The sequence below is a fragment of the Sulfitobacter sp. SH24 genome, from assembly GCF_965641895.1.
In the GTDB taxonomy this organism is placed as follows: domain Bacteria; phylum Pseudomonadota; class Alphaproteobacteria; order Rhodobacterales; family Rhodobacteraceae; genus Sulfitobacter; species Sulfitobacter dubius.
Genome location: NZ_OZ282575.1, coordinates 171,335 through 226,411 on the forward strand (window position 1 = coordinate 171,335; position 55,077 = coordinate 226,411).

At 63.8% G+C, this 55,077-nt stretch carries 55 protein-coding genes (2 of these 55 only partly in view); 31 read left to right on the forward strand and 24 right to left on the reverse strand.

The annotated features are described in order from the left end of the window. From ACSQ16_RS03190 to cobJ, 8 genes are all read left to right on the forward strand, one after another. A protein-coding gene (locus ACSQ16_RS03190) for a hypothetical protein (protein WP_243261717.1) crosses the window boundary here: on the forward strand, positions 1-481 show its 3' portion. It extends 17 nt beyond the left edge of the window; only the last 481 of its 498 coding nucleotides appear in the window; the start codon falls outside the window, past its left edge; it ends in the stop codon at positions 479-481. Positions 482-553: 72 nt separating this feature from the next. After that, complete coding sequence (locus tag ACSQ16_RS03195) at positions 554-928, forward strand: DUF1636 family protein (RefSeq protein ID WP_243261716.1); 375 nt, start codon at positions 554-556, stop codon at positions 926-928. Next, positions 925-1,959 (forward strand): cobalamin biosynthesis protein CobW, encoded by a 1,035-nt coding sequence (cobW, locus tag ACSQ16_RS03200; RefSeq protein WP_243261715.1) that lies wholly within the window; start codon positions 925-927, stop codon positions 1,957-1,959. Before ACSQ16_RS03195 ends, cobW begins: the two co-directional genes overlap by 4 nt. Before the next feature lie 6 nt (positions 1,960-1,965). Next, positions 1,966-5,208 carry a cobaltochelatase subunit CobN gene (cobN, locus tag ACSQ16_RS03205; RefSeq protein ID WP_243261714.1) on the forward strand — a complete coding sequence of 1,081 codons (3,243 nt, stop codon included), beginning with the start codon at positions 1,966-1,968 and terminating at the stop codon, positions 5,206-5,208. Next, positions 5,205-6,353 (forward strand): precorrin-3B synthase, encoded by a 1,149-nt coding sequence (gene cobG / locus ACSQ16_RS03210; protein WP_243261713.1) that lies wholly within the window; start codon positions 5,205-5,207, stop codon positions 6,351-6,353. The genes cobN and cobG overlap by 4 nt, the downstream gene beginning before the upstream one ends. Then, a complete protein-coding gene (locus ACSQ16_RS03215; protein ID WP_243261712.1) occupies positions 6,343-6,972 on the forward strand; it encodes a precorrin-8X methylmutase in 630 nt (209 codons plus the stop codon). Before cobG ends, ACSQ16_RS03215 begins: the two co-directional genes overlap by 11 nt. Positions 6,973-6,974: 2 nt before the next feature. Further along, positions 6,975-7,706, forward strand: coding sequence for a precorrin-2 C(20)-methyltransferase (locus ACSQ16_RS03220; protein WP_243263230.1), 732 nt, complete (start codon positions 6,975-6,977; stop codon positions 7,704-7,706). Continuing rightward, positions 7,703-8,437 (forward strand): precorrin-3B C(17)-methyltransferase, encoded by a 735-nt coding sequence (gene cobJ, locus ACSQ16_RS03225; protein ID WP_243261711.1) that lies wholly within the window; start codon positions 7,703-7,705, stop codon positions 8,435-8,437. The genes ACSQ16_RS03220 and cobJ overlap by 4 nt, the downstream gene beginning before the upstream one ends. On the opposite strand, the gene ACSQ16_RS03230 is transcribed toward cobJ, so the two are convergent. Next, positions 8,413-9,162, reverse strand: coding sequence for a cobalt-precorrin-6A reductase (locus ACSQ16_RS03230; protein ID WP_243263229.1), 750 nt, complete (start codon positions 9,160-9,162; stop codon positions 8,413-8,415). The two genes, cobJ and ACSQ16_RS03230, sit on opposite strands and share 25 nt — an antisense overlap. Here ACSQ16_RS03230 and ACSQ16_RS03235 point away from each other — a divergent pair. The 7 genes from ACSQ16_RS03235 to cobF are packed head-to-tail and all read left to right on the forward strand — an operon-like array spanning position 9,161 to position 14,587. Further along, on the forward strand, positions 9,161-10,342 hold the full coding sequence (locus ACSQ16_RS03235) for a bifunctional cobalt-precorrin-7 (C(5))-methyltransferase/cobalt-precorrin-6B (C(15))-methyltransferase (protein ID WP_243261710.1): 1,182 nt from the start codon (positions 9,161-9,163) through the stop codon (positions 10,340-10,342). The two genes, ACSQ16_RS03230 and ACSQ16_RS03235, sit on opposite strands and share 2 nt — an antisense overlap. Beyond that, complete coding sequence (locus ACSQ16_RS03240) at positions 10,339-10,716, forward strand: cobalamin biosynthesis protein (RefSeq protein ID WP_007118245.1); 378 nt, start codon at positions 10,339-10,341, stop codon at positions 10,714-10,716. The genes ACSQ16_RS03235 and ACSQ16_RS03240 overlap by 4 nt, the downstream gene beginning before the upstream one ends. Then, entirely contained in the window at positions 10,713-11,498 is a 786-nt protein-coding gene (gene cobM, locus ACSQ16_RS03245) for a precorrin-4 C(11)-methyltransferase (RefSeq protein ID WP_243261709.1), read from the forward strand. Before ACSQ16_RS03240 ends, cobM begins: the two co-directional genes overlap by 4 nt. Continuing rightward, entirely contained in the window at positions 11,495-12,817 is a 1,323-nt protein-coding gene (locus ACSQ16_RS03250; RefSeq protein ID WP_243261708.1) for a cobyrinate a,c-diamide synthase, read from the forward strand. Before cobM ends, ACSQ16_RS03250 begins: the two co-directional genes overlap by 4 nt. Further along, complete coding sequence (gene cobA, locus ACSQ16_RS03255) at positions 12,817-13,542, forward strand: uroporphyrinogen-III C-methyltransferase (RefSeq protein WP_243261707.1); 726 nt, start codon at positions 12,817-12,819, stop codon at positions 13,540-13,542. Before ACSQ16_RS03250 ends, cobA begins: the two co-directional genes overlap by 1 nt. Beyond that, entirely contained in the window at positions 13,539-13,841 is a 303-nt protein-coding gene (locus ACSQ16_RS03260; RefSeq protein WP_243261706.1) for a DUF1636 family protein, read from the forward strand. Before cobA ends, ACSQ16_RS03260 begins: the two co-directional genes overlap by 4 nt. Next, a complete protein-coding gene (gene cobF, locus ACSQ16_RS03265; protein ID WP_243261705.1) occupies positions 13,838-14,587 on the forward strand; it encodes a precorrin-6A synthase (deacetylating) in 750 nt (249 codons plus the stop codon). The genes ACSQ16_RS03260 and cobF overlap by 4 nt, the downstream gene beginning before the upstream one ends. Positions 14,588-14,590: 3 nt before the next feature. Here the strand turns inward: cobF and arfB are convergent, their stop codons facing one another. The 6 genes from arfB to ACSQ16_RS03295 form a co-directional block, all read right to left on the reverse strand. Further along, positions 14,591-15,013 carry an alternative ribosome rescue aminoacyl-tRNA hydrolase ArfB gene (gene arfB / locus ACSQ16_RS03270; protein WP_243261704.1) on the reverse strand — a complete coding sequence of 141 codons (423 nt, stop codon included), beginning with the start codon at positions 15,011-15,013 and terminating at the stop codon, positions 14,591-14,593. Positions 15,014-15,342: 329 nt separating this feature from the next. Next, positions 15,343-15,963 (reverse strand): queuosine precursor transporter, encoded by a 621-nt coding sequence (locus tag ACSQ16_RS03275; RefSeq protein ID WP_243261703.1) that lies wholly within the window; start codon positions 15,961-15,963, stop codon positions 15,343-15,345. Positions 15,964-16,027: 64 nt separating this feature from the next. Continuing rightward, on the reverse strand, positions 16,028-16,942 hold the full coding sequence (locus ACSQ16_RS03280) for an esterase-like activity of phytase family protein (protein ID WP_243261702.1): 915 nt from the start codon (positions 16,940-16,942) through the stop codon (positions 16,028-16,030). Further along, positions 16,915-17,859: a penicillin-insensitive murein endopeptidase gene (gene mepA, locus ACSQ16_RS03285; protein ID WP_243261701.1), complete on the reverse strand. Its 945-nt coding sequence runs from the start codon at positions 17,857-17,859 to the stop codon at positions 16,915-16,917. Before mepA ends, ACSQ16_RS03280 begins: the two co-directional genes overlap by 28 nt. Continuing rightward, entirely contained in the window at positions 17,856-19,229 is a 1,374-nt protein-coding gene (locus ACSQ16_RS03290) for an MFS transporter (RefSeq protein ID WP_243261700.1), read from the reverse strand. The genes mepA and ACSQ16_RS03290 overlap by 4 nt, the downstream gene beginning before the upstream one ends. A 68-nt stretch (positions 19,230-19,297) precedes the next feature. Further along, positions 19,298-19,867, reverse strand: coding sequence for an acyl-CoA thioesterase (locus ACSQ16_RS03295; protein ID WP_243261699.1), 570 nt, complete (start codon positions 19,865-19,867; stop codon positions 19,298-19,300). A 132-nt stretch (positions 19,868-19,999) separates the two neighbouring features. Here ACSQ16_RS03295 and ACSQ16_RS03300 point away from each other — a divergent pair, with 132 nt between their 5' ends. The 5 genes from ACSQ16_RS03300 (at position 20,000) to ACSQ16_RS03320 (ending at position 24,851) form a co-directional block, all read left to right on the forward strand. After that, entirely contained in the window at positions 20,000-20,287 is a 288-nt protein-coding gene (locus tag ACSQ16_RS03300) for a YggT family protein (RefSeq protein ID WP_067935215.1), read from the forward strand. Between the two features lie 100 nt (positions 20,288-20,387). After that, positions 20,388-22,433, forward strand: a complete 2,046-nt coding sequence (gene recQ / locus ACSQ16_RS03305) for a DNA helicase RecQ (RefSeq protein WP_243261698.1) — start codon at positions 20,388-20,390, stop codon at positions 22,431-22,433. Positions 22,434-22,464: 31 nt separating this feature from the next. Continuing rightward, entirely contained in the window at positions 22,465-23,244 is a 780-nt protein-coding gene (yaaA, locus tag ACSQ16_RS03310) for a peroxide stress protein YaaA (protein WP_243261697.1), read from the forward strand. Positions 23,245-23,334: 90 nt separating this feature from the next. Continuing rightward, positions 23,335-23,985 (forward strand): DUF1007 family protein, encoded by a 651-nt coding sequence (locus ACSQ16_RS03315; protein ID WP_317405459.1) that lies wholly within the window; start codon positions 23,335-23,337, stop codon positions 23,983-23,985. Continuing rightward, a complete protein-coding gene (locus ACSQ16_RS03320; RefSeq protein WP_243261695.1) occupies positions 23,970-24,851 on the forward strand; it encodes a nickel/cobalt transporter in 882 nt (293 codons plus the stop codon). The genes ACSQ16_RS03315 and ACSQ16_RS03320 overlap by 16 nt, the downstream gene beginning before the upstream one ends. Here the strand turns inward: ACSQ16_RS03320 and ACSQ16_RS03325 are convergent. Genes ACSQ16_RS03325 through ACSQ16_RS03340 form a run of 4 tightly spaced genes read right to left on the reverse strand, consistent with a single transcriptional unit; the run spans position 24,848 to position 31,540 of the window. Beyond that, positions 24,848-26,890 (reverse strand): hypothetical protein, encoded by a 2,043-nt coding sequence (locus tag ACSQ16_RS03325; protein WP_243261694.1) that lies wholly within the window; start codon positions 26,888-26,890, stop codon positions 24,848-24,850. The genes ACSQ16_RS03320 and ACSQ16_RS03325 overlap by 4 nt on opposite strands. Then, the gene (locus tag ACSQ16_RS03330; protein ID WP_243261693.1) at positions 26,887-29,652 is read right to left on the reverse strand and encodes a DUF4159 domain-containing protein; all 2,766 of its coding nucleotides are present in this window, start codon (positions 29,650-29,652) and stop codon (positions 26,887-26,889) included. The genes ACSQ16_RS03325 and ACSQ16_RS03330 overlap by 4 nt, the downstream gene beginning before the upstream one ends. Further along, positions 29,649-30,536 (reverse strand): DUF58 domain-containing protein, encoded by an 888-nt coding sequence (locus ACSQ16_RS03335; protein ID WP_243261692.1) that lies wholly within the window; start codon positions 30,534-30,536, stop codon positions 29,649-29,651. The genes ACSQ16_RS03330 and ACSQ16_RS03335 overlap by 4 nt, the downstream gene beginning before the upstream one ends. Continuing rightward, on the reverse strand, positions 30,533-31,540 hold the full coding sequence (locus ACSQ16_RS03340) for an AAA family ATPase (RefSeq protein ID WP_243261691.1): 1,008 nt from the start codon (positions 31,538-31,540) through the stop codon (positions 30,533-30,535). Before ACSQ16_RS03340 ends, ACSQ16_RS03335 begins: the two co-directional genes overlap by 4 nt. 70 nt (positions 31,541-31,610) lie before the next feature. Between ACSQ16_RS03340 and ACSQ16_RS03345 the strand changes: the two genes are divergently transcribed. Both ACSQ16_RS03345 and ACSQ16_RS03350 read left to right on the forward strand, forming a co-directional pair. Further along, on the forward strand, positions 31,611-32,186 hold the full coding sequence (locus tag ACSQ16_RS03345; RefSeq protein ID WP_093927444.1) for a DUF1285 domain-containing protein: 576 nt from the start codon (positions 31,611-31,613) through the stop codon (positions 32,184-32,186). Between the two features lie 18 nt (positions 32,187-32,204). Further along, positions 32,205-32,969, forward strand: a complete 765-nt coding sequence (locus ACSQ16_RS03350) for a hydroxypyruvate isomerase family protein (RefSeq protein WP_243261690.1) — start codon at positions 32,205-32,207, stop codon at positions 32,967-32,969. Here ACSQ16_RS03350 and ACSQ16_RS03355 read toward each other — a convergent pair. The 4 genes from ACSQ16_RS03355 to ACSQ16_RS03370 all read right to left on the reverse strand — a co-directional run bounded on the left by ACSQ16_RS03355 (position 32,958) and on the right by ACSQ16_RS03370 (position 37,157). Then, positions 32,958-33,575, reverse strand: a complete 618-nt coding sequence (locus ACSQ16_RS03355; protein WP_243261689.1) for a glutathione S-transferase — start codon at positions 33,573-33,575, stop codon at positions 32,958-32,960. The two genes, ACSQ16_RS03350 and ACSQ16_RS03355, sit on opposite strands and share 12 nt — an antisense overlap. 275 nt (positions 33,576-33,850) lie before the next feature. Further along, the gene (locus tag ACSQ16_RS03360) at positions 33,851-34,057 is read right to left on the reverse strand and encodes a YdeI/OmpD-associated family protein (RefSeq protein WP_243261688.1); all 207 of its coding nucleotides are present in this window, start codon (positions 34,055-34,057) and stop codon (positions 33,851-33,853) included. Further along, the gene (gene polA, locus ACSQ16_RS03365; protein ID WP_435988590.1) at positions 34,057-36,855 is read right to left on the reverse strand and encodes a DNA polymerase I; all 2,799 of its coding nucleotides are present in this window, start codon (positions 36,853-36,855) and stop codon (positions 34,057-34,059) included. Before polA ends, ACSQ16_RS03360 begins: the two co-directional genes overlap by 1 nt. A gap of 122 nt (positions 36,856-36,977) precedes the next feature. Beyond that, complete coding sequence (locus tag ACSQ16_RS03370) at positions 36,978-37,157, reverse strand: zinc-finger domain-containing protein (protein WP_067263007.1); 180 nt, start codon at positions 37,155-37,157, stop codon at positions 36,978-36,980. 169 nt (positions 37,158-37,326) lie between these two features. Here ACSQ16_RS03370 and gpmI point away from each other — a divergent pair, with 169 nt between their 5' ends. Genes gpmI through ACSQ16_RS03385 form a run of 3 tightly spaced genes read left to right on the forward strand, consistent with a single transcriptional unit; the run spans position 37,327 to position 41,318 of the window. Next, positions 37,327-38,844 (forward strand): 2,3-bisphosphoglycerate-independent phosphoglycerate mutase, encoded by a 1,518-nt coding sequence (gene gpmI, locus ACSQ16_RS03375; RefSeq protein ID WP_243261686.1) that lies wholly within the window; start codon positions 37,327-37,329, stop codon positions 38,842-38,844. Further along, positions 38,841-39,977 carry a murein hydrolase activator EnvC family protein gene (locus tag ACSQ16_RS03380; protein WP_243261685.1) on the forward strand — a complete coding sequence of 379 codons (1,137 nt, stop codon included), beginning with the start codon at positions 38,841-38,843 and terminating at the stop codon, positions 39,975-39,977. The genes gpmI and ACSQ16_RS03380 overlap by 4 nt, the downstream gene beginning before the upstream one ends. Before the next feature lie 3 nt (positions 39,978-39,980). Continuing rightward, on the forward strand, positions 39,981-41,318 hold the full coding sequence (locus tag ACSQ16_RS03385) for a S41 family peptidase (protein ID WP_243261684.1): 1,338 nt from the start codon (positions 39,981-39,983) through the stop codon (positions 41,316-41,318). A gap of 53 nt (positions 41,319-41,371) precedes the next feature. Here ACSQ16_RS03385 and blaOXA read toward each other — a convergent pair whose 3' ends face one another. From blaOXA to ilvD, 5 genes are all read right to left on the reverse strand, one after another. Further along, on the reverse strand, positions 41,372-42,160 hold the full coding sequence (gene blaOXA, locus ACSQ16_RS03390) for a class D beta-lactamase (protein WP_243261683.1): 789 nt from the start codon (positions 42,158-42,160) through the stop codon (positions 41,372-41,374). Positions 42,161-42,192: 32 nt separating this feature from the next. After that, positions 42,193-42,567, reverse strand: a complete 375-nt coding sequence (locus ACSQ16_RS03395) for a hypothetical protein (RefSeq protein WP_243261682.1) — start codon at positions 42,565-42,567, stop codon at positions 42,193-42,195. A 10-nt stretch (positions 42,568-42,577) separates the two neighbouring features. Then, positions 42,578-43,351: a DUF6478 family protein gene (locus ACSQ16_RS03400; RefSeq protein WP_243261681.1), complete on the reverse strand. Its 774-nt coding sequence runs from the start codon at positions 43,349-43,351 to the stop codon at positions 42,578-42,580. Between the two features lie 117 nt (positions 43,352-43,468). Further along, positions 43,469-44,065 carry a hypothetical protein gene (locus ACSQ16_RS03405; protein ID WP_093927435.1) on the reverse strand — a complete coding sequence of 199 codons (597 nt, stop codon included), beginning with the start codon at positions 44,063-44,065 and terminating at the stop codon, positions 43,469-43,471. Beyond that, positions 44,046-45,812, reverse strand: coding sequence for a dihydroxy-acid dehydratase (ilvD, locus tag ACSQ16_RS03410; protein ID WP_243261680.1), 1,767 nt, complete (start codon positions 45,810-45,812; stop codon positions 44,046-44,048). The genes ACSQ16_RS03405 and ilvD overlap by 20 nt, the downstream gene beginning before the upstream one ends. Before the next feature lie 210 nt (positions 45,813-46,022). On the opposite strand from ilvD, the gene ACSQ16_RS03415 reads away from it, so the two are divergent. From ACSQ16_RS03415 to ACSQ16_RS03430, 4 genes are all read left to right on the forward strand, one after another. Then, complete coding sequence (locus ACSQ16_RS03415; RefSeq protein ID WP_243261679.1) at positions 46,023-46,922, forward strand: CPBP family intramembrane glutamic endopeptidase; 900 nt, start codon at positions 46,023-46,025, stop codon at positions 46,920-46,922. Between the two features lie 56 nt (positions 46,923-46,978). Next, positions 46,979-47,938 (forward strand): acetyl-CoA carboxylase, carboxyltransferase subunit beta, encoded by a 960-nt coding sequence (accD, locus tag ACSQ16_RS03420; RefSeq protein WP_243261678.1) that lies wholly within the window; start codon positions 46,979-46,981, stop codon positions 47,936-47,938. Continuing rightward, positions 47,935-49,206: a bifunctional folylpolyglutamate synthase/dihydrofolate synthase gene (locus tag ACSQ16_RS03425; protein WP_243261677.1), complete on the forward strand. Its 1,272-nt coding sequence runs from the start codon at positions 47,935-47,937 to the stop codon at positions 49,204-49,206. The genes accD and ACSQ16_RS03425 overlap by 4 nt, the downstream gene beginning before the upstream one ends. A gap of 95 nt (positions 49,207-49,301) precedes the next feature. Further along, positions 49,302-49,487 (forward strand): hypothetical protein, encoded by a 186-nt coding sequence (locus ACSQ16_RS03430; RefSeq protein WP_093927430.1) that lies wholly within the window; start codon positions 49,302-49,304, stop codon positions 49,485-49,487. 18 nt (positions 49,488-49,505) lie between these two features. Here ACSQ16_RS03430 and zapE read toward each other — a convergent pair whose 3' ends face one another. From zapE to ACSQ16_RS03450, 4 genes are all read right to left on the reverse strand, one after another. After that, entirely contained in the window at positions 49,506-50,564 is a 1,059-nt protein-coding gene (gene zapE, locus ACSQ16_RS03435) for a cell division protein ZapE (protein WP_243261676.1), read from the reverse strand. A 90-nt stretch (positions 50,565-50,654) separates the two neighbouring features. Next, on the reverse strand, positions 50,655-51,560 hold the full coding sequence (locus tag ACSQ16_RS03440) for a LysR family transcriptional regulator (protein WP_093927428.1): 906 nt from the start codon (positions 51,558-51,560) through the stop codon (positions 50,655-50,657). A 144-nt stretch (positions 51,561-51,704) separates the two neighbouring features. Next, on the reverse strand, positions 51,705-52,646 hold the full coding sequence (locus ACSQ16_RS03445; protein WP_243261675.1) for a zinc transporter ZntB: 942 nt from the start codon (positions 52,644-52,646) through the stop codon (positions 51,705-51,707). A gap of 79 nt (positions 52,647-52,725) precedes the next feature. Continuing rightward, positions 52,726-54,753, reverse strand: a complete 2,028-nt coding sequence (locus ACSQ16_RS03450) for an NADPH-dependent 2,4-dienoyl-CoA reductase (protein ID WP_243261674.1) — start codon at positions 54,751-54,753, stop codon at positions 52,726-52,728. Between ACSQ16_RS03450 and ACSQ16_RS03455 the strand changes: the two genes are divergently transcribed. Then, complete coding sequence (locus tag ACSQ16_RS03455) at positions 54,752-54,910, forward strand: hypothetical protein (protein WP_317405450.1); 159 nt, start codon at positions 54,752-54,754, stop codon at positions 54,908-54,910. The genes ACSQ16_RS03450 and ACSQ16_RS03455 overlap by 2 nt on opposite strands. 24 nt (positions 54,911-54,934) lie before the next feature. Beyond that, positions 54,935-55,077 carry the beginning of an RNA pyrophosphohydrolase gene (locus ACSQ16_RS03460; RefSeq protein ID WP_243261673.1) on the forward strand. It continues 340 nt past the right edge of the window, so only the first 143 of its 483 coding nucleotides appear in the window; it begins with the start codon at positions 54,935-54,937; its stop codon lies off the right edge, out of view.

Genomic DNA, 55,077 nt, shown 5'->3' on the forward strand with positions numbered 1-55,077 from the left:
GCTTTTCGCCATTGGATTGGTCTTTGGCGGTGGCATCGGTTTTGCTATCGCTGCAAGCAACGGCGTGACCTTCGACGGCCATGATCACGGCGACCCTGCCGCCCATGGCGAGATGAACCACGGCGGCGCAGACCACGCGCGGATGCACGGCCAACCCATCGCCCTCGCCGCCGAAGACGCCCCCAGCCTCGCGATCCGCGTGACACCTGACCCAATGTCAGGCCATAACCTTTTCGTGGAAACCGACGGCTTCGCCTTTGCCCCGCAAAACGCCAGCGGGGACAACCAACCGGGCGAGGGCCATGCCCATGTCTATGTTAAAGGTGCGAAGATCGGGCGGCTCTACGGCCCATGGCTGCATCTGCCTGATCTGCCCAAGGGCGAGGTCACGGTTGAGGTCACGCTCAACGCCAATGACCACCGCCCCTTGGCGGTAAACGGTGCGCCGATTACCGCGCGCGAGGTGCTGACAGTTGAATAATCGCCTCGCTTCCCCTTTTCATAACGGGCCGGAGCGCATACCCGGCACGCATAACCCGATGGGACCAGATCGATGAGCACGACCCTACATGTCTGTATGACCTGCCGCGCGGGCGAGGTGCTGGAGGAAGACGCCCCGCGCCCCGGCGCGCAGCTTCACGCCGCCCTTGACGCCACAGGTGCGCCCGAGGGCGTAACAATCGTTCCGGTGCAATGTCTTTCCGCCTGTTCGCAGGGCGCCGCCGTGGCGCTCTCCGCCCCGGGCAAATGGTCCTATGTCTATGGCCGCCTGACCAAGGAAGACGCCGCCGACATCCTTGCCGGAGCCGCCGCCTATGCCGCCACCCAAGACGGGCTGGTGCCATGGCGCGAACGCCCGGTCATCTTTCGCAAGCAAAGCCTTGCGCGTATCCCCCCTTTGACCCTGCCGCAGGAGCCTTCCGCATGAGCGATCTCGCTAAAATTCCCGTAACCGTCATCACCGGCTTTCTCGGCGCTGGTAAAACCACGCTGATCCGCCACCTGATGACCAATGCAGGCGGGCGTCGCCTTGCCGTTTTGGTTAATGAGTTCGGGACCGTGGGAGTGGATGGCGACATCCTGAAATCCTGCGCCATCGAGGATTGCCCAGCCGAAAATATCGTCGAGCTGGCCAATGGCTGTATCTGCTGCACCGTGGCCGATGATTTCATCCCCACTATCGAAGCGTTGATGGCCCTGCCGACGCGCCCCGATCACATCCTGATCGAAACCTCTGGGCTGGCCCTGCCGAAACCGCTGCTCAAAGCCTTTGACTGGCCGGCGATCCGGTCCAAGATCACCGTCGACGGCGTCATCGCGCTGGCCGATGCAGAAGCCGTGGCCGCGGGCACTTTCGCCGCCGATGTAGCCGCCGTAGATGCGCAGCGTCTGGCCGACGACAGCCTCGACCACGAAACCCCGCTCTCTGAGGTATTCGAAGATCAAATCTCCTGCGCCGATATCATCTTGATGTCCAAGGCCGATCTTGCCGGTCCAGAAGGGCTCGCTAAAGCCCGCAAGGTGATCGAAGACGAAAGCCCGCGCGAAATTCCAATCCTTGAGATGACCGAAGGCGTGATCGACCCCAAGGTCGTACTGGGCCTCAACGCCGCTGCCGAAGACGATCTCGCCGCGCGCCCCTCGCACCACGATGGCCACGACGATCACGAGCATGACGATTTCGAAACCGTGGTGATTCCGATGCGGGAAGTGGCGGATGTCGATGCGCTGGTCGCCTCGATCGAGCGGCTCGCGCGGGAGCAGAACATCCTGCGCGTGAAGGGCTATGTCGCGGTCGAGGGCAAGCCGATGCGCCTGTTGGTACAGGCCGTGGGCGCGCGGGTGCGACAGCAGTTCGACCGCCCTTGGGGCAGCGACACGCGCGCCGGCCATCTGGTGGTGATCGCCGAGCATGACGACATCGACCTCGCCGCAATCCGCGAGACATTGGGAGCCTAACCGCGCATGCATGTCGTCTTTCGCGAAAGCCACGGGTTGGAGGATACCGACACCCCCTATGATCCGGGTCAAACGCCCGCCGATCTGGTGGTGCTGTCGTTTTCCGACAGTGACCTCGGCGCTTTCGCGGCAGGCTGGCATCGCGGCGGCGGCAAGGAGGGCAAGCTGCCCTCTCTGCGGCTGTGCAACCTTGTGGCGCTGCGCCACCCTGCGTCGGTCGACAACTACATCGAACAGACGCTGACCGGGGCCAAGGGCATCTTGATCCGCCTGATCGGGGGCGAGAATTACTGGCCTTACGGCATCATGCAGGTCCAAGATTTTGCCCGCCGGAATGACATCGCGCTGGCCGTGCTGCCCGCCGATGGGCGTGAAGACCCGGGGCTGGATGCGCATTCGACGTTGCCTGTTTCCACCCTGCGCCGGCTTGCGCATCTATGTGACGCGGGCGGGCCGGTGGCGGCGCAGGCCGCACTGGCGCAAATGGCGCTGGCGGCGGGGTTCTATGCTGGGCCGGTGATGGGCACGAAAACGGTGCCCGATTGTGGTTATTACGACCCCGATCAAGGCGTCGTGCCTTTCGCCGATGCGGCAGGCGATACCGTCGCTGTCACCTTTTACCGCAGCTACCTGCTGGCCGCCGATACCGCGCCCGTCGACGCGCTGATCCGCGCGCTGCGTGCGGCAGGGCTGAACGCCATCGGGCTTTTCGTACCCTCCCTCAAATCCGATCCCGCGCGGCGCTTTCTGGACGATGCGCTCGCGGTGATGAACCCCGTTTCCATTGTCAACGCCACCGCCTTCTCGGGGCGCGGGGATGACGGCACCTCCCCGCTCGACGCGCCGGGCTGCCCGGTGTTTCAGGTGGCACTCTCCACCGCGCGGCGGCGTGATTGGGACGCGAGCGAGCGCGGCCTTTCGCCCGCCGATCTGGCCATGCATGTGGTGCTGCCCGAGGTGGATGGCCGCATTTTCACCGGCGTCGTCAGTTTCAAGAGCCCCGGAAAGCGCGATCCCGATCTGCAATATTCCCGCTTTGCCCACCGCGCCGAGGATGCCCGCATCGCCGCCGTCGTGGCGCGTGTGCTGGGTTGGCAACGGCTGGCCCAAACCCCTGCGGCCACGCGCAAGCTGGCGCTGGTGCTCTCGACCTATCCGGGGCGGGACGATCAACTGGCCCACGCGGTCGGGCTCGACGCGCTGGCCAGTGTCGAAGACATGCTGATGCGTCTGGCGGGCGAGGGCTATAGCGTCACGCCGCAGATCGGCTTTGGCCGCAGCCTCACCGAGCAGCGCATTTCTTGGCCGCTGGCTGACTACCATGCCGCTCTGGCCAGCCTGCCGCAGGCGCTGCGCGATGACCTCGCGCAGGCATGGGGGCAGGCCGAGGATGACCCGCTGGTTCAAGACGGTGCCTTCCACTTCGCCGCGCAAACCTGCGGCAATGCGCTGGTCGCGCTGCAACCCGAGCGCGGAGATCTGCAAGACCGCGAAGACAGCTATCACGACCTTTCCCGCACCCCGCGCCACTCCTATGTGGCCTTCTACCTCTGGCTGCGCGCACAGGGGCACCACGCGTTGGTGCATATCGGCGCGCATGGCACGCTGGAATGGCTGCCGGGCAAGGCTGTGGCCCTGTCAAACGATTGCTGGCCTGAGGTGCTGACCGGCGATCTGCCGGTGATCTACCCGTTTATCGTCAACGATCCGGGGGAGGCGGCACAGGCCAAGCGGCGTATCGGCGCGGTGACGCTCGGCCATCTTCCACCCCCGTTGAAAGACAGCGAAACGCCCGAGGGGCTGTTGCGGTTGGAACGGCTGCTGGATGAATATTCCACCGCCGATGGGCTTGACCCCGCGCGCCGCGACCGTCTGGTCGACACGATCCGCGCCGAGGCGCAGGCGGCGGGGGTCGAAGATGACCTTGGCCTTGACGCCGCCAGTTCCTCGGCCGAGGCGCTGACCCGGATCGACGCCTTCGTTTGCGACATCAAAGAAAGCCAATACGGCGATGGCCTGCATGTCTTCGGCGCGGGAGAGGGCGAATGGGATGGGCTGCTGACCGCGCTTGCCGGGCGGCGCGTCACCTCTGGCCCTTCCGGTTCGCCCTATCGCGGGCGGTCGGATGTGCTGCCCACGGGGCGCAACCTCTATGCCGTCGATCCGCGCGGCGTGCCCAGCCGGGCCGCCCACGCGCAGGGCGTTAAGCTGGCCGAGGAACTGCTGCGTCGGCATCTGCAAGACAACGGCGATTGGCCGCGGGGGCTGGTGATTGATCTTTGGGGGTCGGCCACCATGCGCACGGCAGGCGAAGAGGTCGCCATGGCGATGCATCTCGCGGGGCTTGCGCCGAAATGGGACGAAGGCAGCGAGCGGGTTTCGGGCTTTGAGGTGTTGCCGCTGACCCTGTTGGACCGTCCGCGCATCGATGTGACGTTGCGCATCTCGGGCTTGTTCCGCGATGTGTTTCCGGGGCTGGGACAGATCTTTGAAGCCGGCTCAGCCGCGCTGGCTGATCGTGAAGAAGCGCCCGATATGAACCCCTACCGCACCCGCACGCCGCGCGTTTTTGGCCCCAAGCCGGGCCTTTATGGGGTGAACATGGAAGTGGCGTTGCAAGACTATTCCGACGCAGGCCGCGCGGCAGCGGGGGAGGCGTGGCTGAGCGGCTCCGAATGGGCAATCAACGCCCAAGGCGAAGCGCATCAAGACCGCGCCGCGCTGGAGGCGCAGTTGCACCGCGCCGATGGCTTTGCCCATGTGCAAGATTTGGCCGAAAGCGATATTCTGCTCGCGTCGGATTACGCCAGTCACGAGGGCGGTTTTGCCGCCGCGATGGCGCATCTCGGCGCGCAGAAACCGGCGATGTACCATCTGGACCATACCCGCGCTGGCAGCCCCCGCGCGCGGTCCATGCCCGAGGAAATCGCCCGTGTTGTGCGCGCCCGCGCCGCCAATCCCGGCTGGGCCAGCGGCATGATGCGCCACGGTTTTCGCGGCGCGGCAGAGGTGGCGGCGACGCTCGACAACCTCGCCGCCTTTGCGCATCTGACCCGCGAAGTGCCTGCGCATCTCTTTGACCTTTATTTCGACGCCACGCTGGGCCGCGACGATCTAGTGGCCTTTATGGAGGTCGAGAACCCCGCCGCCTTGCAGGCCATGCGCGACCGTTTTGCGGCGCTTCGGGACGCAGGGCTCTGGGTGACCCGCCGCAATTCGATCTCGGCCACATTGGACGGGGTGGAGTGAGCACGGCTCCCGTCATCAAGGGCTGGTGCCCCGGCGCGCTGCGGCCAATGCTGTCGGGCGATGGGCTGGTGGTCCGCCTCCGGGTGCCGCAGGGGCGGTTGACCCCGGCTCAAGCGCGGGGCGTGGCAGAGCTGTCGCTGCGCTATGGCAACGGGATGCTTGACCTGTCGAACCGGGGCAATCTACAACTGCGCGGGATTGATCCCGCACGGCATGAGGGGCTGATTGACGCGCTTCGTGCGCTGGCGCTGATCGACGCCGATGAGCACACCGAGCGGCGGCGCAACCTCATGGTGACGCCCTTCTGGCAAGCGGCTGATGATACGGATCATCTGACACAGCAGTTGACCGCCGCCGCGCAGAGCCACGCGCTGCCCGATGTCTCCAGCAAATTCGGCTATGCGGTCGATGCCGGGGCGCAGCCGGTGTTGCAGGCAGACCCCGCCGACATTCGCTTTGAGCGCTCGGCGGATGGGCAGCTTTTGCTTTGCGCCGAGGGGGCAGCATTGGGCAAACCGGTTTACCGCGATACCGCCGTGGCCGAGGCCATCGCTTTGGCCGCATGGGTTCGCGCGCAGGGTGCCACCCGCGCCGCACACACTTTGGAGGCGGGGGCGACCCTGCCGGCGGGTTTCGACCATCCCCGGCAAAGCGGGCTCAGCACTCCGACGCTCGGCCTCTATCCAGCAGGCGCGCTCGTCGCCTGCGCCTTTGGTCAGATGGACGCGGAAACGCTCACCGCCCTTGCCGACCTCGGCCCTTTGCGTCTGACTCCGTGGCGGATGGTGCTGATCGAAGGTGCCACCGAACTCCCCGACTTGCCCAGCCTCATCACCGATGCCGCCGACCCGCTCTTGCGCGTCGTCTCCTGTATCGGCGCACCCGGCTGCGCACAGGGCCGGGGTGAGACGCGCGGGCTGGCGCGGCACCTTGCTGCCGTGGTGCCAAAGGGGCAACGCCTGCATGTCTCCGGCTGCGCCAAGGGCTGCGCCGCGCCGCGCGCCACGGACCTCACCCTGACCGCCACCGCGCCGGACCAATATGACCTTATCCGCAACGGCCGCGCCGATGCGGCCCCTGATCTGCGCGGGCTACCCCCCGCCGCCATCGCCTCTCACTTTAGAAAGTCCGCCGATGCCCCATAGCTATATCACCGAAGGTGCCGAGATTTACCGCCAGTCCTTTGCCACCATCCGCGCCGAGGCGGCGCTGGCGCGCTTCACCCCCGAAGAGGAGATCGTCGCCGTGCGCATGATCCACGCCGCCGGCATGGTCGGGCTGGAGGAACACATCCGTTTTTCCGAAGGCATGGCCGTGGCCGCGCGGGCGGCGCTGGAAGACGGCGCGCCGATCCTGTGCGACGCCTATATGGTCAGCGAAGGCATCACCCGCAAACGCCTGCCACGCGAGAATGAGGTGATCTGCACCCTGCGCGACCCCTCGGTGCCGGATTTGGCTGCGAAGATGAGCAACACCCGCTCCGCCGCCGCGCTGGAACTGTGGCGGCCGCATCTGCAAGGCGCAGTAGTTGCCATCGGCAACGCGCCGACGGCGCTGTTTCACCTGCTCAACATGCTCGAAGACTCCGATTGCCCGCGCCCGGCGGCGATCATCGGCTGCCCGGTGGGCTTTATCGGTGCGGCGGAATCAAAAGAGGCGTTGATGCAGGATTTGCCAGTGCCTTCGATGATCGTGCATGGGCGTTTGGGCGGCTCGGCGATCACCGTGGCGGCGGTGAACGCGCTGGCAAGCAGGGTGGAATGAAGATGGGCAAGGTTATCTGCGCGGGTCTCGGCCCCGGCGACCCGGAACTGATGAGCGTGAAATCCGACCGTGCCATTCGCGGCGCGCGGCATCTGGCGTATTTCCGTAAGAAAGGCCGTGCGGGGCAGGCGCGCCGCATCGTTGAGGGGATGCTGCGCGACGATGTCGTGGAATATGCGATGGAATATCCCGTCACCACCGAGTTGCGCTTCGATTCGCCCGAGTATCGCGCCCAGATGGTTGCCTTTTACGAGGAATGGGCCGACCGGCTCGAAGCACTAGCACAGGATCACGAAGTGGTCGTGCTGTGTGAGGGTGACCCCTTCTTCTACGGCTCCTTCATGCATCTGCACACGCGGCTTCAGGGCCGCGCCGAGGTTGAGGTGCTGCCCGCGATCCCCGGCATGGTGGGCTGCTGGAACGCCCTGGATACCCCCTTCACTTGGGGCGATGACGTGATGACCGTGCTGATGGGCACTTTGCCTGAGGCCGAATTGACTGAGCATATGAAACGCGCCGATGCGCTGGTGGTGATGAAGACGGGCCGCAACCTGCCCACCGTGCGCCGTGCGCTGGCGGCGGCGGGCAAACTGGAGGACGCTTGGCTGGTCGAGCGGGGCACCATGCCGGATCAGCGGGTGGCGCGGCTCTCTGACGTGGCGGATGACGACTGCCCCTATTTCGCGATCGTCTTGGTCCATGGCCAAGGCCGCAGGCCGGAGGCGGAGGCATGAGCGGCATTCTTCATATCGCGGGCCTCGGCCCCGGTGACGACGCGCTGGTCACGCCCGAGGTGACCGAGGCGCTGGCGCAGGCCACCGATGTCATCGGCTATATTCCCTACGTCGCCCGCGTCGCCCCGCGCGACGGGCTGACCCTGCACCCCAGCGACAACCGGGTGGAGCTGGACCGCGCGACCCATGCGCTGCAACTGGCGCAAGCCGGCGCGCGGGTGGTGGTGGTGTCTTCGGGTGATCCGGGCGTTTTCGCCATGGCCTCAGCCGTGTTTGAGGCGGTGGAGCGTGACCCGGCGTTTGAGAGTGTCGACATTCGCGTCCTGCCCGGCATTACAGCGATGCTGGCAGCAGCGGCGCGGCTCGGTGCGCCCTTAGGCCATGATTTCTGTGCGATAAACCTCAGCGATAATCTCAAGCCGTGGACGATGGTGGAGCACCGTCTGCGGATGGCCGCGCGAGCGGATTTCGCCATGGCCTTCTACAACCCGCGCAGCAAGTCGCGCCCGCATCAATTCGCCGAAGCGCTGGAGATTCTGCGCGCCGAATGCGGGCCGGATCGGCTGATCACCTTCGCCCGCGCCGTGACCACACCCGAAGAGGCGTTCAATACCGTCACGCTGGGCGAAGCGACTCCTGAAATGGCAGATATGCGCACCGTTGTAATCGTCGGCAATTCAGCGACGCGCCGGGTCGGACGCTATGTCTATACGCCCCGCAGCGCGGTATGATGTAGCCAATGCATCACCTCGGTCACATCATTGGCGGCCAGCTCGCCCGGCAGTTTCGGCCGCTCGGCCAAGATCACCGGCAGGCCAAGGCTGCGGGCGGCATCCAGCTTGGCCCGCGCGCCGGAGCCGCCGGCGTTCTTGGCGACGACATGGGTGATCGCATGGGTCTGCATCAGCGCCGTATCCCCCGCCACATCGAAGGGCCCGCGCGCCAGCACGACCGTCGCCCGTGGCAGCGGCAGCGGGTCGCGTGGCGGATCGACGAGGCGCAGCAGGTAGCGATGCTGCGGTTTCGCGGCGAAAAGCGCCAGGTGCTGTTTGCCGATGGCCAGAAACACCCGCGCCGGGCTGTCGGGCAGGGCGGCGGGCAGCGCGGCGAGGTCAGGCACGAAGGTCCAGTTGTCCCCCTCCTGCGGCTCCCACGCGGGTCGCTCGAACCGCACCAGCGGCAGGTCTTGTCGGGCGCAGGCGACGAAGGCATTGTTGCTCATCCCCGCGGCGAAAGGATGGGTGGCGTCGACGACATGGGTGATCGCCTCGGCCTTGAGGTAGGTCACCAGCCCGGCCACGCCGCCAAAACCGCCCACGCGGGTGGGCAGGGGCTGGGCCACGGGGCTGTCGGTGCGCCCGGCATAGGAGAACACGGCGTCGATCTCGGCTTTGACCAAGGCGCGCGCAAGGGCGCTGGCTTCGGTGGTGCCACCCAAAAGAAGGACGCGCATGATGGGTGATCCTTGGCTCAGCATCATCGGAATGCCCGACGATAGCGCGGATGCATTGTCCCCGGCAAGTCGCGCGGCACTGGCAGAGGCCGAGGTGATCTTTGGCGGGCCGCGTCATCTGGAGCGGGCAGGCGCAGGCGCGCGCGGGCGGGCTTGGCCGGTGCCTTTCTCGGTCGAGCCGGTGCTGGCCGAGCGGGGCCGGCGCGTTGCGATGTTGGTCTCAGGCGATCCCTTTTGGTTTGGCGCGGGCGGCAGCATCGTCGGTGCGCTGGACCCCAGCGAATGGCGCAGCCTGCCCGCGCCCTCGACATTCTCGCTGGTGGCCAATGCGCTTGGCTGGCGGCTGGAGGAGGTCACTTGCCACGGTCTGCACGCGGCACCGCTGGCGCAATTGCGCGGTGTGTTGCGTCCCAAGGGGCGGATGATCTGCTTGCTGCGCGATGGCGATGCGCCTGCGGCATTGGCACGCTTCTTCTGCGAACAGGGCGCAGGTGCGGCGAGATTGCATGTGGCCGAACGGCTCGGCGGCCCAGATGCCCGGCTGCGGGCGGTGCAGGCCGATGGGTTTGATCTGACGGATGTGCAAGCCCCCGTGGGCGTTGGCGTAGACCTACCCGAAGGCATCGGCCTGCCGCGCACCCCCGGTCTGCCGGATGACAGCTTTGTCAGCGATGGCCAAATCACCAAAGCGCCGGTGCGGGCACTGACGCTGTCGGCGCTCGCCCCCCGGCAAGGCGACTTGCTGTGGGACATCGGCGCAGGCAGCGGCTCGGTCTCGGTTGAGTTCTGCCTCGCCGGTGGCCACGCCATCGCCTTTGAGCAGCACGCGGCGCGGGTGGAGAATATCACCCGCAACATCGCAGATTTTGGCCTGAACGCCCGGATGCAGGCCGCCCATGGCCGCGCACCGGAAGTCTGGGCGGGGCATCCCTTGCCTGATGTCGTCTTCGTCGGCGGTGGCGGGAACGCGGCGCTTTACGATGCCCTCCTACCTGCGCTACCAGCGGGCACGCGGCTGGTCGCTAATGGGGTGACACTCGAAACCGAAGCGCTTTTGGCGCAGCTTCACGCGGCGCATGGGGGCAGTCTTTTGCGGATCGAACTGGCGCAGGCCGCCCCGCTTGGCACAATGCGCGGCTGGCAGCCGCTGCGGCCCGTGGTACAATGGAGCGTAACACTATGAGGATGGCCGGGATCGGATTTCGGGGCGCGGCAAGCGTGGCGTCTCTGCGCGATGCGCTGGCACGGGCCAACCCCGACGGCCTTAAGATTGACGCGCTGGTGACCGAAGCCGCCAAGGCCCGTGCGACCGTGTTTCGCGACTTTGCGCAAGAGTTGGGTGTGCCGGGGCTGGGTATCACCACCGAGGATTTGGCCCGCATGATCACACCCACCCAATCAGCGCGGATCGAAGACCGCTTTGGCACCGGGTCGCTTTCCGAAGCCGCCGCACTGGCCGCTGCCGGGCCGGGGGCCGTATTAGTTGCCGAGCGCGTCGTTTCGGGCGATGCCATGGCAACTGCGGCGATTGCCGAGACGAAAGGAAAAACACCGTGACTGTACATTTTATCGGAGCGGGCCCGGGGGCGGCGGATCTCATTACCCTGCGCGGGCGCGACCTGATCGCGGCCTGCCCGGTCTGCCTCTATGCCGGATCGCTGGTGCCCGAAGCGCTGCTGAGCCACTGCCCCGAAGGCGCGCGGATCGTCAACACCGCGCGGCTGTCGCTGGACGACATCATGGAAGAGATCGCCGCCGCCGATGCCGCAGGACATGATGTGGCGCGATTGCATTCCGGTGATCTGTCGGTCTGGTCGGCGATGGGCGAACAGCTGCGCCGCTTGCGCGAGATGGGCATCCCTTATGACGTAACGCCGGGGGTGCCGTCCTTTGCCGCTGCCGCTGCCGAGCTCGGCGCCGAACTGACCCTGCCGGGCGTGGCGCAATCGGTCATCCTCACCCGCACCTCGGGACGCGCCACCGCGATGCCCGAAGGCGAAACGCTCGCCAATTTTGCCCGCACCGGGGCGACGTTGGCCATCCATCTGTCGGTCCATGTGCTCGATAAGGTCGTCGAAGACCTGACCCCGCATTACGGGGCCGACTGCCCGGTCGCCGTGGTCTGGCGCGCAAGCTGGCCCGATCAACGCATCGTCAAGGCGACGCTTGCGACCCTGCGCACCGAAGTTGGCGAAGAGATGGCCCGCACCGCGTTGATCCTCGTGGGCCATGCCCTTGGCGCTGAGGATTTCGGCGAAAGCCGTCTTTATGCTGCCGACTATGACCGCCGCTTCCGCCCCGTCGGGGCCGATCCGCGTTTCCCGGAGACCTCTTCATGATCCCCCCCGGCCTACTGATTTCCGCCCCCGCTTCCGGCACGGGCAAGACGACCTTGATGCTCGGCCTGCTGGCCGCGCTGCGTGCCGAAGGTGTCGCGGTGCAGCCGTTCAAAAGCGGCCCCGATTACATCGATCCGGCCTTTCACACGGCGGCCTCGGGGCGGGCGTCTTTCAACCTCGACAGTTGGTCGATGGACCGCGCGCGGATTGAAGGGCTGGTCGGCAATGCCGATGGCGCTGAATTGATCCTCGGCGAAGGGTCGATGGGGCTCTTTGACGGTGTGGCCAAACCGGGTGCCTGTGGCAATGGGGCGAGCGCGGATGTCGCGGCGCTGATGGGCTGGCCGGTGGTGCTGGTGCTCGACGTGTCGGGTGCGGCGCAGTCGGTCGCGGCCACGGCGCTTGGCTTTCGCGAGATGCGGCCCGATGTGGAACTGGCGGGCGTGGTGTTGAACCGGGTCGCCTCCCCCCGGCATGAGACCTTGGTCCGCGCTGGCATGGAGGCTGTCGGTATCAAAGTTTTCGGCGCGCTGCCGCGCCGGGTTGAGATCGAAATGCCAGAGCGGCACCTCGGGCTGGTGCAGGCCGGAGAGCAGGAAAACCTGCCCGATCTGCTGGGACAGGCAGCGGCTTTCGTGGCCGCGCATGTCGATATCCCGGCGTTTCGGGCCGCCGCGCGGGGTACCTTGCAGAACCCGCCCGCGCCCGCAAAGATCACCCCGCCCGGACAGCGCATTGCGCTGGCGCAGGACAACGCCTTTGCCTTTGTCTATCCACATCTTTTGGCCGGCTGGCGCGCGGCTGGGGCGGAGATTCTGCCCTTTTCTCCGCTGGCGGATCAGGCACCGGACGACAGCGCCGACTGCTGCTGGCTGCCCGGCGGCTATCCTGAACTCCACGCCGGCAAACTCGCCGCCGCTGCGCATTTCCGCAAAGGGCTGCGCGACTTCGCCGAGACGCGCCCCGTGCATGGCGAATGCGGGGGCTATATGGCGATGGGCGCAGGCATCATCGACAAAGAAGGCACGCGGCACGAAATGGCGGGGCTTCTGGGGCTGGAGACGTCCTTCGCCAAGCGCAAGATGCATCTGGGTTACCGTCAGGCCGACCTCAACGCGCCGATCCCCGGCCATTCGACGCGGGCCGAATTGCGGGGGCATGAGTTCCACTATGCCACGATCCTTGCAGAGCCGGACGCCCCGCTGGCTCGGATCACCGACGCCAATGATCTTGAGGTGCCTGAAACCGGCTCGGTACGCGAGTTCGCGGGCGGCGGACGCGCCACGGGGACGTTCTTTCACATGATTGCGGCGCTGTGATGGGGGGCTTCGTTTCCTTCGTCTCTTCCGGTCCCGGTGATCCGGACCTGCTGACCGTCAAGGCCGTGGCGCGGTTGCAAGCGGCTGATGTGGTGCTGTTTGACGACCTCAGCGCTGGCCCGATTCTAGAGCATGCGCGGCCCGATGCGGACCTAATCGGCGTGGGCAAACGGGCAGGGCGTGCGTCGCCAAAGCAAGACCATGTGAGCCGGGTCTTGGTCGATCATGCTCAGGCCGGGCTGAATGTTGTTCGGTTGAAATCGGGTGACAGCGGCATGTTCGGGCGGCTGGAGGAAGAGATCATCGCGCTGCGGGCAGCGGATATCCCTTTCGAGATCGTGCCGGGCGTGACCGCCGCCTCTGCCGCCGCCGCCACCGCAGGCATCCCGCTGACACGCCGCATGACCGCGCGGCGCGTGCAGTTCATCACCGGGGCGGATGTGACCGGAGAGTTGCCGCATGACGTGAACATGGCCGCTTTGGCCGATCCGATGGCGACCACCGTGGTCTATATGGGCAAACGCACCTTTGCTGGCCTCGCCGCGCGATTGATCGAACACGGGTTGCCCGGCACCACGCCCGCGCTGCTGGCGGAGGCTGTTTCGACTCCGGCAGAAAAGGTGCAGCGGTTCACCATTGAGACATTGGCGCGCCATTTGGAGACTGCCAGCAGCACCACGCCCGCGCTGATCTTTTACGGGCCTTTGGCCGAGTTCGAGGCGTGAAAGTCTTCGTTTGCACCTCTTGCACCGACGATGGCGGCTTTCTGGACGTGGTCCGCGCCGGATTGTCTGACGTGGCGGTCGAGGGCATCGACTGTATGTCAGGCTGCACAGGGGCGCAGACGGTTGCCTTTCGCGCGTCGGGCAAGGTGGCCTATCTGTTTGGCGAGATCACCGAAGCGGACATGGATGACCTGCGCCGTTTCGTAGCGCTCTATGCCGCCTCTGCCGATGGCACATTCCCCGACGCGCGGGTGCTCGGCGGGCTGCGTTTGAAGGCAATCGCGAGGATACCGGGATGACTGATCTGGAACTGACATTGATCGGCATCGGCACCGGCAACCCTGAGCATCTGACGCTACAGGCGATCCGGGCGATGAACGCGCAAGACCTGATCCTGATCCCGCAGAAGGGCGCGGGCAAGGATGATCTGGCGGGTGTTAGACGCAGTATCTGCGACGAGGTGCTGACCAATGAAGCAGTGCAGATCGTCGGCTTCGATCTGCCCGTGCGCGACCCGGCGATTGAGGATTACCGCGCCCGCGTCGACCACTGGCATGATGCGATTGCCGAGGCGTGGCGCGGGGCGATGGCCCAGCATCCAACGGCGCGGCGCGTGGCGCTGCTGGTTTGGGGGGATCCGTCGCTCTATGACAGCACCCTGCGGATTGCCGCGCGGCTAGAGCCTGCACCCCGTATGACGGTGATCCCCGGCATCACCTCGCTGCAAGGGCTGACAGCGTCGCATGCGATCCCGCTGAATGAAATCGGTGCTCCCTTCTTGGTGACCACCGGGCGGCAGTTGCGCGATCACGGCTGGCCCGAGGGGGTCGATACGTTGGTGATCATGCTTGATGGGGATTGCGCTTTTCAGACGCTGGACCCTGCGGGCGTGTCGATCTGGTGGGGCGCCTATGTCGGCATGGCCGAAGAGATCATCCGTCATGGCCCGCTGGCTGACGTCACCGAAGACATTATCGCCACACGCGCAGCGGCGCGGGCGGCGCATGGCTGGATCATGGACATCTATCTGCTGCGCCGGAATTAAGGCTCAGGTATTCGGATCAACCTTGCCGCGCATCGCCTTGACCTCGCCGCGTACCTTCTTGGCCTTAAGACGGCGTTTCTTCGATCCCAGCGTCGGGCGGGTCGCGATGCGGCGTTTTGGCGGGGTCAGGGCGGTGCGGATCAGCTCGGCCAGCCGCTCGCGCACCAAGTCGCGGTTGCGCGCCTGACTGCGGGTTTCGTCACATTGCAACACCAGCGCCCCTTCGGTGGTCCAGCGCCGCCCGGCCAAACGGCGCAAACGGTTCTTGACCGGCTGCGGCAGGGAGGGCGAGGTCGCCGCCTCGAACCGCAATTCCACTGCCGAGGAAACTTTGTTCACATTCTGCCCGCCGGGGCCGGAGGCGCGCATGAAGCTTTCGGTCAGCTCCCAATCTTGAATAGCGATGTCATCGTTGATGTGCAGCATGAACTCTCCTTGCCCCACAACATGCCAGCCCGCGCGGTGAGGGTGAAGGGGGAATGCGAAATGGGCCGCCCCTTGCGGAACGGCCCAATCGAATGGTTTCAGGAGGGGGATCGGTTAGACCGATGTCCACCAGGTGGTTGCACTGCCAGGGGCTGCCCTAGCAGGAAACCCCGCTGGCTGTTCCGACACCTCGCTCCAATACCTTTCTTGACACTGGATCACCTCCTTTACATTTGTTGAACTCACCCTGAGCGTTGCACAGGTTTTGAAATTCGCAAAGCGTTTTCTTGAAGGTGCGACGGCAAGGTGGTGGCCCCTTGCCGCCGGTCTTATGCGCGGGCTGTCAGCCGTGCTGTCAGCAGCCGGAAGGGGATCAGCGCAATCAGCGCGATGGCCAGTTTGACCGACCAATCCGCCACGGCGAGCGAGATCCAAAGCGGCGCAACGGGGCCCGCGCCCAACAGCGGCAAAGCCTCGGTCGCCCATGCCACATCGGTGGCGGGGTGGATGAACGACAGGCTGGCCGAAAAGGCGATGGAGAAGAACAGCGCGGTATCGATCGCGCTGCTGATCAGCGTGCTGACCAAGGGCGCGCGCCACCACGCGCCATCGCGGAAGCGGTTGAAGATAGTCACGTCAAGCAGTTGCGCGACGAGGAAGGCCGTGCCTGAGGCGACGGCGATGCGGATGGTCACCAGTAGGCCGAATTCGCCCATGATCTGGGTGCCGATCAGCGAGCAGATCAAGCCGACGACAAAGCCCACCAGCACAACCCGGCGGGCGGCGGAGGCCCCGTAAAGGCGGTTCATCACATCGGTGACGAGGAAAGCCAGCGGATAGGTGAAAGCGCCCCAGGTCAGCCATTGGCCAAAGAGGAACTGAACAAGGATATTCGAGGCCACGACGATGGCGGCCATGGCAAGAATGCCGGGGAGATAGGTGCGTGTCATATGTGAACCGTTTTGTGCAAGGGTGCGGCGACTTGGCCTGCGGGGATCGCAGACGGAACGGTCTTTAGTCTTCGGAACCCGGTTTGGCAAGGATCAGCTCAACGACCTCATTGCGCTGCACCGGGAAAAAATTATCGTCCGACAGCAAGGTAAGCCGCGTTTGCCCTCCCGGGTCTTGCCAAGTGCTGAGCGCTTCGAGGTTGTCATATTGACCGGGACCCGAGGTCAGCAGGGTGGTTTCGCCAAGGTTTGGTGCGGTGAGGTCGAAACTGCGAATGCGGCTGCGGAACCCCAGCGGCGTCACCGTGCGCTCCAAAAGGTATAGCGTGCCATCTTCGGCAAAGTCCGCATCCACAGGCAGAAAAGGGCCTCGGCGCGGGATCTCTCCGACAATCGACCATATCTTGCCGTCAAAGGCATAAAGCGGAAAGGGGCGGTCTTCGGCTCCGGAGCGTTCGGGCATGGTAAAGAGCCGCCCGTCAGGGTGGGCGGCCAGCGTCTCCATCCCCGCGTTCGGTTCGAACCGAGCGAAATCTTTGTGTTTGGGCAACGGCATGGTGACCCCGCTTTCAGGGTCGAGCCGGGCCACGTGATGGCTGTGTTCGAATGCCACATAAAGCTGCCCAGTGTCATCCTGCGCCAGCGCTTCAGCATCACGCATTTTATCACGCAAGGCGTTGCCTTTTGGCCCCTTGAGGGGTGCGTGTTTGTCAAGTTCGACAGCGACCAAACGGCCATCCTTGCGCAGCATGCGGGCCTGCACGACGCGCCCACGGTCAGAGACGGCGGTAAGCCGCGTGCCATCCGCGTTTACCTCAACACCCGAAAAACCGCCAAACCACGGGGCCGGGTGGGCCCATGTCAGCACGCTGTCCACCTGCACCACCGGCTGTGTCTGCGCGGCGGGGGCCGCGCAGGACATCAGCAAACAAAGCGGTAGGAAGGCGCGGATCAGTTTGCGTTCAAGACGGCGTTGCATTGCGCAGGCAGGTCCGCAAGCAGCAGTTCGCGCTTGGGCTTGGGGGTGGTCTTGGGCGTATTCGGATCGGGCTTTGGCGGGTTCAGGATGTTCGCCTGCCATTGCCGCGCATCGGCGCAGCCGTCACCGGGTGGGGGTGGCACCTGATCCACGCAGCCGCGCGCGCCTTTGGGGCAAGCGATGCGGATGTGGAAATGGTAGTGGTGCCCATACCAAGGACGGATCTTGCGCAGATAACTGCGGTCACCTTTCTCATCCGCGCACATTTGAACCTTGGCACCGGGGAAAACAAAGATGCGCGCGGTGCGGGGGTCTTGGGCCGCGGCCTTGATGACTTCGTGATGCGCAGGGGTCCAAGAGGAATTCACATAGGCCCCGCTGGAACGACGCATGGAGATCGACGAGATATTCTCACGTTGCGCCCGGCTGAGGTTCAGCGACTTTGGCGGCAGCATCCAGATATCAGCATCCAGCCCCATTTGGTGGCTGGCGTGGCCTGTCAACATAGGCCCCCCGCGCGGTTGGCTCATATCGCCGACATAGACGCCTTCCCAACCCGGTTGTTGTGCGGCTTTGCGGCTGAGCTTTTTGACCATATCGATCATCTCAGGATGTGCCCAGTTGCGGTTGCGCGATAGGCGCATGGCCTGCCATGTCGGCCCCGTTTCTGCCAGTTGTTCCGCCCCGGCAAGGCAGCCCTTGGAATAGCTGCCATAGGCGGCAGGCGATTGAGCGGAGGCGAAATTCTTGGCCCCGAACAGGCGCTTGGCCTCCACGTTGCTCAGCGCGCCGCCCGATGACCCGATGGTGGGCAGGGCGACTTTTTCGCCGCTGATATCGGTTTCGGTCCGGTCGCCCCCGCAAGAGGCGAGCGCAAAGGCCAGTGCCACGGAGGTCAGGGTGCGAAGCAGCGTCATGTGGCGAAATCTCCCTTGGGTTTGACCCAGGCTAACAGGATCAATCCAATGATGAAAAGCCCTACGACAGGGGTGATGCCAAGCCGTTGGCTGCCGGTGAGGTCACTTGTCAGTCCGATCAGCGCCGGGGCGAGGAAGGATGTGGCCTTGCCCGACAGCGCATAGAGGCCGAAAGCCTCGGTCATCCGCTCGGGGTTTCCTTGCCGTGTCAGCATGTTACGCGAAGACGCCTGCAGCGCACCGCCCGCCGCCCCGATGGAGGCACCAGCGACATAGAACAGGATATCGGGCAGGGCAGACCCCTCTGGCAAAGAAACGCCCATGACAGAATTCGGTCCCAGAGAGATGATCAGGCAGGCGGTGGCGATGAGGATGACGCAGCAGGCTACGATCACCGGCATCGGGCCGATGCGCCGGTCGATCCGCCCGCCCAGCACGCAGAACACCGCGCCGGAAATGGCGGCAAGGATGCCGAAGATGCCAATCTCTTGGATCGACCAATCCAGCACGCCAAGCGCATAGACCCCGCCGAAGGTGTACATCCCGTTCAGCGCATCGCGGTAGAACATGGAGGAGCCAAGATAGGCCAGCAATGAGGGATGCTTTGGCAGACCGCGCAGGGTGCGCAGCAGATCCGACAGACCCGCGCCCACACGATAGCGTACAGCACCAGGCTTCGGTGTGTCGCGTATGTAAAGAAAGAAGGGGATCATAAAAACAGCATACCAGATCGCCGCCATCGGGCCGACGATGCGTGTATCAGCCTTGGTTGATTGGTCCAATCCGAACAGCGGCGTAAGCCCTGCCATGGTGCGACCATTCGCGCCGCTTTGAAACAGGGCAATCATCGCAATCAGCGCCAGTACCCCACCTGCATATCCAAAGGCCCAGCCATCGCCCGAAATACGCCCCCGCTCATCCGCGTCGGGGTGCAACTCGGGCAGATAGGCGTTGGTAAAGATCGTGGCAAACTCCATCCCGATCAGGCCGATGCCAAAGAAAAACAGCGCCCAAAGCATTGAGAAATCTGCCGGGGCAGTCCACCACAGCGCACCTGCGCCCACCACATACATGACCGAGAAAAGCCAGATCCAAGGCATCCGCCGCCCGGAGGAATCCGCGACAGCCCCCAACACCGGGGCCAAAATCGCAATCGCAATGCCCGCAAGCGCCAGACCATAACCCCAATAAGCCTGCGCCTGCGCTTTGGCGGCGCTGAGGCCCATCCCACCTTCGACCAGCGCATTGGTTGCGGTCTGGGCGAAATAGGGGCCAAAGATGAAGGTAAGCAACAGGGTGTTATAGGGCTGGCTGGCCCAGTCGAAAAAGTACCATCCCCAGATGCGCTTGCGCCGCGTGATCTCTGCCATGATGCGCCCCTTCGCGGCCTGCCTCGGTTTGAGTTAGAGCAGGGCGCGGGACAAGGCGCAAGCGTGGCTTAACCGGCGGGGGCTTGAGGAGTGGTGCCTGCGTCCTGCATTGGCGGCCAAGGCCGGTGCGTATCGGCGCGGATCCATTCGGCCACCCAGCCGGGCACCTCTGGCGAAGGTTGTTGCCGTCCCATAGCCCCCAGCACCTTTTCCGGCGGGATTAGTCCGCTTTTATCCGTCACGGCAGAGCGATACAGTACATGGCTCGCGCATTCGCCGTTCTTCTTCCACATGGATTGCTCAAGATAGATGAACTTTTCATCCCAGCACAGCGTCCGGCTGCGCATCTCGAACTTTTCGAACATGCGGATGCGGCGGCGGAACCGGGTGCTGGAGCCTGCGATTGTGATCGCCCATTTGTTCTGCCGAAGCAGCGTAATCAACCCGGCACGCTGCGCCATGGCGGTGCGGCCCAGATCATAGAGCGACAGCGCCCGCCCGTTGTTCAGCTCCATCCAGATATCGAGGTCATGCGGCCAGCAGATGTGATGGCTGACATGGGTGTCGGTCAGGTTTTCCAGCGGCGCCTGCCGCGCGGCGACGATGACGTCTTTGGCCATGCGGATGATCGGGAACATGGGGCTTTCCTTTGTAAGATCAGCGTGGATTTGCGGCGAAAGGTCTGCGGGGTCAAGCATATACGTCGCGGCACTCTTGCCCTTTGCGGACGGGGCGCTTAACTGTCTTGCGTCACACCAAGGGGATATTCCATGACGTCACTGTTCCAGATCCTGATGCTGCTTTTGAACATCGTTTGGTTCATTGTCATCGCACATGTCATCATGTCTTGGTTGATCAACTTTCAGGTGCTGAATCTCCGCCAGCCCTTGGTTGCGCAAATCTGGGACGGGCTGAACCGCATTCTAGAGCCGGTTTATAGCCGTGTGCGCAATGTGATCCCGCCGATGGGTGGTTTGGATCTGGCACCGTTGATCGTGCTGATCGCCGTGGCCGTCGCGCGGATCGTGTTGACTAACAACGCCGCAGCCTTCTACTGACGCGCCGCTTGCGAGATTATACGGCGCGTATCTGGCCTTGTTCACGGTTTGTTAGTGTGGGAGTCTGCATGAAAAGAGCAGACAATCTTACAGGTTCCCTATGACAGGCGCTGCCACGCTTCTTCGTGATGTATTCGGTTTCGACGGGTTCCGCCCCGGCCAGCAAGAGATTGTGGAGGCGGTGACCGAGGGCGAGAACGTGCTCGCCATCATGCCCACGGGCGGCGGTAAATCCTTGTGTTTCCAACTGCCCGCCCTGATGCGCGAGGGGGTGACGGTGGTCATCTCCCCGCTGATCGCCCTGATGCGCGATCAGGTGCGCAGCCTGCAAGAAGCGGGCGTCGCGGCGGGTGCGCTGACCTCGGGCAACACAGCCGAAGAGACCGACGCGGTTTGGGAAGCGTTGGAGGCCGGCACGCTCAAATTGCTTTATATGGCACCGGAACGGCTCGCCGCAGGCTCGGCTATGGGCATGTTGCGGCGCGTCGGCGTCAATCTGATCGCCGTGGACGAGGCGCATTGCGTCAGCCAATGGGGCCATGACTTCCGCCCCGATTACCTGCGCATCGGTGAATTGCGTCGCACGCTCGGCGTGCCGCTGGCGGCCTTCACCGCCACGGCGGACGCCGAAACGCAGGTTGAGATTGTCGAAAAGCTGTTCGACGGGACGCCCCCGCGCGCTTTCCTGCGCGGCTTTGATCGGCCCAACATCCACCTCGCCTTTGCCGCTAAAAACAAACCACGCGATCAGATCCTGAACTTCGCCGCCGCGCGCAAGGGGCAGTCGGGCATCGTCTATTGCGGCACGCGGGCCAAGACCGAAGGGCTTGCCAAGGCGCTGCGCGATCAGGGGCAAACGGCACTGCATTACCACGGCGGGATGGAGGCCGAAGACCGCCGCATCGCTGAGCGGCGCTTTCAGCAGGAAGACGGGCTGATCGTCTGCGCCACGGTGGCCTTTGGCATGGGGGTCGACAAGCCGGACATCCGCTGGGTCGCCCATGCGGATCTGCCCAAGTCGATTGAGGCCTATTATCAGGAGATTGGCCGCGCCGGGCGTGATGGTGCCCCGGCTGAAACCTTGACCCTCTTTGGCCCCGACGACATCCGCCTGCGCCGGAGTCAGATCGACGAAGGCCTCGCCCCGCCCGAACGCCGCGCCGCCGATCACGGGCGGCTCAACGCGCTGCTCGGTTTGGCCGAGGCGTTGGAGTGTCGTCGCCAGACCTTGCTGGGCTATTTTGACGAGACCGAAATCACCTGCGGCCGTTGCGACCTCTGCGATACCCCGGCGGATGTGTTCGATGGCACCACGGCAGTGCGCAAGGCGCTCTCGGCCATGTTGCGCACTGATGAATGGTTCGGCGCGGGGCATCTGATCGACATCCTTTTGGGCAACGAGACCGACAAGGTCCGCCAGCGCGGCCACCAGTCTCTGCCGACCTACGGCGTGGGCGGTGAATACAGCCGCAACGAATGGCAGGCCGTGTTCCGTCAGATGATGGGCCATGACCTTGTGCGCCCCGATGCCGAACGCCACGGCGCGCTGCGGATGACCGATGCCGCCCTGCCGATCCTGCGCGGTGAGGCGTCGATCAACCTGCGGCGGGATACGATCAAGGCTGCAGGGGCCAATCGCCGACCCGCGGTCAAGGCGATGGTCAGCGATGAAGACGCGCCGCTGCTATCGGCGCTCAAGGCCAAACGCCGCGCATTGGCCGAGGCGGCGCACGTGCCTGCCTATATCATCTTCACCGACCGCACCCTGATCGAAATGGCCGAGGCGCGCCCGCAAAACCTAGATGCCATGGCCCGTATCGGCGGCGTGGGCGCGAAAAAGCTGGAAAACTACGGCGCCGCCTTCCTTGAGGTCATCAACGGCGAAGCGCAGCCGATGCATAAGGCCCGGCGTAAACTGGCGGGCCGCGATGCGGGCAATGTCTATGACCAGTTGTTGCAGGTGCAGGCCGATCTGGCGCGCGGCGAACAAGGCACCGAAAAGCCGCTGAGCTGTTCTGCCGCGATGCTGGCCAAGGTCGCACAACTGCGCAGCGCCGACAGCTCCGCGATTGAACGTTTGCTCGGCGACAAACGCGCCGAACGCTTTGGCCCCGCCTTTCTGGACGTTCTGCGCGACGCGGGCTAAATCACCCCCGACACGCCCCAAGGAGACTGCCATGCTCGTCGTTATTTCCCCCGCCAAACGCCTCGACTGGGCCGAACGCGATGTCGCGGTTACCCAGCCTGATTTTCAGGAAGATGCTGTGCGGCTGGCGACCACGGCGCGCAATCTCACCTTTGGCAACCTCAAAGACCTGATGGGGCTGAGCGACGATCTGGCGCGGCTCAACCGCGACCGGTTTCAGGCGTTCGAAGTCGAGCCCAGTGCCGAGGTCACCCGCCCCGCCGCGCTGGCCTTTGCCGGCGACACCTATCAAGGGCTGGAGGCCGCGAGCCTTGATGCCGATGAGATGACCTATGCCCAAGAGCATCTGCGCATCCTGTCGGGTCTCTATGGCGTGCTGCGCCCGCTCGACGCGATCCAAGCCTACCGGTTGGAGATGGGCAGCAAGCTGAAAACCCGCCGCGGTGGTAACCTCTATGACTATTGGCGCGACAGCTTGTCAAAGGCGCTGAACGCACAGGCCGAGGCGACCGGCAGCGATGTTCTGGTGAACTGCGCCAGTCAGGAATACTTTGGCGCGGTGGATCTCAAGGCGCTAAAACTGCGGGTGATCACCCCGCAGTTTATGGAAGACAAGGGCGACGGTAAGGGGCCGAAGATCGTCAGCTTCTTTGCCAAGAAGGCGCGCGGCGCCATGGCGCGGTATATCGTGCAGCACCGGGTGAATGATCCCGAGGGGCTTCAGGATTTCGACAGCGGCGGCTATGCCTATCAGCCCGATGCCTCGACCCCCGAGCGTCCGGTCTTTGTCCGGCCCTATCCGTCGACCTGATCTGGGGGCGGGGGGCAATGCGCGCGATCCCGCCATATGCCACCCGCCGGGCAATTGCCGCGCATGGCGAAGGGGGGTAGACCTAGCGCCATGAAATACCCGCTTGTTACCGCCGCCCTTCTTGCCTGCGCCACACCGCTTGGCGCGCATCCGCATATCTTTGTCGATACGGGGCTTGAGGTGATTGTCGATGCCGAGGGGCGGTTGACCCATCTGCGGATCACATGGGCCTATGACGAATTCTACTCTCTCTTGGTGACCGAGGATCGCGGCCTTGACCCCGATTACGACGGCGTGTTGACGCAGGCGGAAGTCGCCTCTCTCAACGGGTTCGACATGCAGTGGATCGAAGGGTTCAACGGCGATACGGTCTTGCTGGAGGGGGGCGAAGAGGTCGCGCTCTCGGGTCCGCAAGACGTGGAAACCCGCTTTGCCGACGGTCGGATCATCACCAGCCATCTGCGCGCGGTCGAAGACCCGGCGCCGGCGGCGGATGGGCTGGTCATCAAACCCTATGATCCGACCTATTACACCGCCTATGAGGTGACCCAGAAAGTGACCATCCAAGGCAGTGACACCTGCCGCGCGCGGGTCAAGATGCCGGATATGAATGCCGATCTGCGCGCCCTTCAGCAGGATCTGAGCGCGCTGGACGCCAATACCGATCCAAGCGATGTGGGCCTGCCGGAGATCGGCGAAGCCTTGGCCAATGAAGTGGTGATCACATGCGACGCATCATAGCACTGGCGGCATTGGCGACCCTTTTGGCGCTGGCGGCGCTGTGGTGGTCGGGCGGGTTCAACGCCCTTGCCCATTGGGCCGCGGGGCAGCAGCGCGGGTTTCAAAACAGCATCGCCAGCGGGCTGCGCGCCACGCGGGGCGGCGATACGGCGGCGTTCTGGACGGTGCTGCTGGCGTCTTTTGCCTACGGCGTGGTGCATGCGGCAGGGCCGGGGCATGGCAAGATCGTGATTGGTGGCTATGGGCTGGCGCGCTCTGTGCCCATGCTGCGGCTATCGCTGATCGCTCTGGCCGCCTCGCTGGGTCAAGCGGTGACGGCAGTGGTCTTGGTCTATGCGGGGATTCTGCTTTTGGGACTTGGGCGTGAGGCGCTGGTAGGCGTGACCGAAGACATCATGGCCCCGGCGAGCTATGCCGCGATTGCCCTGATCGGGCTTTGGCTGATCTGGCGCGGGTTGCGCCATGCGCGGCAGGAGAAGGCGGCGCATAGCGAAGCGGTCTGCGGCCATTGCGGCCATGCCCATGGGCCAAGCTTGGCCCAGGTCCAGCAGGCAGGCAGCCTGCGCGATGCGCTGCTTTTGATCGCCGGGATCGCCATCCGCCCCTGCACCGGGGCGCTTTTCGTGCTGGTGATCACTTGGCATATGGGGATCGGCGGGGTCGGCATCTTGGGGGCCTTTGCCATGGCCCTTGGCACCGGATTGATCACCATCGCCACCGGGCTTGCCGCTACGGGGTTGCGGGCGGGGGTGCTTGGTGGGCTCGCCGGATCGCCGCGCTTGGCGCAGGCCGCGGCGGTGGCAGAGCTAACGGCAGGGCTTATCGTCGTCACGCTTGCGGGCGGGCTGCTGCTTCGCGCGCTTTAACGGCGGCCTTCGCGCAGCCAAGCGGCAATGATGAACAGGGCCGAAAGCAACAGCACCAACCACCCCGGCAACAGCGGCGTTTGCCGCACATCGCGGGTCTCATAAGCACCACGGGGGGTCAGCCCCAGCCAACCGCGTCCGGCAGCCGGACGGCCAAGGCGCACGTCGCGCAGACGGGGGAGCCCATCCTCCACCCGCGCCACGCCACCACGCAGGGTGTCGATGGCTGGGCGCAGGGCTTCATCACTGGCAATCGTCTCAATAAACTCGCGCGGGGCGGCAGGGCCGAGGCCGATGACAGTCACCTCCTCCCCGTTTTCCAATCGGTAGAGGCCCATCTCTTCGCCTATGATTTCAGCCTCAAAACGGCCCGGACCAGCGGGGGAGAGGGGCACTTCGGTGGTGCTGCCATCGGGGGCGGTGATGGTGACGGGGGGCACGGTTTCATCCAAGGTGCGCCGGGTGATGCGCATGGTGCGGCCTTGGGCGGTGGCGGTTAACGCCTCTTCCTCAAGCTCAGGCTCTTTCATCATCCAATGGGCCAGACGGCGCAGTAGTTCCAACTGCGGGCCGCCGCCCTCATAGCCACGGTTCCATAGCCAAGCGTGATCTGAGGCCAGCAGCGCCACGCGGCCTTCGTCGACGCGGTCAAGCACCAGCAACGGGCGGTCGTCTGCGCCGCTCATCACCACATCGCCGCGCTCAGCCGTCACGTCGATCTGGCGCAGCCAGCGGCCCCAGTCGCCTTTGCCCGGCAGTTCGGCTGTCACGGGGTGGCGCTGACCGATGTCGGTCACGACGGGGGGGAAGGCTTCCTCCAGCACCCGCGCGGTGGGGGTGGCGGGCAGCACCGTGCCAAGCGGCGACCGGTAGAGGCTATCGGCACTGGCGAAATCCGGCCCCGCAGCAACCAGCACCGCGCCGCCCTTGCGCACATATTGCGCCACGTTGTCGAGGTAGAGCGCAGGTAGGATGCCACGCCGCTGATAGCGGTCAAAGATGATGAGGTCAAAGTCGTCGATCTTGTCCATGAACAATTCGCGCGTCGGAAAGGCGATCAGCGACAACTCGTTCACCGGCACGCCATCCTGTTTGTCGGGCGGGCGCAGAATCGTGAAATGCACCAGATCGACCGCGCTGTCGGACTTCAGCAGGTTGCGCCATGTGCGCCCCCCGGGATGCGGCTCGCCCGAGACCAGCAGCACGCGCAGCCTGTCGCGCACACCGTTCATCTGGATCAGCGCGGCGTTGTTGCGGTCGGTCAGTTCTCCATCGGCCTCGGGCAGGGAGAAACGGATCACATTGCGCCCCCCGTGGGGCAGGGCAACGGGCAGTTCGAGGTCTTGGCCAATGGGAACGTCAAAGCTTTGCGGGTCTTGCCCATCGACAGAGATATCAAGCCGGGTCAGCCCCCCGTCCTCAGGCGCGGCGCCCAGATCGTCGATGCGCAGGGTCAGGGTTACAGGCTCGCCGATGATGGCAAAGGCAGGGGCATTGCGTACGGTCAGGCGGCGGTCCCAATCCGCGGTCCGACCGGTTTGCAGCAGGTGCAGCGGCGCGGGCAGGTCAAGCGGCAGGTCCGCGTCATGCACCCGGCCATCGCTGACGGCCAAAATGCCCGCGATCCGCGAACGTGGCTCTTCTGCCAGTGCATCAGCCAAGGTGGTCATCAGCCGGGTGCCGGCATCCTCGGCCCCGTCGGGCACGGTGATCCGGCGCAGTTCAGTGTTGGGGCGTGCAGTGATGCGGGCGGCCATCGCCTCAGCGGCGGCATCGGTCTGATCGGCGCGGTCGGCCAGCCGCTGGCTGGCGCTTTCGTCTTCGAGCAGCAGGACGATGTCGCTCAGCGGCGCGCGGTCTTCGGTCTGGTAGGAGGGGCCAGCGAGCGCCGCCAAAACCACCGCTGCCGCCAATCCGCGCAGCGCCCAGCCTGACAGCCCACGCCAAAGCGCCAGCAGAATGCCAAAGGCGGCCAGCACCCCCAGCCCAATCAGCAGTGGCACCGGGATCAGCGGGTCGAAAAGCACGGTTCCGGTCATTGGCCCAACCTATCGAGTAGCGCAGGCACATGGACCTGATCGGATTTGTAGTTGCCCGTCAGCACATGCATCACAAGGTTCACGCCAAAGCGGTAAGCCAACTCGCGCTGCCGCTCTCCGGCATAGCCGCGCCCGATGGGCAGCAGCGGCGCCCCATCGCGGCGCACGGCCCAAGCGGCGGCCCAGTCGTTGCCCCCGATCACCACCGGCGTCACCCCGTCATTGAGGTTGCGGAACGGCATGCCTTCGATCCGTTCGGCATCGGGCGGCGCGGCCTCCACCCAGACATCGCGGCTGGTGTAGCGACCCGGGTAGTCCTGCAGCAGATAGAAGGTGCGGGTCAGCACATGGTCGCCGGGCAGCGGCTCAAGCGGTGGGATGTCGAGCGGGGCTGCCAATTCCTGCAGCTTGCGCCCGTTCGGGCTGGCGGCACCATAGCTCGCGATATCGGCATCGCGGGTATCAAACAGGATCAACCCGCCCGAGCGGAGATAGTCATTCAGCTTACCATAAGCCTCGGTCGAAGGTTGCGGCTGCTCAGGGGTGACAGGCCAATAGAGGATCGGGAAAAACGCCAGTTCGTCTTGCTCAAGATTAACGCCGGTGGGCAGGGCAGGTTCGACCGTGGTGCGGAAGTAAAGTGTATCTGACAGGCCGGTCAGCCCGGCGCGCGCGACTTCGTCAACATCCGGGTTGCCGGTCAACACATGAGCCAGTGTGACCTCGGAGGCCGAGCGGATTGCAAAGCTTTCAGGATCGGTTTCCTGCGCGTCCCCCATCTGTGGCAAGCCCAGCCCCAAGACCAGCGCCAAGGTCCCGGTCGAGCGCCGCAGCAACAGGCCCGAAAGGGCGAGGGAGGCCAGCACATCGGCGACCAGCAACAGGATCGCGAGGCTCAGAAGCGCTCCGGCCAGCAGTTGTTCCGGCGGCAGCGCAAGACCACGCAGCGGCACATCCGAGGGCCATGTGGCGGGGGTGAGCGTGGTCTCAGCAGTCAGCACATTGCGCGCCAGCCGTCGGTCTTCTGAGCCGTAGATGCCGGGGGGTAGGGCCGGGCCAGCGGGGGCCGAGATCAGCTCTGGCCCCGCGACACCGGGTAGATTCCCTGCATCCGACAGGGTGCCGAAACCGTCCATCACCCGCAGTGGGGTCCATGAGGTGCCGTCAAGGCTGTCGGCCTCGGGCGTGCTGGCGCCTGACGACACGGCCAGCCGCTCCATCATCTGCACGAAAAGACCCGACAGCGGCAGGGTCGACCATTCCGCCGTGGCGGTGACGTGGAAAAGTACGATCTGCCCCTGACCGACGGCCTTGCGCGTGACCAGCGGCGTGCCGTCACTCAGCGACGCAATCACCCGGTCGGCCAGTGTCGGGTCCGGTTGCGCCACGACCTGCGCGGAAACGGTCACGTCATCTGGCACCGGCAGGCCGAAGAAGGGAGAACCGTTGCGGAACGGGGCCAGCGCTTTAGGCTCCCCCCAAGACATCGCACCGCCCACGCTGCGCCCTCCGGCGCGCAGGCGCACGGGCATCAGCGGGTCTTCGTCGATGCGGCTCACGTCACTCGCCGCAATGCGCGGTCCGGCGAAGCGAATGAGCATGCCACCCGCGTCTATCCACTCTTGCAGCGGCTCTGCCTCGGCGGGGCTGAGGGTGGCCACATCGGCCAGCACGATCACATCGGGATTGGCGGGCAGCACGTCGGTCAGGGTGCCGTCGATCAGGTCTGCATTCGGGGCCAGCGCCTGTTCAATGTAATGCAGCGGCGAGAGCAGTTGCAGCCCCTCCTGCGCCCCGCGCCCGCTGATCAGCGCGACCTCACGGCGGCGCAGCCCGTCATCGACCAAGGTACGCGCCCCGGCAGAGCGCTGTCCTGCGATGTCGAAGGAGGTCAGTCGCGCGCGCATCTCGGCGGGCAGCGACAGGGAGGTGGTGGCCTCGGTCGCGCCCGCCTCGAAACTGGCATTGGCGGTGGCCAGCACGCGGGCATTGCCTGCGGGGTCGCGACCATGGGCCTGCACCACGGCCTCGCGCTCCGGGCCGGGAATGGCGCGGCGTAGGGTCAGGTCGATTGCGCCATCTTGGTAGACGGCGGGGGCGATGCCGATGACATTGCTCGCCGATTGATGCACCTCCACCGCGCCTTTGGATTGCAGCGCGGCGAGCAGGTCATCGCGGCCCGGATAGTCCAAGCCATCGCTGAACCACATCGCGTCGAAGGCAGGCAGCTCTGCTATGATTTCGGTCGCACGGGTGATTTCTGTCGGGGACGGCTGCCATGGCGCGGGGGAAAGCCCGGCAAGGCGGCTGCGCCACGCATCTGCTGATTGGAAAGTCGGCACCTGCGGGTCGGTCAGTGTCAGGATGCCCACCGTCCGCTCGGCCCGCCCGGCGCGGGTCAGTTGCGCGTCTACGGCGGCCAACTGGCGATCCCAGCCGCTGGCCCCGGCCCAAGAGCCATCGAGCACCATCAAAATTGGGCCACTGCCCTGTTCCGTCTCGGCCTGCGGGTTCAGCACCGGCCCGGCGAGGCCAACAATGATCGCAGCCACGGCCAGCATCCGCAGTAGCAGCAGCCACCACGGCGTGCGGTCCGTCGTGCTTTCGTCATCCGCCAGACCCAGGAGCAGCGCCACACCGGGAAAACGGCGGCGGATGGGTGCCGGGGGCACGGCACGCAGGATCAGCCACAGGATCGGCAGCGCCAGCAGGGCCAGCAGCAGCCAAGGCGCGGTGAAACCGATGCCGCCGAAAACGCTCATGCAGCACTCCCTTGTCGCGCGTCCAGCGCGCCAAAGAGCCACAGCAGCGCCGATTGCGCCGAGGCATCCGTGTGGTGCAACCCATAGCGCCAACCGGTGAGAGCGCAGAGTTGCTGCAACGCGTCTTTGCGCGCTGCCAGCCGGTCGAGATAGCGGTCGCGCAGGTCGTTCGCCTTGAGCGTCTCATGGCGCAGCGTGCCGCTGACGCTCTCAAAGATGGTACGGCCCGCGAAGGGGAAGGCCTCTTCGGCCGGGTCGAGCAGATGATACAGCACACCGCGCACGCCACGATCTGCGGCCTTGGTCAGCGCGGTACGGACGGGGTCGAGATCGCCCATGAAATCCGAAATAAAGATCGCCCGCGCATGGGGGATCATGCCGCGATGTTCGGGCGGGGCATACTCGCGATCATCCTCGCGGCAGAGCAATTCGGCCAGACGCAGGATCTGCGGGTTGCCGCGCCGGGGCGGCAGGGCAGTCCCGGTAAGGCCCACACGCTCGCCCCCGCGCAGCAGCAGGATCGACAGCGCCAACCCCAGCAACCGTGCGCGATCCGCCTTATCGGGCAGCCCTTTGTCAGAGGCAAAGCGCATCGACGCCCCCTGATCGACCCAGAGCATCACCGACTGGGCGATCTGCCATTCCCGCTCGCGCACGAACTCATGATCGCCCCGGGCAGAGCGGCGGTGATCGATCATGCGGCGGCTGTCGCCCATCTGCGCCGGACGGTATTGCCAAAAATCATCCCCAGACCCGGATCGGCGGCGGCCGTGGGCACCGGGCAACACGGCACCGGCCAGATGCTCGGCCCGCGCCAGAAGGGCGGGAAGCCGGGCCGCCTCGCCCTCGGCGTCGGCCCTAAGGGACAGGGGGGAATGGGTCACGCGGCGGCCTTTTTCCCGATCAATTGACCGGCGGTGGCGTCGATCAGCCCTTGCAGGCTTTCGCCGCGTGCGCGAGCGGCAAAGTTCAGCGCCATCCGGTGGCTTAGGGCCGGGCGGGCCATGGCCAGCACGTCTTCGGCAGAGGGGGCAAGCCGCCCATCCAGCAGCGCACGGGCGCGGACCGTCAACATCAGCGCCTGCGCGGCACGGGGGCCGGGGCCCCAAGCAACACTCTCGCGCACGGGCTGGGTGGCCTCGGGTTCATGGGGGCGGAAGGCGCGGACAAGGTCAAGGATCAGCTCCACCACGCTGTCGCCCACGGGCATCCGGCGCAGCAGGTTTTGTGCGGCCAGCAAGTCTTCGGTAGAGAAGACAGGGCGCACCGCGCCATCTTCGACGCCGGTTGTGGCGATCAGAATGTCCCGCTCCGTCGCGCGGTCGGGGTAGGCCACGTCGATCTGAACGAGGAACCGGTCAAGCTGCGCTTCGGGCAGCGGGTAGGTGCCTTCCTGTTCGATCGGGTTTTGGGTGGCGAGCACGTGGAAGGGCTGACCCAATGCGCGGTCTTGGCCCGCCACAGTCACCGTCTTTTCCTGCATCGCCTGCAAAAGTGCGGATTGCGTGCGCGGACTGGCGCGGTTGATCTCATCCGCCATCAGAAGCTGGCAAAAGATCGGCCCTTCGATAAAGCGAAAGGCGCGGCTGCCATCGGGCGCGGTATCAAGCACTTCGGAGCCCAGAATATCGGCGGGCATCAGATCGGGGGTGAATTGCACGCGGTTGCCGTGCAGGCCCATGACGGTGCTCAAGGTCTCGACCAGACGTGTCTTGCCCAAGCCCGGCAGGCCGATCAGCAGCCCGTGGCCACCGCAGAGCAGAGCCGTGAGGGCGAGGTCCACGACCTGCTCTTGCCCGACAAACCGCCCGGTGATCGACTGCTTGGCCTCGCCCAGTTTTTCGGTCAGCGCTTCGATTTGCGCGATCAGATCATCCGCTTCGGCCATGACATTTCTTTCCCCGGAGTTATATCTTTCAGGTGTAAGTGTATCGCGACCAAAGGGAATGGCAAAACCAATGAGCGGACAAAATACCGTGACACCCAGTGCAGACAGCCTGATCGAAGCCGCCAAGGCCGCAAAAACGCGCGGAACACCGCCACTTGAGAAGTGGAACCCGGAATTCTGCGGCGATCTGGACATGCAAATCAAACGCGACGGGACGTGGTTTTACCAAGGCACGCCAATTGGGCGGATCGAATTGGTCAAATTGTTCGCTTCGATTCTCTGGCGCGAGGGGGATGACTATTTCCTCAAGTCCCCGGTCGAGAAGGTGGGCATCACGGTCGAAGATGCGCCCTTTGTCGCCGTGGATTTTGAGGCCGAAGGCGCGGGCGAGGCGCAGCAGTTGCGGTTTATCACCAATCTGGGCGACGTGGCCGAAGCGGGGCCGGAGCATCCGATCCGCGTCGTGCGCGATGAGGAAACGGGTGAGCCGTCGCCCTATGTGCTGGTGCGCCGAAACCTTGAGGCGCTGATTGACCGCAAAAGCTTTTACCGCTTGGTCGATCTGGGTGTGCACTGCGGCGGTTGGTTTGGTGTCTGGTCCGGCGGAGAATTCTTTGGCATCATCCCATCGGAAGACCTGCCGTAAGTTGACCGAAAGACCCGAATGCCGATAACCCCCGCCGCTAATCTGTCGCTGCTCTGGTCAGAGCTGCCCTATCTGGACCGGTTCGACGCGGCGGCAGAGGCGGGGTTTGGCGCGGTCGAAGTGTTGTCTCCCTATGACATGCCCGCGAAAGAGACGCAGCGCGCCTTGCTGCGCAACGGGTTAACCCTTGCCCTAATCAATGCCCCACCGCCGAATTATACCGGCGGTCAGCCCGGTTTCGCGGCCATTCCGGGCGGGGAGGCACGCTTTGCCCATGATATGCGCCGCGTCTGGCGCTATGTCGACGCGCTGCGGCCCAAGATGGTGCATGTCATGGCCGGAGAGGCCGAAGGGCCAGCGGCGACAGAGACTTTTGTGGCGAACCTACGTCATGCCGCCGCCGAGGCGCCGCCGGGGGTCACGCTGATGATTGAGCCGCTCTGCCCGCAGGCCAAGCCGGGCTATTTCCTGAACGATTATGCGCAGGCGATAGAACTGCTCGTGGCGGTGGATGCGCCGAATGTGGCGCTGCAATTTGACAGTTTTCACGCGCAGATGATCCACGGCGATGCTGTCGCGGTGTTTGAGGAATACCGCCGCCTTATCCGCCATGTGCAGCTAGGTGATGCGCCAGAGCGCGGGGCGCCGGGCAGTGGCGAAGTCGATTTCGACGGGCTTTTTGCCGCGCTGCGAGCGGGCTATGACGGATTTGTCAGCGGGGAGTATATTCCGGATGTTGCGACAGAGCAGACGCTTGAATGGGTGGCCGCCTTAGGGGAATGACACCGGCGCATCGTCGGGCTGCCACTGGGGGTATTTGCTCATCACGCTTTCGAACCGGAGCGAGGCGAGGAACCGGTCGAGCCACCCTTGCAGATGCGGCCAATCCTGAGCGTCGAACCAGTCGCGGTCGATAAAGGCGAATTGCCGCACGAAGGGCAGGATCGCGTAATCTGCCAGCGTGGGACGGTCGAAAATCCAATCGTCCAGTTGCGCGTCGAGGTCTTGGAGAAAGGCGGCGGCCTTGGCGCGTTGTTCTTCGGGGTCCACATTGGGATAGCGGGTGGTGTATTTGGTGCGGTCCAGCGCGTCTTTGAACGGGCCGTCGGCGCGGGCGATCCAATCGTGCCCCTCGGGCGGCATGTCGCACCAGCCTTCGGGATCGTTCTGGGCCAGCGCCCATTTCATGATGTCGAGGCTTTCGTCGATAGGGCCCTCGTCCGTCACGAGGCAGGGCACGGTGGCGGTGGGCGAGGCGTCGAGGAAGGCGTGCGGTTTGTCCCGCAGGACGACTTCGCGCAGGTGAACGGGCGTTTGCGCGGCAGCAATGGCAAGGCGGGCGCGCATGGCATAGGGGCAGCGGCGGAAGGAGTAGAGGATTGGAGTCATGGTGTGTGAATAGCGGCAAAAGGTCCGAGATTCTATGCGCAGACGACGATCTATGCCATCCGGTCCGGAATCAAGCCGCAGGCGCCGGGCCATCGCCTGCCCGCCCGTCACGCCAAAGGCGTGCCGCTATATGATGGGCGCACCTCAAGTGCGACCGGGTAGGCGATTTGGCGAGGTTTGGCGCAACTTAGCTAAGTCACATCATGGCTGAACTATAAAGTGGCATGAACGAGCGTTGGGATCGCCGACCCGCGGGCAGGCGATGGCCCTCTCTCTCACTGAAACGGTGTCGGCGGAAGCCCCTTGCCGGCAAAGCGCGCCACGTCATCCACCCGCTTTGACCGCGCCGTCGTGGTCCGCGCCGCGTCGATCCATGCCAGCGCATCGGCGCGCAACTCATCGCTGTAGCCGTCCCAACCGGCCTGCGCGCCGGTCTCCTCCAGCGCTTGGGCGAGGTCTTCGGGGAGGTCTGTATGAGCCATCAATGCGCCTCGGCCCAATTCGCACCCACGCCCGCATCGACGATCAGCTTCACATCCAGCTTGACCACCGGATCATTGGCGTTCACCATCACTTCACGCGCGGCGGCGATCAGCGCGTCTTCGGCGCCCTTTTCGACCTCGAACAGCAGTTCATCGTGCACCTGCAGCAGCATCGTCGCGGGCAGATCGGCGATGGCCTCGGGCATCCGAACCATGGCGCGGCGGATCACGTCGGCGGCGGTGCCTTGGATCGGCGCGTTGATCGCGGCGCGGGCGGCGAAACCGGCTTGCGGCCCCTTGGCCCCGATGTTGGGCGTGTTGATCTTGCGACCGAACAGCGTCTGCACAAAGCCATGCTCTTTGGCGAAGGCTTTGGTGTCGTCCATATAGGTGCGGATGCCGGGGAAACGTTCGAAATAGCGGTCGATAAAGCCCTGCGCCTCGGCCCGTGGAATGCGCAGGTTGCGCGCAAGGCCGAACCCGGAGATGCCGTAGATCACGCCGAAGTTGATCGCCTTGGCGTTGCGGCGAATTTCCGGGGTCATCTGATCCATCGGCACGTCAAACATCTCGGACGCGGTCATGGCGTGGATGTCGTCACCGCGGGCAAAGGCTTCCTTCAGCGCGTCGATCTGTGCGATATGCGCCAGAATGCGCAACTCGATCTGGCTGTAGTCCAGTGCCACCAGCACCTTGCCCTCGGGGGCGACGAAAGCCTCGCGAATGCGGCGGCCTTCCTCGGAGCGGATCGGGATGTTTTGCAGGTTCGGATCGGTCGAGGCCAAACGCCCCGTCGCCGCCCCGGCGATAGAATAGCAGGTGTGTACCCGCCCCGTGTCGGCGTTCACATGGTCTTGCAGCGCGTCGGTATAGGTCGATTTCAGCTTGGACAGTTGCCGCCAATCCAGCACCCGGCGGGCGAGGTCATGCTCGGTGGCCAGATCCTCCAGTACATCCGCGCCGGTGGAGTATTTACCAGTCTTGCCCTTTTTGCCGCCCTCAAGCCCCATCTTGCCAAACAAGATTTCACCCAGCTGCGCGGGGGAGCCGACGTTGAACGTCTCTCCGGCCAGATCGTGAATATCAGCCTCTAGCCCCGCCATTTTCTGGGCAAAAGCGTTGGACATGCGGCTGAGCGTATCGCGATCGACGAGTATCCCCGAACGTTCCATCTGCGCCAGCACTGGCACCAGCGGGCGCTCAAGCGTTTCATAGACTTTGGTGACTTCGGCGCGGTGCAGCTGCGGCTTGAAGAGTTTCCACAGGCGCAGGGTGACATCGGCATCCTCGGCGGCATAGGGCACCGCGTCTTCCATTGGCACCTTGTCGAAAGTCACGGCGGATTTGCCGCTGCCGAGTAGCGGTTTAATCGGCAAGGGCGTGTGGCCGAGGTAACGTTCGGAAAGCGTGTCCATCCCATGCCCGTGCAGGCCTGCGTGCATCGCGTAGGACATCAGCATCGTGTCGTCGATGGGCGCGACAGTGATGCCCAGTTGGGCAAAGATCTTGCCATCGTATTTCATATTCTGCCCGATCTTGAGGATCGCAGGATCCTCCAGCATCGGGGTCAGCAGTTGCAGCGCTTCCTCAATCGGCATCTGGCCGGGCGCGAGGTCATCGGAGCCGAACAGATCATCACTGCGGCTGGCCTTGTGGGTCAGCGGGATGTAGCAGGCCTGCCCGGCCTCAACCGACAGCGACACGCCGACCAGTTCGGCGGTCATCTCGTTCAGGCCGGTGGTTTCGGTGTCGACCGCGACATAGCCGACCTCATAAATCCGGTCGAGCCAGACGCGCAGCGCTTCGGCGTCGCTGACCTGCTCATATTTGCTGTGATCGAAGGGCACATCCGCGACCTGCGGTGAGTCCGCCACGTCGGGCGCTGGCGCGTCGGGGATGGCGGGCGCTTCGCGGCCCAGCACTTCGGCTACACGCTTCGACAGGGTGCGGAACTCCATCTCGGACAGGAAGCCGAGCAGGCGGTCCGCATCGGGGTCGCGCACTTCGAGGTCGTCGATGGTGAAGTCGAGGGGGGTGTTTTCGTCTAGCAGGACGAGGCTGCGGCTCAGGCGAATTTGCTCGGCATGGTCGATCAGGGTCTGGCGGCGTTTGGGCTGTTTAATCTCTTCCGCGCGTTCCAGCAGCGCATCCAGATCGCCGTATTCGTTGATCAAAAGCGCGGCTGTCTTGATCCCGATGCCGGGTGCGCCGGGCACGTTGTCGACCGAATCGCCCGCCAGCGCCTGCACATCCACCACGCGGTCAGGGTAAACACCGAACTTCTCAAACACCCCATCGCGGTCGATGGTTTTGTTTTTCATAGCGTCGAGCATTTCCACCCCGTCGCCCACAAGCTGCATCAGATCTTTGTCGGAGCTAATGATCGTGCAGCGCCCCCCGGCGGCACGGGCCTGCACAGCCAGCGTGGCGATGATGTCATCGGCCTCATAGCCCTCAAGCTCTTTGCAGGCGATGTTGAACGCCTCGGTCGCGGTGCGGGTCAGCGGGATTTGCGGGCGCAGGTCTTCGGGCATGGCCTCGCGGTTGGCCTTGTACTGGTCGTACAAGTCGTTGCGGAAAGTGTGGCTGCCCTTGTCGAAGATCACGGCGACATGCGTGGGCGCATTGGGGCCGGTGTTGCCCTCAACATAGCGGTGCAGCATGTTGCAGAACCCGGCGACCGCGCCAATGGGCATGCCGTCGGATTTGCGCGTCAGCGGTGGCAGGGCGTGATAGGCGCGAAAGATGAAGGCAGAGCCGTCGATCAGATGCAGGTGGTGGCCTTTGCCGAATGTCATAGGAATGCTCCGCTGGGTTGGCGACCCTTTTGCCACGAAGCATGGCCCACGGCCAGACGCCAATGCGCCGCGCGGGCAGGTTCGTGCCGTCGGTTCAGATGTTCAGAGGGGGCCGGAAAGGCTCAGACTTTGCCTTCGAAATCCGCATGGACGAATTTACAGTCGCAATAGCCGCATTCGACCCAGCCGCGATCCTGGGGGATTTGCAGCCAGACGCGCGGGTGGCCAAGCGCGCCTTCGCTGCCGTCGCAGGCCACGCGCCAAGTGTTCACGATGCGGGTTTCGGGCGCTTGCAGGGTCATGGAGTTGGTCCTCGGCTCAGGCGAAAGTTGCCCCTCGTTATGACCAAAGCAGGCGCGCGGGGCAAGGCCTCTGCGCGGGAATGGGAGGCTTGTGCACAAAGTGGTTCAAGTGCCAGCCCACAAGGGGTAAAAGGCGCTGAACAGCCACCAAGCCGGAGCAAGCAGTCTGATGAGCGCCCCCAAACCTGTCGTATTGTGTATCCTTGACGGTTGGGGCCTCAGCGAGGTGCCGGAGGGCAACGCGCCCTTGCTGGCCAAGACGCCGAATTTCGACCGGATCATGCAGGCGGGGCCGAAGGCGCAGTTGATCACCCATGGCCCCGACGTAGGCCTGCCGCGCGGGCAGATGGGCAATTCCGAGGTCGGCCATACCAATATCGGCGCGGGCCGGGTGGTTGCGATGGATCTGGGGCAGATTGATCTCGCCATCGAAGAGGGCAGCTTTGCCGAGAATGAGCGCCTGCAAGATTTCATCGCCAAACTCAAGGAAACCGGCGGTACCGCGCATCTGATGGGCGTCGTCTCGGACGGGGGGGTGCATGGGCATCTGAGCCATATGATCGCCGCCGCCCGCGCGCTGGATGCGGCGGGACTGCCGGTGGTGATCCATGCGGTGACCGATGGGCGCGACGTGGCGCCGTCCTCTGCCCTTGGCTATTTCGAGACGCTGGAGGCGGCGCTGCCCGAGGCCGTGAAGATCGTCACCGTGACCGGGCGCTATTTCGCGATGGACCGTGACACTCGTTGGGACCGGGTGGGCAAGGCTTCGGCGGCAATTTTGCGCGGCGAAGGGCAGGCGTTTCCCAATGCCCGCGCAGCGGTGCAGGCCGCCTACGGGCGGGGCGAGACGGATGAGTTCTTTGCCGCTAGTGTGATCGACGGCTATGCGGGGGCGGCGACGGGCGACGGGCTCTTCTGCCTTAACTTCCGCGCCGACCGCGCGCGCGAAATCATGGCGGCCTTGGGCGATCCGGGGTTCGACGCCTATGACACCGGCCCGCGCCCCGATTGGGCGGCGCTGATGGGAATGGCGGAATATTCCAAAGATCACGCCGCCTATATGACCACGATGTATCCCAAGCCGGACATCAAAAACACGCTGGGGGACTGGGTGGCGCAGCAGGGGCTGCGGCAGTTCCGTTTGGCCGAGACTGAGAAATATCCCCATGTGACCTTCTTCCTTAACGGCGGGGTTGAGACTCCGGCCACGGGCGAAGACCGCAACATGCCCAAATCGCCCAATGTGGCGACCTATGACATGCAGCCCGAGATGTCGTCGGGCAAGGTGACGGATCAATTCGTGCAGGCGATCGAGGCGGGTTATGACCTCATCGTGGTGAATTACGCCAACCCCGATATGGTCGGCCATACCGGCGATCTGGAGGCGGCGATTGCGGCTTGCGAAGCGGTGGACGCGGGGCTCGGCCGGGTGCTCAAGGCGCTGGAGGCCGCAGGCGGCGCGATGATCGTCACGGCGGATCACGGCAATTGCGAGATGATGATCGATCCTGAGACCGGCGGCGCGCATACGGCGCATACGCTTAACCCGGTGCCGGTGATGCTGGTGGGCGCGCCCGAAGGGGCCGCCCTGCGCGATGGGCGGTTGGCCGATTTGGCGCCCACGGTGCTTGATCTGATGGGCCTGCCGCAGCCCGAAGAAATGACCGGGAAAAGCCTGCTTTCATGAAACATCTTGCCGCGGCTGTCCTATTTGCCTGTCTGCCCCTGATGGCACAGGCGCAGGCCGAAGAGGCCGCAGCAGAGGCGCGCGCGGCGGCGTCGGCGCTGGAGGCGGCGTCGACACGGCTCGATCAAGCCGATGGGGCGCGTGACCGGGTGCAGGCGCTGACCGAAACGATTCAAGCGTTTGAGGCGGGGCTCGCGGCAATGCGCGCGGGTCTGCGGCAGGCGGCGATCAACGAGGCACAGCTGAGCCGCAAGCTACAGGCGCGCGAGGGCGAGGTGGCGCAGTTCTTGGGCGTCTTGCAAAGCATCGGTGGTGATCCCTCGCCCGTGGTGCTGCTGCACCCCGATGGTCCGATGGGCACCGCCCGCGCGGGCATGTTGCTGGCTGAATTGACGCCCGCGCTCAACGCCCGCGCCGATGCGCTGCGGCAGGATTACGAAGACATCAAGACCCTGCGCGCGTTGCAAACCGATGCGGCGCAGCGTTTGCAAGAAGGGCTGACCGAGCTTCAGGCCGCGCGTACCGCGCTTAATCAGGCCATGGCCAACCGCACTGATCTGCCGATGCGCTTTACCGAAGACCCGGTGCGCACCGCGATCCTCATCGCCTCGACCGAGACGTTGGATGGTTTCGCCAGCGGCCTGTCCGAGATCACGACCGGCGCGGTGGAGCCTGCGCCGGTGAACCTCGACGGGCAGGTGGGCGATCTGCCCTTGCCTGCGCTGGGGCTGGTGATCCGCAAAGCCGGAGAGACGGATTCGGCGGGGGTGACGCGGCCCGGCATGATCCTTGCTACCCGCCCCCGCGCCATTGTCACCAGCCCCTCGGCGGCGACGATCCGTTACGTGGGGCCGCTGCTTGATCTGGGCAATGTCGTGATCCTTGAGCCGCAGGTCGACACGCTCTTTGTGCTGGCGGGGCTGGATATCGTTTACGGCCAAGCCGGGCAGGTGATTGCCGGTGGCACACCCATTGGGTTGATGGGCGGGCCGGAAAGCGGCACAAGTTCCCAAATGTCACCAAATGGTGAAGGCACTGGCACTGACCGCACAGAAACGCTCTATATAGAAGTCAGGCAAGACAATACACCTCAGGACCCGGCAGATTGGTTCCGCACCGACAAGGATGGATAGCAGATGAAGAAATTCGTGATGGCAGCCGTTGCAGGCACGGTCGCGGGGGTGGTGGCAACCACTCAGATCGCCGGACCGCTGTTGGCGCAAGAGGCTGAGAAGACGACAAACGTCTATGAACAGCTCGACCTCTTTGGCGATATTTTCGAACGCATCCGCGCGCAATATGTCGAAGATGTCGAACCCGGTGACCTGATCGAAGCCGCGATTAACGGCATGTTGACCTCGCTTGATCCGCATTCGTCATACCTCTCGCCCAAGGACGCCGAGAAGATGCGCGAGCAGACGCGCGGCGAATTTGGCGGTCTGGGCATTGAGGTCACCCAAGAAGAAGGTTTCGTCAAAGTCGTCTCACCCATCGACGAAACACCTGCCGCCGAAGCAGGGATTGAGGCCGGTGATTTCATTACCCACGTTGATGGCGAAAGCCTGCTGGGCCTTGGCCTTGATGACGCGGTCGAGATGATGCGCGGGCCGGTTGGGTCTGAGATCATCATCACCGTGGTGCGCGAAGGCGAGCCGGAGCCCTTTGACGTGTCCATCGTCCGCGACACGATCCAACTGACCGCCGTGCGCGCCCGCACCGTGGGCCAAACTGCCGTGCTGCGTCTGACCACATTTAATGAGCAGACCTATCCCAAGATGAAAGAGGGTCTGGAAGAGCAGATCGAAGATGCGGGGGGCATTGAGAATATCAACGGCATCGTAATCGACATGCGCAACAACCCCGGCGGTTTGCTTAATCAGGCGATTGCCGTCTCGGATGCCTTCCTCGAAGAAGGGGAGATCGTCAGCACCCGTGGCCGCGATATCGAGGATGGTGACCGCGTGAACGCCACGCCCGGTGATCTGGCCATGGGTAAACCGATCGTTGTGCTAATTAACGGTGGCTCTGCCTCTGCCTCGGAAATCGTCGCGGGGGCCTTGCAGGACCACCGCCGCGCCATCGTCATCGGCACCAAGAGCTTTGGCAAAGGGTCGGTCCAGACCGTCATGCCATTGCGCGGGGACGGGGCCATGCGCCTGACCACGGCGCGGTATTACACGCCATCGGGACGTTCGATCCAAGCGCTTGGCGTGTCACCTGACATCGTTGTGGCCCAGCCCCCAGCAGCACCGGAGACCGAGGAAGACGAGGCATTGTCCGCACGTCCCCTGCGCTCGGAAGCTGATCTGCGCGGGCGGTTGAACAATGACAGCCTGACCGACGATCAGATCAAACAGATCGAAGATGATCGGGAAAAGGCCCGCATCGCGGCCGAACTGCGCGAAGAGGATTACCAGTTGGCCTATGCCATCGACATCCTGAAGGGTCTGTCGGCTTTGGGTCCGAACGAGTAACGGGGTCTTTCCCGAAACGCGAAAAGCCCCGCTGGCAGCAGCGGGGCTTTTTGTTAGTCAAGCTGGCGTGGCCATTCGTCGAGAAACGCATCGCGGGTCAGATTGCCCGGAGACCCGTCTTGGCGATGCGTGGCTTGGGTGAGGGTGACAAAGACGACCTGCCGATCCGCCTTTTCGGCCCAGCCCAGATACCACCCCCAACCGCGGGCATAGTCAAAGCTGCGGTCCGCACGCCGGGGGAAGGCCGCGCCGGTTTTGCCCTTGATCTGCCATCCGCCCACGTCTCGCCGTTCGACAATCGCGCGGGCCTTTTGCATGGCAGCAGGAGATACGGGCAGGGCGTCGCGCAGCAGCGCGCGTAGAAAGACCGCTTGCTGGCGTGGGGAAACCTGTAGCGAAGAGGCGATCCAAGCGCGGTCTAATCCGTTGTCTTGGCCCGCATCGCCACTGAAATCCGCGTTGCCATAGCCAAAGCGCCGCGCATAGTGCGCGAGTCTGTCAGCACCCAATTCATGCGTCAGCCGGTGCGAGTACCACAGCACTGAATAGCGCAGCCAGTCGGTGGGAGACGTGTCCTGCCGCCACGGCGCACCGCCCCAGTCGGGATCGCCTGTTCGGTAGCTGAAAACCGGGGTTTCGGGGTCGATCAGAAGCCCCGTGTCATAGCCGATCACCGCCAGTGGCAGTTTGAAAGTCGATGCCGGAGTGACGGGTCGGTCACAGTCGCCCTCTTCCAACAGGGTCGCGCCGGTGGGGGCGTCGATCAACAGCGTACACAGTGTCTCGGCTGAGGCGGGCAAGGCCATGGCGAAGGACAAAAGCAAAGAGCGGAATGCGCGCATGGGGCAGCCTTTCGCCGGGTTTGATAGGGGGGTTAATCCGTCTCGCGGCAATGGCGACGAAATGCGCGTTTCAGCATGTCGAGTTCGGCGCGCAGCAGGTCCATCTCGGCGCGGATGTCATCACCAAGCGCCTCATCGGCGATCAGGGTCACATGCCCCAACGACATGCCGCTGGTCTGTTCGGTGATAAGCAGCGTTTGCACCCCATCGGCGATCACCTCAGCCGGGATGGGGATTGAGAGGTGCCATTCGCCCGCCGTCTCAGCAGCGGTCAACGTGACCCCAGCGAGTTCAGAGCCTTGGTGTGTCACGTTAACCTGCGGTGCCTCCGTCCCGCCCTTGGCAGTCAACACGCCCTGCCAGACGCCTTGGCGCAGCACGGTTTTGGTCAGGTCAAATCGGCTCATCACGGGAATCCTAGATTTGGGCGCGGGGGCGGCGGGAGAAGGTGAGGTCGCGCAGCACGACTTGGTTCATGTCCGGCCCCTCAAAAATCAGGTCGATCCATGCCGCCTCGATCCGTTTTTCGTTGAGGTTGGTATAGGCGAGATCAAACTCGATGCTGATGCTTTCCATGTCAGCGGGCAGTTCGCGAACAATCTGTTCGGTATTTGGACCGTGGCGAATGTTGAGCCGAGCAAAGATCTCAAGCGGATGCTCCAACTGCACGATCGCATCCATGCGGATCAGGTGGCGGCGCTTTAATCCGGAGACGGCATCATCTGGCAGGTCAATCACCAGCGATAGGAAAGATCCGTCGAATTCGAACACGTCGAGTTGCAGGCCATAGGGGGCGAGGTCAGCTTCGCGCAGATTGCGCAATTGGCGCAGGGTCAGTTCCGATTGTGCACAGTCGTGGAAAAGGGTCACTTCCGCGCCCAGCATCGATTTGGTTTCAACGGCCGAGATGCCGGGCGTCGGCAACGGCCCGCGCCAAAGCTCAGGCCGCCATGCCCAATCGGCGTTATGCGGTTTGGGGAATCCGGTGGCGCCAATGGCGGGCAGGGCCAGCCGTGCGTCGGCGCGTTGGATCAACTGATCGAGCTGGGCGCGCAGCAAGCGGGCGCGGCTGCGCTGGCGGCGTAGAGTGGCAAGGTCAACGGTGGCAGCTTTGCGCGCGGCGCGCGCCCAGCGTTGCAGCGCGCGGGCGTAAAACCTGCCCTCTAGATAACCGCTGCGAAAGTTGACCATGACTTGCGCCCCTTATTTCCCAGCAGCCTACGCAAGGCGAAGGTTTCGTTCAATTAAATAGCCTGCCGATTGTTTCCAGTGACGGGCAGTGTTGCCGATTTGGAAACAACGGGCCGGTCATGACCCGGCCCCAAGGCCTTCGCTTTTGGTTCGGCTTTGCTGGATAAGATCAGCCACCAATTCGCGCCCTTCTTCCGAAACTGCGCGGCTTTGTGGCGCACCATAAAGGGTGACGCTGGCGATATGGCCGCCGATCCGCGCCGTGCCGCGCCAGTGGCGGCCTGACATGCCTTCGGCGGGCACTGGCCCTTGGGCGACGAAAATTGTGGCCCCATCGGGGCTCCCGGTCTCTTGGACTTGTGTCAATCCGGCGGCTTTGGCCACCTGTTGCGGCGTCGGCAGCGGCGCGTCGGGTTCGGTTTCGATCAACGCAAGGGTCAGGATGCCCAGAGGTGCGGCGGTGACAACATCGGGTAGGCCAAGCGCATCGCAGCGGGCCATCAGGGCAAAGCGGCTTTTAAGGCTTTTGCGGTCGATGCAATAACCCTGCGGCGGGACGACTTGCACCGCCCCATCGGCAAGGATGGTTTGGCGCAGAGGTTCCTCTGCCGCCCCGGTACTGCCGCCAAGGGAAAAACCCTGACCGCCTTCGCAGGCGGACAGGGTAAGCAACGCAAGCGCCGCGAATGGGCTTTTAGAGGTCCATGTAATCATGGGTCTCGGCCTGAGCGCCCGGATGTGTCACAGCACCGAGGTAAGTGGGGCCAACGAGCTTGGCATATTTCCACAGCGCGCCGCTTTGGTAGTTCGTCTCACGGGGGCCAGCCCAATCTTTGCGACGCTCGGCCAGTTCATCATCGCTGAGATCAACACTGATGCTGCCGGTGATGGCATTGAGGGTGATCATGTCGCCGTTTTTCAGCAGGGCAATCGGCCCGCCGTGCGCGGCTTCGGGGCCAACGTGGCCCACGCAGAAACCACGTGTCGCACCCGAGAAGCGGCCATCGGTGATCAGAGCCACCTTCTTGCCCATGCCCTGACCCGAAAGTGCTGCCGTGGTCGCCAGCATTTCACGCATACCGGGGCCGCCTGCGGGGCCTTCGTTGCGGATGACGAAGACGTCGCCTTCCGAATAGGCGCGGTTTTGCACGGCTTCAAAGGCGTCTTGCTCGCATTCAAACACCAGCGCCGGGCCGGTGAAAACGATGTCTTCTTCCGACATGCCCGCGATTTTCACGATGGCGCCTTCGGGGGCGAGGTTGCCTTTCAGGCCCACGACACCGCCGGTCTTGCTGATCGGATTGGCGACCGAGTGGATCACCTTGCCGTCGGCTTCGCGGTCGATGCGGTCCAGTTCCTCACCGATGGAGCGGCCTGTGGCGGTCAGGCAGTCGGTGTGCAGCAGACCCGCTTTGCGCAATTCCTTCATGACCACCGGCACTCCGCCCGCATCGTAGAGATCCTTGGCCACATAAGCGCCGCCCGGCTTCATATCGACGAAGTAAGGCGTGTCGCGGAAGATTTCGCAGACGTCTTCAAGGTAGAATTCGATCCCGGCTTCATGGGCCATGGCGGGCAGGTGCAGGCCAGCATTGGTGGAGCCACCGGTGCAGGCGACGATGCGCGCCGCGTTCTCAAAGGCTTCGCGGGTGCAGATGTCGCGGGCGCGAATGTTTTTCTCGATCAGGTTCATCACCGCCGCGCCTGATGCCTCGGCATAGGCGTCGCGGCTCTCGTAGGGCGCTGGCATGCCCGAAGAGTTCGGCAGCGCAAGGCCGATGGCCTCTGACACGCAGGCCATTGTGTTGGCGGTGAACTGGCCCCCGCAAGCGCCAGCGGAGGGGCAAGCGACGCGCTCAAGCACATCCAATGCGGCCTGCGACATGGTGCCGTTTTGGAAGCGGCCCACGGCTTCGAACATGTCCTGCACGGTCAAATCACGGGTGGCGAAATCTTCGGGCACATCGGCCCCGGCGGGTGCTTTGCCCGGCAGGATCGACCCGCCATAAAGGAAGACCGACGGCACGTTCAGCCGCAGCATCGCCATCATCATCCCCGGCAGGGATTTGTCACAGCCCGCGAGACCCACGATGGCGTCATAGCAGTGGCCGCGCATGGTCAGCTCAACCGTGTCGGCAATCGCTTCGCGCGAAGCCAACGAGGAGCGCATGCCCTCATGGCCCATCGCAATGCCATCTGTGACGGTGATCGTGGTAAATTCGCGTGGCGTGCCCTGTTCGGAATGCACACCCACCTTTACGGCCTGCGCCTGACGGTTCAACGCGATGTTACAGGGCGCTGCTTCGTTCCAGCAGGTGGCGACGCCCACCAGCGGCTGGTGAATCTCTTCTTCGGTCATGCCCATGGCGTAGTAATAGGACCGGTGCGGCGCGCGGGCCGGGCCTTCGGTCACGTGGCGGCTGGGCAGCCGGGATTTGTCGAAGCGTGGGGTGGTGGACATCGGTGGGCTCCTTGAAACGTCTTGAATGGAATAGTCGGGCAGGGGCGGTGCTGCAAGGCTTTGGCGCATATGAGGCCGGGGAACTGTTGTATTGCAGCGTGTTAGGGCATAGGTTCTGACCTTCTGGCGCGGTCGGTTGGAGCCGCCCGCAAGCGTGAAGGTCCGGCATATGCTCTGCAACAACCACCCCCGATCTGACCTGCGCCGCTCATGACTTGGCGGCCCGATTACAGCACGCATGCGGAATTTGTCGCGCCCGCGCGCCCGGCATCGGCGCTTTGGCGGTTTTTTTTGGGGTTGTTCGTGGCGGTGGTGGCCTATGTCGCGCTGAACGAGTTTTACTTCCAGACGATCTATGCCTTCGCAGGAACATCGGCGGCATCGCTGCACGACAACTTGCTGAAGGGCGCCACGCCGCAGGCGATGTATCTGCTGCTGTTCAGCTTCGGTACAATGGCGATGGCCGTTGGTGTGACGGTGCGGATCGTGCACCAGCGCAATGCGAGCAGCCTGTTGGGCGTGCCAGGGCGGCTTTGGCCGAGTTTTCGCTCGGTGTCCCTCGCCATGCTGGCCCTTGGGGCGGTGCTGCTGATCCTGCCGCCGTGGGACATGGGCGGCGAACTGACGCCGAACCTGCCCTTGAACCGTTGGTTGCTGCTCTTACCGCTGTCGCTGCTTGCCGTGCTGGTGCAGGTCAGCGCCGAAGAGATTGTCTTTCGCGGCTATGTGCAGCAGCAACTGGCGGCACGGTTCAACTCTCCGTTGATCTGGATGGTGCTGCCCTCGGCGCTGTTTGCGCTTGGTCACTATCTGCCTGCCGAGGCGGGGGAGAATGCGCTGATGGTGGCGCTTTGGGCTGGGGTGTTCGGGATTTTGATGGCAGACCTCACTGCGCGTTCCGGCTCGCTTGGGCCTGCCATTGCCGTGCATCTTTGGAACAATGTCTCAGCCATTTTGATTGTCTCTTTGCCGGATGATCTTTCCGGGCTGGCGTTGTACCTGACGCCCTTTTCGATGGATGATGCAGCGGCGATCCGCACATGGTTGCCGGTTGATTTTGCGCTTATGCTGGTCTCATGGCTGGCGGCGCGACTGGCAATACGCCGCTGATTGCAATTTCCCGGTGCGGGGATTATCTGGGACGGAACCACAGCAGAGGCCTGCCAATGAACTGGATCACAAACTACGTCCGCCCGCGAATCAACTCGATCTTCTCGCGCCGCGAGACGCCGGACAATCTGTGGACCAAGTGTAATGAATGCGGCACTATGCTGTTTCACCGCGAGTTGTCGGACAATTTGAACGTCTGCACCAACTGCGGCCACCACATGCACATCAGCCCGCGTGCGCGGTTCAAAGCGCTGTTCGACGGTGGTATCTTTAGCGAGGTGAAGGTGCCTGCGCCGACACCCGACCCGCTGCATTTCAAAGACCAGAAACGCTATCCTGATCGGATGAAAGCCGCGCAAAAGCAGACGGGTGAGCATGAAGCCATGCTGGTCGTCACAGGTGAAATGGGCCGCACGCCGATCGTTGCCTGTGCGCAGGATTTCTCCTTCATGGGCGGTTCCATGGGCATGTATGTCGGGAATGCGATTATTGCCGCTGCCGAAGAGGCCGTGAAGCTGAAACGCCCGCTGGTCCTGTTCTCCGCCGCCGGTGGCGCGCGGATGCAAGAAGGTATCCTCAGCCTGATGCAGATGCCGCGCACCACGGTTGCTGTGCAGATGCTGAAAGAGGCCGGGCTGCCTTATATCGTCGTGTTGACACATCCGACCACGGGCGGCGTCACCGCGTCTTATGCGATGCTGGGCGACGTACATATCGCGGAGCCGAACGCGTTGATCTGTTTTGCTGGCCCGCGCGTCATCGAACAAACGATCCGCGAAAAGCTGCCCGAGGGTTTCCAGCGGGCCGAATACCTGCTCGACCACGGGATGCTTGACCGGGTGACCAAGCGGACGGAAATGCGCGATGAGTTAATTACCATCACGCGGATGTTGATGGGGCTGACGCCTGCGGTGCGGGGCGATCTGCCCGCCCCTGAAGAGGTCGAAGTGGCCGAGGCCGCTGCCGCCGTTCAAGCCAGTGCCGATCTGCCCGTCGAAACGCCCAAAAAGAAATGAGCACGCCTTCATCGGACGTCATCCTTGAACGGATGATGGCGCTGCACCCCAAAATCATCGACCTGACGTTGGACCGGATGTGGCGGCTGCTTGAGGCGTTGGGCAATCCCCAAAACGACCTGCCGCCGGTTATCCATATTGCCGGAACCAATGGCAAAGGGTCGACACAAGCCATGATCCGCGCGGGGTTAGAGGCAGCTGGCAAGACAGTTCATGCCTATACCTCGCCGCATTTGGCGCGGTTTCACGAGCGTATCCGGGTGGCGGGGCAGTTGATCTCAGAGCCTGATTTGGCTGCTGTGCTGGATGAATGTCACGCCGCAAACAACGGCGAAGAGATCACCTATTTCGAGATCACAACCTGTGCCGCGATCCTCGCCTTTTCGCGGGTGCCTGCCGATTACACGCTATTGGAAGTCGGGCTTGGCGGGCGGCTGGATGCAACCAATGTCGTTAATCCGGTGTTGACGGTAATCACACCCGTTTCGGTCGATCATCAGCAGTATCTAGGCGACACATTGGCAGAGATCGCAGGCGAGAAGGCCGGGATCATCAAGCGGCTGGTGCCCTGCGTGGTTGGCCCGCAGGAAGAGATCGCGCTTGAGGTCATCGAAGGCCGCGCCGCGAAACTTGGCGCACCGCTTTTGGCCTATGGGCAACAGTGGCATGTCGGCCCAGAAGCCGGGCGCATGGTCTATCAAGATGAGACCGGGTTACTTGATCTGCCGCGCCCTAATTTGCTGGGTGCGCATCAGATCCTGAACGCCGGTGCCGCGTTGGCTGCCCTACGGCACTTGGGCATCGGACCAGAGGCTTGTGAGGCTGCGGTAACTCAGGCACAATGGCCCGCACGGATGCAGCGTTTGTCTGACGGGCCGCTGGCGGGCAAAGCGCCCGAGGGCGAGCTTTGGCTGGATGGCGGACACAACCCCGCGGCGGGGCAGGCCTTGGCCGCTGCGTTGGCAGAGATGCCCAAGCGTCCTACGCATCTGATCTGTGGGATGTTGAACACCAAAGACATCGCCGGGTACCTGCGCCCCTTGGCTGCCGAGGCCGCGAGCCTTACTGCTGTTTCCATCCCCGGAGAAGCGGCAACTCTGCCCGCCCAAGCGACGGCGGACGCGGCCCGAGAGGTAGGGTTTGAGACGGCCGAAGCCGAAAGCGTCACCGCTGCGTTGGAAGCGATTATCGCCCGCGAACCCCATGCACGTGTGTTGATCTGTGGCTCACTCTACCTTGCCGGTAGCGTGTTGCGGGAAAGCGTCTAATTAACCATATTTGGTGGCCCGGCTGCTGTGTGATGCAGATATGGTGTATCTTGGTGAAAGGAAGTCTCCCCTTTCGAATTTGACCGAGGTGTCCCATGCGCAATTTTATTCAGTCGGCGCGTCACGATCAGGACGATGCACGGAAATATCAATTTATCTTCATGGCCATAGGTGTCGCAATTATCGCGGGCGGCCTGTGGTGGCTTTATGAGGTTGAACGGCCTTATCACCCCATCTTACAGGGCAACGACCTGCACATGCAGTCGGTCGGCGATTCCTGATTTAAGATTGGTGGGCGGTTAACGCCCCCAATCCTCACCTTGCATTTCGCGCAAACGTGACGCGGTGCGTTCAAATTCGAACGTGCCTTCGCCTTCAGTATAAAGCATTTCTGGGGCCGCTGCTGCAGAGCAGATCAACCGGACCTTCGCTTCGTAGAGCGCATCAATCAGGGTGACGAAACGCTTTGCTTCGTTAAAGTTTGAGCGGCCAAGGCTGGGGATATCGTCTAGCAGTAGCACACGCACATTCTGCGCCAGCGCAAGGTAATCCGCAGCCCCCAGCGGCTGTCCGCAAAGCGCGTGGAAACCGGCGCGGGCCATGCCGTTGTGAAAAGCGGGAATCACCACCTCGCGGCCTTTGACATGCAACGTCAGCGGCTCGCCCTTTGTTCCTGCCAGATCGTCCCAAACCGCATCCATCGCGGCGCGGCTTTCCGCGTTCACTGGGGTGAAATAGACCTGCGAGCCCGCCAGCCGGTCTTGGCGGTAGTCGGTGGGGCTGACCAATTCATGCACCACCATCCGCTCTTTGATCAACTCGATAAACGGCACAAAGACTTCGCGGTTGATGCCGTTTTTATACAAATCGTCGGGCAGGCGGTTGGAGGTCGTGACGACCACGACCCCAGCGGCGAAGAGTGCCTCAAACAGCCGGCCCACGATCATCGCGTCGGTGATGTCGGTGATCTGCATTTCGTCGAAAGCAAGCAGGCGCACGCTCTCGGCCACGTCGCGGGCAACGGGCGCGATGGCGTCATCCACCCCGGTCTTGCGGACCTCATGCATAGCGTTGTGGATTTCTTGCATGAAGGCGTGGAAATGCACCCGCCGTGCAGGGATGTCGGGCAGATGCGCCACAAACATATCCATCAGCATCGACTTACCGCGCCCCACGCCGCCCCAAAGGTACAGGCCCTTGGGCGGTTCGGGGGCTTTGCGGAAAAAGCTCTTCTTCGGCGGGTTGGCCAGAGCATCGCGGATGCGGTCAAACTCCGCCATCACGGTTTCTTGGGCCGGATCGGCCCTGAGTTTGCCCTCGGCGACAAGCTGGGCATAGGTCTCGCGCATATTTCTCATGGCGGGAGAGATAGCGTGCTGCTGGGGGATAGGAAAGGTGGACTTGTGGAGATGGCCCGGCGCCTGCGGCTTGATTCCGGGCCTGAGCGTTTACCAGTCCGTCGGACCCTTCTCGGCGAACTCATGCACCAGAAAGTCGATAAAGGCGCGGACCTTGGGCTGGGTGAACCGGCCCGGGGGATAGACGGCATAGATGCCTTGGGTCTCCAGCGGCAGTTCGGGGATTGCGTCTTCTACCAAGCCTTTTTCCATCGCCTCAGAGTACAGAAAGCTCGGCAAATAGGCGATGCCCAGCCCCGAAATCGCGGCGTTAAGCAGGCTTTGCCCGTCATTGACCGACAGCCATCCTGCGGTACGGACCTGCCGCTTTTCCCCCGAAGGCGCGGTCAGTTTCCAGACATTGCCCGAGGATTGGTTCGAGTAATGCAGCAGCTTGTGGTTGTTCAGATCGTCGATCTTTTCCGGGCGGCCATATTGCTCGAAATACTTCGGGCTGGCGATCATACGTTTGGTGGTCTCAGTCAGCTTGCGCGCGCGCAGGGTGCTGTCTTCCAATTCCCCAATGCGCACGGCCATGTCGAAGCCTTCTGAGATCAGTTCCACATAGCGGTTGTTCAGCACCATATTCACTGTGATGTCAGGGAAATCCGAGAGGAAATCCGACAGCGCGGGGGATAGATGATTCACGCCAAAGTCTGTTGCCACCGAAATCCGCAGCAGGCCCGAGGGTGCGGATTGCATCGAGGTGACAAGCGCATCGGCTTCGCCTGCGTCGTTCAGCACTCGGCGGGCGCGGTCATAGTACGCAAGGCCAATCTCGGTAGGTGAGACGCGGCGGGTTGTGCGGTTGAGCAGCCGCGCGCCAAGGCGGGCCTCTAGCGATGACACATGCTTTGAAACAGCGGATTTTGAGATCCCCATCTTCTTGGCAGCATCGGTAAAACCACCCTGATCCACAACTGTGGCAAACGCTTCCATTTCCGTAAGGCGGTCCATTGCCTGTCCCTTCGCATTAAACTTGTTGGGATCAGCTATGGGCTGCAATTCGGGCAGGATCGGGGCAGAGGCAAGACAGTCCCGTGGTCTTTGCGGGGATCGTTCATGGCATGGAAACGGCAGAACAATCGGTTTCCACTGGGTTCAGAGCCAGCGCAGCCATTTCAGAACCGCCAGCATAATCGCGGCAAGGCCGACCATGGCAAGGCACAGGATCGCAAAGGCACGCGGATCATCGACGCCCGGCATCCCGCCCACGTTCACGCCGAAGAGCCCGGTCAGAAATCCCAAGGGCAGGAAAACGGCAGCAGCGATGGACAGCACATAGCCATGCCGCGCTTGGCGTTGCGCCACTTGGTTGTCGTGCTCGTCTTGGACGGTAACGATGCGTTCTTGAAGGGCGTCCAACTCCTCCACCACGATGGCGGTGCGGTTGGCCAGTTCGCGCAGTTTCATCGAATCAACATCCGGCACCAAGGGCAGGTCCAACTGCGCGAGCCGCTCCAGCGCCGCACGCTGCGGGGCGAGGTAGCGCTCCAGTTTGATCGTGCTGCGGCGGGTGACTGGCAGGTCTTTCGGCGGCGGGGTGCTAAGGTCTTCGAGATCGGTCTCATAGAATGCCGTGCGGTCCGCCAGCCGGGCAACCTCGGTCTGGACCCGTGCGGTCAGCCTGGAGACCAGCGCCTCCAAAAAGGCAGAGGGCTGGCGTGGGGCATTGTTTTGGGTGGCAAGCGTGCGCAGCTCATCAATGGCAAAGACCCGGCGCATCCGCACCGTGATCACCACCGCATCCGTGACCCACATGCGGATTGAGACCATCTGATCGGCCTGCTGCCCTTCGTTCAGGTTGATGCCGCGCAGATTGAGGATCAGACCTTCCTCATACTCGTCACAGCGCGGTCGGGTTTCCGGTTGCAGCAGAGCGCCTGCCGGAATTTCCGGCAAATGTTCGGCCAGCCACGGTTCCAGCGCCGGATCGGCCATGTCGTAATGCCACCAACGGTAGCGCGCAGGCCCGGTTAGATGGCTATCTTCGGGCACCGAGGTGGTGCCGTCATCATATATGTCGAAGACGCAGAGGGGCATAATCACCTATGGGCTGGCAGACGCTGCGGTGATTTTGCGGGTTGCGCGCGCCGGGTGCAAGGGCGCGCGCACCAAGGGCTTAGAGGGCAGAGGCCAGGCGTGTGCCTTGATTGATCGCGCGTTTCGCGTCGAGTTCTGCGGCCACATCCGCACCTCCGATGACGTGACAGGGGGTGCCACGGGCCTCCAGCGTGTCGGCAAGGCTCCGGTCAGAGAGTTGCCCGGCGCAGAGGACGATGGTGTCGGCCTCGATCAGCGTCGGCTTCTCCCGCGTCTCGCCAAAGGAGATGTGCAGGCCGGCTTCGTCGATCTTCTCATAGTTCACACCTGCGATCATCTGCACGTTGCGCATGGTGAGTGAGGCGCGGTGGATCCAGCCTGTCGTCTTGCCCAAACCTTTGCCGGGTTTGCTGGTCTTGCGTTGCAGCATGGTGATCTGCCGCGCAGGCGCGGGGGGCTGTGGCCCTTCGGGGGCCAGCCCGCTGCGATGCTCGCCCGGATCGGTGACGCCCCATTCGCGCATCCATTCTGGCAGGTTCAGCGTGCTGCTCTCGCCATCGTGCACCAGATGTTCCGACACGTCAAAGCCGATCCCGCCCGCACCGATCACGGCGACGCGCTGGCCGACCTTTGCCGTGCCGTTCAGCACATCAATGTAGCTCACGACATTGCCGCCGTCTTGCCCCGGAATTTGCGGATCGCGAGGCACCACGCCGGTGGCGATGATCACCTCGTCAAAGCCGCTGAGCGCATCGGCGGTGGCTTCGGTCTCTAGCTGTACGGTCACGTCATGGACCTTGAGCATGGTGCGATACCAATCGACCAAGCCCCAGAACTCCTCTTTCCCCGCCACTTGCTTGGCGAGGTTGAGTTGCCCGCCGATCTCGCTCGCGCGGTCTATCAAGGTGACCTTATGGCCGCGTTCGGCAGCCGTGATTGCGGCGGACAGGCCAGCAGGGCCAGCGCCCACGACGGCCACAGATTTCGCCGCCGCTGCCGGTTCAATCCGCAACTCCGTCTCATAGCAGGCGCGTGGGTTCACAAGGCAGGTGGAGATCTTGCCGCCGAAAGTATGATCGAGGCAAGCTTGGTTGCAGGCGATGCAAGGGGCGATCTGGTCGGCCTTGCCTGCCTTGGCTTTGGCGAGGAAGTCGGCATCTGCCAGCATCGGGCGGGCGAGGGAGACCATATCGGCGCAACCTTCCGCCAGCACCTCTTCGGCGACCTCGGGTGTGTTGATCCGGTTGGAGGTAATGAGCGGGATGCCCACCTTGCCCATCAGCTTTTTCGTCACCCAAGAGAACGCCGCGCGGGGGACAGAGGTGGCGATGGTGGGGATGCGCGCCTCGTGCCAGCCGATGCCGGTGTTGATGATATTGGCGCCCGCCTTCTCGACCTCTTGGGCCAGTTGCACGACCTCCTCAAAGGTTGAGCCGTTGGGGATGAGGTCGATCATCGACAGCCGGTAGATCAGGATAAAATCTTCGCCCACCGTTTCGCGCACGCGGCGCACCACCTCCAGCGGCAGGCGCATGCGGTTTTCATAAGACCCGCCCCAGCGGTCCTCGCGCTTGTTGGTATGGGTGACGAGGAACTGGTTCAGGAAATACCCCTCTGACCCCATGATCTCGACCCCATCATAGCCCGCCTCCCGCGCGCGCAGGGCGCAGGCGGCGATGTCACTGATCTGTTTCTCGATGCCTTCTTCGTCGAGCTCCTTGGGCGCGAACATGGAGATGGGGGATTTGATCGCGCTCGGGGCCACGCATTCGGGGGTAAAGGCATAGCGGCCCGCATGCAGGATCTGCATGGCGATCTTGCCGCCCGCTTCATGCACCCGCTGGGTGATGATGCTGTGGTTGTCCACGTCCTTTTGGCTGACCATCATCGCCGCGCCATGGGCCACGGCACCTTCGCGGTTCGGGCCGATGCCACCGGTGACCATCAGCCCCACATCACCCCGCGCCCGTGCCGCATAGAACTCCGCCACGCGGTTCCAATCGCCGGTCTCTTCCAGCCCGGTGTGCATCGAGCCCATCAGCAACCGGTTCTTCAGCGTGGTAAAACCAAGGTCGAGCGGGGCAAGCAGGTGGGGATAGTCGGACATGGCTTTACCTTTCTGGGTGGGCTGGGTCACTGTGACACCATCGGAAACGGCAGGGCAAGTCACGCGAAACGCGGCGTCAACGATGCCGGTGCCGAAACGTCAAAGCCGCAATGTGACCGCTTTGAGCCGCGCCGTGGTCGTGCTAACTCCCTCGTGAACGCCATTCAGGAGACCTGCCCTCATGACCCCCGAAGAGATTGCCAAACTGCCCTACCGCCCTTGCGTCGGCGTGATGCTGGTGAATGCCGATGGCGAGGTCTTTGTCGGCCAGCGGCGCGACCGGGATCAGGACGCTTGGCAGATGCCCCAAGGCGGGGTCGACAA

Bases quoted from the DNA above. Each gene is read 5' to 3' on its own strand.
- cobW (WP_243261715.1), top strand. From the start codon at position 925: ATGAGCGATCTCGCTAAAATTCCCGTAACCGTCATCACCGGCTTTCTC.
- recQ (WP_243261698.1), top strand. From the start codon at position 20,388: ATGACAGGCGCTGCCACGCTTCTTCGTGATGTATTCGGTTTCGACGGG.
- ACSQ16_RS03320 (WP_243261695.1), top strand. From the start codon at position 23,970: ATGCGACGCATCATAGCACTGGCGGCATTGGCGACCCTTTTGGCGCTG.
- arfB (WP_243261704.1), bottom strand. From the start codon at position 15,013: ATGCTGCACATCAACGATGACATCGCTATTCAAGATTGGGAGCTGACC.
- ACSQ16_RS03345 (WP_093927444.1), top strand. From the start codon at position 31,611: ATGAGCGGACAAAATACCGTGACACCCAGTGCAGACAGCCTGATCGAA.
- ACSQ16_RS03445 (WP_243261675.1), bottom strand. From the start codon at position 52,646: ATGCCCCTCTGCGTCTTCGACATATATGATGACGGCACCACCTCGGTG.
- ACSQ16_RS03440 (WP_093927428.1), bottom strand. From the start codon at position 51,560: ATGGACCGCCTTACGGAAATGGAAGCGTTTGCCACAGTTGTGGATCAG.
- ACSQ16_RS03340 (WP_243261691.1), bottom strand. From the start codon at position 31,540: ATGGCCGAAGCGGATGATCTGATCGCGCAAATCGAAGCGCTGACCGAA.
- ACSQ16_RS03250 (WP_243261708.1), top strand. From the start codon at position 11,495: ATGATCCCCCCCGGCCTACTGATTTCCGCCCCCGCTTCCGGCACGGGC.
- accD (WP_243261678.1), top strand. From the start codon at position 46,979: ATGAACTGGATCACAAACTACGTCCGCCCGCGAATCAACTCGATCTTC.
- ilvD (WP_243261680.1), bottom strand. From the start codon at position 45,812: ATGTCCACCACCCCACGCTTCGACAAATCCCGGCTGCCCAGCCGCCAC.
- ACSQ16_RS03385 (WP_243261684.1), top strand. From the start codon at position 39,981: ATGAAGAAATTCGTGATGGCAGCCGTTGCAGGCACGGTCGCGGGGGTG.
- ACSQ16_RS03290 (WP_243261700.1), bottom strand. From the start codon at position 19,229: ATGGCAGAGATCACGCGGCGCAAGCGCATCTGGGGATGGTACTTTTTC.
- cobN (WP_243261714.1), top strand. From the start codon at position 1,966: ATGCATGTCGTCTTTCGCGAAAGCCACGGGTTGGAGGATACCGACACC.
- ACSQ16_RS03295 (WP_243261699.1), bottom strand. From the start codon at position 19,867: ATGTTCCCGATCATCCGCATGGCCAAAGACGTCATCGTCGCCGCGCGG.
- ACSQ16_RS03215 (WP_243261712.1), top strand. From the start codon at position 6,343: ATGCCCCATAGCTATATCACCGAAGGTGCCGAGATTTACCGCCAGTCC.
- ACSQ16_RS03275 (WP_243261703.1), bottom strand. From the start codon at position 15,963: ATGACACGCACCTATCTCCCCGGCATTCTTGCCATGGCCGCCATCGTC.
- ACSQ16_RS03425 (WP_243261677.1), top strand. From the start codon at position 47,935: ATGAGCACGCCTTCATCGGACGTCATCCTTGAACGGATGATGGCGCTG.
- polA (WP_435988590.1), bottom strand. From the start codon at position 36,855: ATGACATTCGGCAAAGGCCACCACCTGCATCTGATCGACGGCTCTGCC.
- ACSQ16_RS03455 (WP_317405450.1), top strand. From the start codon at position 54,752: ATGGCTTTACCTTTCTGGGTGGGCTGGGTCACTGTGACACCATCGGAA.
- zapE (WP_243261676.1), bottom strand. From the start codon at position 50,564: ATGAGAAATATGCGCGAGACCTATGCCCAGCTTGTCGCCGAGGGCAAA.
- ACSQ16_RS03300 (WP_067935215.1), top strand. From the start codon at position 20,000: ATGACGTCACTGTTCCAGATCCTGATGCTGCTTTTGAACATCGTTTGG.
- ACSQ16_RS03415 (WP_243261679.1), top strand. From the start codon at position 46,023: ATGACTTGGCGGCCCGATTACAGCACGCATGCGGAATTTGTCGCGCCC.
- ACSQ16_RS03220 (WP_243263230.1), top strand. From the start codon at position 6,975: ATGGGCAAGGTTATCTGCGCGGGTCTCGGCCCCGGCGACCCGGAACTG.
- ACSQ16_RS03240 (WP_007118245.1), top strand. From the start codon at position 10,339: ATGAGGATGGCCGGGATCGGATTTCGGGGCGCGGCAAGCGTGGCGTCT.
- ACSQ16_RS03355 (WP_243261689.1), bottom strand. From the start codon at position 33,575: ATGACTCCAATCCTCTACTCCTTCCGCCGCTGCCCCTATGCCATGCGC.
- cobA (WP_243261707.1), top strand. From the start codon at position 12,817: ATGGGGGGCTTCGTTTCCTTCGTCTCTTCCGGTCCCGGTGATCCGGAC.
- ACSQ16_RS03395 (WP_243261682.1), bottom strand. From the start codon at position 42,567: ATGAGCCGATTTGACCTGACCAAAACCGTGCTGCGCCAAGGCGTCTGG.
- ACSQ16_RS03405 (WP_093927435.1), bottom strand. From the start codon at position 44,065: ATGATTACATGGACCTCTAAAAGCCCATTCGCGGCGCTTGCGTTGCTT.
- mepA (WP_243261701.1), bottom strand. From the start codon at position 17,859: ATGACGCTGCTTCGCACCCTGACCTCCGTGGCACTGGCCTTTGCGCTC.
- ACSQ16_RS03360 (WP_243261688.1), bottom strand. From the start codon at position 34,057: ATGGCTCATACAGACCTCCCCGAAGACCTCGCCCAAGCGCTGGAGGAG.
- ACSQ16_RS03350 (WP_243261690.1), top strand. From the start codon at position 32,205: ATGCCGATAACCCCCGCCGCTAATCTGTCGCTGCTCTGGTCAGAGCTG.
- cobJ (WP_243261711.1), top strand. From the start codon at position 7,703: ATGAGCGGCATTCTTCATATCGCGGGCCTCGGCCCCGGTGACGACGCG.
- ACSQ16_RS03400 (WP_243261681.1), bottom strand. From the start codon at position 43,351: ATGGTCAACTTTCGCAGCGGTTATCTAGAGGGCAGGTTTTACGCCCGC.
- yaaA (WP_243261697.1), top strand. From the start codon at position 22,465: ATGCTCGTCGTTATTTCCCCCGCCAAACGCCTCGACTGGGCCGAACGC.
- ACSQ16_RS03325 (WP_243261694.1), bottom strand. From the start codon at position 26,890: ATGACCGGAACCGTGCTTTTCGACCCGCTGATCCCGGTGCCACTGCTG.
- ACSQ16_RS03370 (WP_067263007.1), bottom strand. From the start codon at position 37,157: ATGACCCTGCAAGCGCCCGAAACCCGCATCGTGAACACTTGGCGCGTG.
- cobF (WP_243261705.1), top strand. From the start codon at position 13,838: ATGACTGATCTGGAACTGACATTGATCGGCATCGGCACCGGCAACCCT.
- blaOXA (WP_243261683.1), bottom strand. From the start codon at position 42,160: ATGCGCGCATTCCGCTCTTTGCTTTTGTCCTTCGCCATGGCCTTGCCC.
- ACSQ16_RS03235 (WP_243261710.1), top strand. From the start codon at position 9,161: ATGGGTGATCCTTGGCTCAGCATCATCGGAATGCCCGACGATAGCGCG.
- ACSQ16_RS03195 (WP_243261716.1), top strand. From the start codon at position 554: ATGAGCACGACCCTACATGTCTGTATGACCTGCCGCGCGGGCGAGGTG.
- ACSQ16_RS03315 (WP_317405459.1), top strand. From the start codon at position 23,335: ATGAAATACCCGCTTGTTACCGCCGCCCTTCTTGCCTGCGCCACACCG.
- ACSQ16_RS03450 (WP_243261674.1), bottom strand. From the start codon at position 54,753: ATGTCCGACTATCCCCACCTGCTTGCCCCGCTCGACCTTGGTTTTACC.
- gpmI (WP_243261686.1), top strand. From the start codon at position 37,327: ATGAGCGCCCCCAAACCTGTCGTATTGTGTATCCTTGACGGTTGGGGC.
- ACSQ16_RS03380 (WP_243261685.1), top strand. From the start codon at position 38,841: ATGAAACATCTTGCCGCGGCTGTCCTATTTGCCTGTCTGCCCCTGATG.
- ACSQ16_RS03280 (WP_243261702.1), bottom strand. From the start codon at position 16,942: ATGCAACGCCGTCTTGAACGCAAACTGATCCGCGCCTTCCTACCGCTT.
- ACSQ16_RS03430 (WP_093927430.1), top strand. From the start codon at position 49,302: ATGCGCAATTTTATTCAGTCGGCGCGTCACGATCAGGACGATGCACGG.
- ACSQ16_RS03330 (WP_243261693.1), bottom strand. From the start codon at position 29,652: ATGAGCGTTTTCGGCGGCATCGGTTTCACCGCGCCTTGGCTGCTGCTG.